The following is a 57,671-nucleotide window of genomic DNA, read 5'->3' as shown; positions in this document are numbered from 1 at the left end:
TTCGTCTGCTTGCCGAGGAAGTACGGCAGTGGTTGTCTTACCTCGGTGCCATGTCGTTGGATGACATCATCGGACGCACCGATTTGTTGCAGCAGTTGGAGGTTGCTCCACGCGAGGGAGTGCGGGTGAACCTGTCGCGGTTGTTGACGAATGCCTGTTACGAAGGCAGTCACTGCGCTGCACAGCGTCTCTATGAGTCACCGGATAGCCTGGCGGTACAGATAGACAGTTTGCTTGCCGATGCCATTGCCAATAAAGCTGGTGGCGACTACCGCTTCCTGATCCACAATACAGACCGTTCGATCGGTGCGCGCTTGTCTGGCGCGATTGCCCGTGTGCATGGCAACCACGGCATGGAAGATGCGCCGTTGCACTTGCGTTTCCGTGGGACTGCGGGCCAAAGTTTTGGTGCATTCAACGTGGGTGGCTTGCATCTGGAACTGGAGGGTGAAGCCAACGACTATGTTGGCAAGGGGATGGCTGGTGGCTGCCTGGTGGTGCGCCCGCCGCGCGGGGCGCGCTTCGAGGCACGCAATACACCCATTGTCGGCAATACCTGTTTGTACGGTGCGACGGGTGGCGAGCTATTTGCTGCTGGGCGTGTTGGTGAGCGCTTTGCGGTGCGTAATTCCGGTGCCTTGGCCGTGATCGAAGGTGCTGGGGATCACTGCTGCGAGTATATGACTGACGGTGTTGTCCTCGTGCTGGGCAAAGTCGGCTTGAATTTCGGTGCTGGGTTCACAGGTGGCTTGGCGTATGTCCTGGACATTGAACGTGACTTCGTGGATCGCTACAACCACGAGTTGATCGACATCCATCGTGTCTCTGTTGAGGGCTTTGAGAATTATCGCCAGCACTTGCATACACTGGTCGTCCGCCATCGTGCGCTGACGGGAAGCATTTGGGCACAACAGATTCTCGACGAATTCCGGGATTACATCGGGAGGTTCTGGCTGGTGAAACCGAAGGCGGCGAGTATCGAGTCGTTAGCCGAATCGCTACGTAGTGCTGCTTAGTGCGTTTGTTTCCCATTTCATATAAAGAGAGAAGCGGAAACGGAAGGACGTTTTTTCTCAGCTATCGTTCTTCCAGGGAACATGTGTTCCCATCGCTCTGCGGATGTATGGAACGAACCAGTCACGGAATCTTTCTCTATGAGTCGCAAGCATGCTTTTCAATTCCTCGACCTGCCTCGACAGATGCCGCAACGCATCCCGGTGGAGCTGCGTACCTCCGGGGATTGGCGAGAGTTATACGGTAAGTTCGACAAGGCCGAGGCGCAGTACCAAGCCGGGCGCTGTCTGGACTGCGGTAATCCATACTGCAGCTGGAAGTGCCCAGTGCATAACGCCATCCCGCAGTGGTTGCAGTTAGTGCAGGAGAATCGCATTGATGAAGCTGCAGCGTTGTGCCACGCCACCAACCCGCTTCCTGAAGTGTGCGGTCGGGTGTGCCCGCAGGACCGTCTCTGCGAAGGCAGTTGCACGCTGGAGGAGTTTGGCGCAGTCACCATCGGTGCGGTGGAGAAGTACATTGTGGATACCGCGTTGCAGCAAGGGTGGCGTCCCGATTTGAGCCATGTGCAACCGACTGGCTGGCGAGTAGCGGTGGTTGGTGCAGGCCCTGCCGGTCTTGCCTGTGCTGACCGGTTGGTGCGTTCTGGGGTGCAGGTTGTGGTGTACGACCGCTATGAGCAGATCGGAGGTCTGCTGCAGTTCGGTATTCCCAGCTTTAAGCTCGACAAAGCTGTGATCGGTACCCGCCGAGAGGTGCTTGAGGGCATGGGCGTACAGTTCCGATTGGGTGTGGAGATCGGCAAGGATCTGGGGATTGAGGCGTTGTTGGATGAGTACGATGCGGTGTTCCTTGGTGTTGGTGCGTATCGTTACACTGACGGCGGCCTGCCGGGTCAGGATCTGAAAAACGTGTTGCCGGCATTACCATTCCTGGTTCAAAACGGACGTATCGTTTCTGGCAATGATCCGTATGGCCGTCCGATTGCTGGTTGGGAGGATCAGGTGCAGTTGCCGGATTTGACGGGCAAGTCTGTGGTTGTACTGGGTGGTGGCGACACCGGCATGGATTGTGTGCGCAGCGCGATCCGTTTAGGTGCGACTAAAGTCACGTGTACCTATCGCCGCGATGAAGCGAATATGCCTGGCTCGGTGCGTGAGGTGGCTAACGCGCGGGAAGAAGGCGTGCGCTTTCTGTTCAATCGTCAGCCATTGTCGATCCAATCCGGTACTGACAACCAGGTGATTGGTGTCACTGTGGCCGAAACGAAGCTCGCCGAGCCGGATGCACGCGGCCGCCGCAACGCGGTGCCCATTCAGGGCACTGAAGCGCTGTTGGAAGCGGATGTGGTGATCATCGCGTTCGGTTTCTCGCCGATGTTGCCGGAGTGGTTAGCTGCGCAGGGCGTGCATGCTTCGAACACAGGCCGCATTGTGGTGGCGTTGTCCGACACCGGTGACGGATTCACCTACCAGACAACTCACCCCAGGTTATTTGCTGGCGGTGATTGTGTGCGTGGCGCCGATTTGGTGGTGACGGCTGTGGCTGAGGGCCGCGACGCGGCTGAGAGCATTGTGCGGTGGTTGGGTGCGACTGCACAGCGCATGGATGTTGCTGTGACCTGAGCGGATGTTGACGCACTGCGGGGGAGCATCGGATGCCCCTGTGGGGCGTTTGCTGGTGCTTGCAGAGTGAACCATTGAGTGGTGGTGCATGTGCGTTGCCGGCATCGCGTGAGCCCCTGGGGCGCATGTTTGTTTCCCATTCGGTGCGTTGCTCTCAGCGTGCAGCGCTGTGCCGCTATTGGGGCAGGTGACACATGTCACGTCGTTGATTGCGATGGTGACGGTGCGTTCCAGGGGGGGATGTCAGCTTCATGCTATTCGTCTTGCCTGCGGTTTCCCGAAGACAATCTAGGCGCTTGCAGCGTCCTGCCAACACAGTGTGGGCGATCTGCGTATCACCGTCCATTGGGTCGTTTCTGGAAAGCGCACTGTAGATGGGATTCTTTGATTGGCACCGGTTTCAGGTGCATGCATGTAGGCGCTGTCCGGTGGTACGAGTGGCTGTGTTCGTCGTGGCATGGGAGAACCACGAAGTGCTCGGCAGCACAGGTCAATCGTTGTGGTTGCAGTGTGTCATGAGTGATCAGGGTCAGCAGGGCTGATCGAAGCAATACAAGATCACGAGCTTGTGGTGCTGATGACAGACAGGGTGATAGGGTTTCACTTCGATCTGTTGGTGTACCAATGGGGCGATGGAGACCAACAACTTGCCGTAGATCATGCCGTGGCGTTTGAGTGCGAGCGTTTCTGGAAAATAGAAGACAGATCGGGCAGACAACGTCCCCTGTCCAAGAAGACGCGCGGTGCTCAGCCACAGGCGTTATCACTCCGCTGTCGTGTTCGTAGGGATCGGGTTTGATCCGGTGTGACCCACTTCACCCAGCCGCTCATGGGTGTGTAGATTGTCTACCAGTGGCCGAAGCACCTGGGCAGGTCAAGCCGTACTCAGTGAGATACAGGATGGCGTCGAGCATCTGTAGATTCGTCAGACTGACGTTGCCGTATTGCTTCGGCAGAGTGCTTAAAAAATAGAGTGTTCGCGCTACTCGAATTGGGCTGCTGTGCTCTTCATACGTTCAGTGCCGCAAGGACGTCGCCTCGGCACCATGCGTGTTAACAGTCCCTGGTGCTGGTGGTTGTCCCCTGTGTTGGTTGGCACACACTTGGTTTAGTTTGAATGCTTCAGCAAGGAGATGATGTGTTCACGAAGATTAGAGATCGTGTCATGAATGCCAAAAATAACTTGGGTGAGGATTGAATCTAGTTCAAGTACGAGGATGATGGTCATGAGTTCGAGATCAACCTTGGCACCGTAACGCTTGTCGTGCTGCTGGAGTTCATCTTTTGGATACTGATGCTGAATCGCCTGTTCGTGATTCTGGTCGAGGCTGTGGCGCAGCGTCATATTGGCACGTAGCTGATCCCAACTGCATTGTTGGGTGTCATCACACGGCTGGCGGTGGTTGTCCGCCACCGTGACCTTCAGTAAGGCAGATTTAAATATTTTTCAAAAAAATGTTCGCGCTCTAAGCCCCTTCTCCCGTTTTGCCGTTTTTTTCGACATATGGTTAAAGCCTTTTATCTGTCAGTATGGCAACGCTCTTACCAACAAGCTTATCCACAGCAATTGTGGATAAGGTCAGCTGGATCAAGTTGAAACGTCTGCTGTGAATGGCTTCGTGGGGTGACCAAGAACTCCCATGCTTGGGATTCAGAAAAAGTATTCACACGCTTTGATATATGGCGAAGGGGCTTTTTCAAGTGCACAGTGGCTTGGTGTGATGTGTACGTAGGTGATCAAGTACCAGGGAAAATTTGTTTTTGGCACCACCGATAAGCCCTGCATGAAGCTGATCAGGATGTCAGCGTTGCATGCCTTGTCAACGATCTTCCAACACATGGTGCGGTCGTAAGAGATCGTTCAGATGCTAAGCACACGGTGGGGTGTGTTGTCACACATCTGTCCTATCGGTGTTAACGCCGTGCAAGTCGGCTCAATAGGATCCTATGACGGATACTGCACGTGATAGTAAAGGGACTTTCGCGTGCAGTGGGGTGCGGCACACATAACGTTGGGTTGACGAAACGCGGTGTACCTCGCTATTTGGTTTGGTGTGTTGGCTTTGTTTGGGTGAAGCATGGTGATGTGTTCACATTGGATATGGCCGGCTCACTCAGTGTGTAGCGGTTGTGAAGCAATGCCTTGAAGTATGGACCCTGCATTTCTAAAAGGAACTGACAGGATCAATGCTGATACGGCCTGGGGACACGGACACGGTTAGAGTGAATGGTTGTGAGAACGCAAGAGGAAGAGGAGGGCTCTACTTTCGTATCGGTTGGATTACGTTGCTTTGATTGTTCTTAATGTTTGTAGATGTGTTTTTTATTTTGGTGATCTTACGTGCGTGTGGCTCCAGGATTGTCATCTGCGGCTTATCGGTGCCGTCATCGTTCGGATGCAGATTGAATGGATAATCAGGCCCAAACCAGGGGTTTGATACCCACGACGTCCACCCAAGCCAGACGTCTTTGTTTTGCTCGATATAGCTGAGCATGCCTTCCAGAGCCTGGTTACAGGTATCGTTGTTGCCGGCAGCAAACTCGCCAAGGAACCCCATTTTGTGATACTTGCGTAGCCAGTCGGTGAATGCACTGAGCTTCTCGGCACCGGCAGTGGTGCTGGTGCATTCGTCCTTAGTGCCGCTGCTATCTTCATCCAGATACTGGTGTACTTCAAACGCGAGGTTTCCGGCCGGATCATGGATTTTCAGCAGCGCTTCGGCATTAGGGGTGCCGTAGTAGGTGCCATTCCAGCTTTGCGCGGTGCTGTAAGCAGTGCCTGGCACTAACACAAGGTTATTTGCACCCGTGCTGCGGATCGCGTTGATGGCTGCCTGGGCAGCCTGAACCCAATCAGTTGAGGTGATCTCATGAGGCTCGTTCATCAGTCCGCAGATGACTGATTTGTCATTGGCAAAGTGCAGGGACAGACGTTTCCATAGATCAGCGAAGGCGCTGATAGGGACCTTGTCACTGCCGATCAGCGCATCGTTGTGTTGACCGTAGTTATGGATGTCGAGAACAACAAACAGTTTGTTAGCTTTAGCTTGCTCGACGGCTTTAAGAATCAGACTGAGTTGCGTGGCATCCAGTTCATCATTCAATGTGGGCTGAATGCGTTCCCAAAGCACAGGGAGGCGCACGGTATTCATGCCTTTTTGGGCAAAGTAAGCGTAGTCGGATGGACTTGGATAAATATAGTCCTTATAGAGGACACCTGGTTTCTGACTCGGACTGAATTCTCCGCCAGAGAGGTTGATTCCAGCATAGGTGAGGTTGCCAGCATAGACTGGCGGTGCTGTTGCCACTGTCGTCAGGGCTGTGAGCAGTGTTAGGAAACAGCAGGGGGTGCGTAAAGGCCGTAGGAAGGAAATAGGCATGGAGGATGTTGGGGGGTATGTGTATGGGGGACTCAGTCCGGTGTGGTATCACGGTACCTGGGAGGTGTGCACAAAATACCGCTCCCCTATATTTTTTGATGTGAGCGGGTTATCCAGACGTGATGACGGCTACGTTGGTCTGTGTCGTGACGTTTGGTTACGGTGTGTCGTGTGTTGCAGATGCGGGTACATTGCAACGGTGTCCTTATGTCCCATGCGACTTTACGCTTGGTCAACTGACTGGCACGGTGAGTCTGTTTTCAATTTGCATTGCTGAGATGGGGTGCATATGCGTTGCCTCACGGTGACGTCATTCAATGTGTTGATGACGTCACTTGCTTGTTTGCCTCTGGGTGTTGTGAGCGTTGTCTGGATACAGTGCGTATCGAATCCCTTTACCGCAGTGCTTGGGGTTGGTCGCTTTGATGGATAGGTTGTCTACAATAGTGGAAGAACAGCTAGTGTTGCTCCGCCCAAGAGCATGACATTCTTACCTGCATGATGGGGTGTGAGGTCGCTGGTGCCTATGTGCGATTGGCGCACGACACGTCATGTTGTCCTTCAGGAGAGGTTCCTGCGCCGTGTTGATTGCATGCCATGCGGCCATTCTCCTGGTACTACGTGGATCACTTGCTTTGGGAAACGCAATCCTGTGGTGACACATGCGAATGTTCTTGCCTGTCGGTCAGCACGATTGGACTGTCGTGTTTATGTTCGGTGTGTTGTCAGCGTCTTACGCTTGCTTGAATGGGATGCGTGACCGTCGTTGAGCATGAAGAGACAGCGGTGGGGGCATATGGGCAAGAGATGCATCGTTCACTTGGGCGGTTATTGCTTGTTGATTCACGGGCGATCCGGCATGAGCCAGTGTGGTGCTTTCTATCGAATGTTGAGTGTGGGTCGATCTGCAACCCACTCAATATCATGCTGGTGAGGGTATGACCGGTTGTTGCTTCAACCATATTGTTCAGGGGCCAATGATGTTCCACCGCTGTAATCATCAATGCCAAACGTTGCCCAAAGGTGCAGTGCTTGTTCATGGTGTACACGGTTGCTTGACTATCTGATGTCGATGCGGAGGTTGAGCTGTGACAGATTAATATCAAGTGCACCAGGTAGCGGCCATCAGGATATGGGAAGGTTCTAGACACGCATAACAAGGCATATACAGGGTGGCCAAGCTGAATGGGTGTTTGGGATCGGTAGGCCCGCATGGATGGAATTGCCGTGAGTCGTTTTAAGTTGTTCCAGATGTTGCAGTGCCTCTTGTTTCATTCGTTTATGGTCATATCACTGTGCTGCCGTATTTAGCATCAGTGTCGGTTTGCTCGCCATCATTCGGTCGCGTGTGGCTTTGAACGGATGTCCTGCGTACCAATTTGGCCATTGCCCGCCGATCGTTAGGGCGCGACCCACCTCGTACAGCGCTTGCAGGTCATCGACGGTGCCGTCTAACGTCCAGGTTGCCGGGTTGTATATGTCGTTTGGGTGGTAACGCGGTGGGGCATCGTTTTTATTAGTCTTGTGCCAAGCGATGGTGCTGCCATTACGCAGAAATTCCCCGCCATGGGTGTACAACGCAGGCACACCCGCTTTGGCGAAGTTGATATGGTCCGATCGGAAATATGCGCCGTTTTGCGGGGACGTTTCACCATGCAGGGTGCGTCCCTGGAGTGCGGCGACGGGTTTGAGAATGTCTTCCAGTTGCGAGCTGCCGAAGCCGATAACGGTCAGATCGCGTGTCCGTTTGCTTGCCGACATCGTATCCAGGTTGATGACTCCAGCAATCTTGTCGAGCGGGAAGCTGGGATGCTGCACGTAGTATTTGGAGCCGAGCATGCCCGATTCTTTAAATGCTGTTGCTAAGAACACTACCGAACGTTCCGGGCGCGGCCGTTGGTGGGTGAATGTGCCAGCGATTTCCAAGATTCCGGCCACGCCGATACCATTGTTCGCCATCTCGGTGTAGTCATTACTGAGGTTGTCGGTTGGTTTGCCGAGGTGATCCCAGTGGGCGGTGTAAATGACCGCTTCATCAGCATGCTGGTTGCCGGGCAGTACGCCGATGACGTTGTGCGAGGTCTTTTGTGTGATGGTGCTTTTCAAATCCACCGACCAGCGGGCGTTCAGTGAAATCGGTTTAAAGCTGCGTTTGCTTGCGTTGCGGTAAGCGTTGTTCAGATCTAAGCCGGCATCAGCAAACAGCTGCCGTGCTGTCTGTTGACTGATCCACCCTTGTACCTGTAAGCGCGGTTCTGAATCGTCGACAGCACGCAGGTCATATCGTGGACCGGACCAGGATTGATGAAGTGCATCCCAGTTGTAGGCCGTTCCCATGCTGTCGTGCACGATCAGTGCCGCCGCCGCTCCCTTGCGTGCAGCTTCCTCGAACTTATAGGTCCAGTATCCGTAGTAGGTCATGTGCTTGCCGCTCGCCAGCTTTGTATCGCCTTTGTGAAAGTCGGGATTGTTGATGAGCATGACGACGGTTTTGCCCTTCCAATTTTGGTTGGCGTAGTCATTCCACTGTTGTTCTGGAGCGTCCACACCGTAGCCGACGAACACCAATTCACTGTTGTCCAGCTTCACTTCTGGCTGTGCGGTCCTGGTACCTAGCAGGATGTCCCGCCCGAACGTCAGGGGACGTGATTGGCCGGCGGTGTGCAACACAGGGGCAGTCGTCGGATCGGTTGTCGTTTCGATCACCGGCACGGCTTGGAACCAGCTGTCGCCATTACCCGGTTGCAGGCCGATACGCAACATTTGATCACGAAGGTAGGCGATTGTTTTTTCTTCACCGTTGCTGTTTGGGCCGCGGTCTTCGGAAGCCTTCGAGGTGAAGGATTTGAGTAGTTCAGCAACATCTGAAACGGTGATCTCGGCTGAGAATACGTGCGAATTGGTGGATGAGGTCGCTTCAGCGGTGGAGAGAGCCGGCGTTGGCGCTGGAGTGCGTTGGCAACTGACCAGCCCGGTGCAGACAGCCAAGCTCAACAGGAACGTGCGGTGCATTGGGAGTTCTCATCGTCGGATGACTACAAAATTCTACTCGTGGTATCGCGTCACGTGAGGTATGGATTTGACGTGTGGTTAAGCAGGTGGTTGTGTCATTCGGTGTCGATCAGGTGGCGTTGAGTAGAACTGTGTCTCATTGCACGTTCATGAATCTTCAGCGTGTGTTGTCCTTGTTCTTATCCGTCAATCTGACCATGCTTGGCTACAATCCGCATCTGAGTTCTCGTCACCGGATTGCCCGTTTGCCGTCTTACCGTTCCGTCGTTGTGCGTCCGTTGCCATTGTGTCTCCAGTGCGCCTTGGCATTGGTCGTCGGTGTGGTGCTGGCTGTGTCTGCCGTTGCACAGAACCAGAGTGAGACCGAGAGTAAGCTGGCTAAGACACGTAGCGAATTAAAGGGCGTGGCCAAGGAACGGCAGCAGTTGGAGAGTCAGCGCGGTGATGCGACCCGGCGTTTGCGTCAGGTTGACGAACAGGTCGCGCGCTCAGCGCGCGATCTAAGTCAGATCGAGGATAAGTTACGTGAACAGGAGCAGGCTCTGCTCCAAACTCAAGCGCAGCGTGAGCGGATGCAACAGGGATTGGCGGAACAACGCCGTCAGCTTGCGGCGCTGCTGCGCGCTGCTTACGAGGTGGGTGATAGCGTGCCGCTCAAGTTGTTGTTGTCGCAGGATAGTGTGGCTGATGCCAACCGGTTACTGATCTACTACCGGTATGTGCAGCGCGCGCGTGCTGAGCGCATAGCTGTGTTGACCCAGGAGTTGCAGGGCTTGGTTGAGTTGGAGCATCGCATCGCTGGCCAGCGTCAAACGCTGGAGCAGACACGCCGTCAGCAGGTCGAACAGGCGTCCGTCCTCAAGTTGGACCGGCAAAAGCAGGTGAAGACGGTGGCTGAATTGAATACTCGCTATCAGGAGCGTAGTACACGCGAAAAGGTGTTGGGGCAGAACGCAAAAGCATTGGAACAACTGCTTGCCAACCTGCGTGCGGCGGCGGCGCGTGCTGAGGCCGAGCGCCGTGAAGCCGCCCGACGTGTCGCTGCTCAGGCTGCGTTGGAAGCGAAGAGTGGTCATGTACCCACTAAGATACCGCCCAAGGTGATCACTAACCTCCCTGGACCCAAGGTGGGTGGGCTGAGCTGGCCGGTGACTGGCAACTTATTAGCATCCTACGGCGGGACATTACCGGATGGGCGTACTAGCAAGGGTGTATTAATCGGTGCTCCGGTTGGCAATAACGTCGTGGCGGTTGCTGATGGCATGGTGGTGTTTGCCGAATGGATGACTGGTTATGGGATGATTTTGATTGTCGATCATGGCAACGGTTACATGAGTCTGTATGCACATAACGACACGTTGCTGCGTAATCCAGGGACATATGTCAAACGTGGTGAATCGGTTGCTAAGGTCGGTCAATCGGGGGGACAGGGGATGCCGGCCCTGTATTTCGAGTTGCGTCACAATGGCCAGCCGATAGATCCTTTGAGTTGGTTGCAAAGGCGTTGAACGCGGTGTGATTCCGTAGGGGTGTGTGTCACGGATCAATGATCGTTATTTGCAGACTCGGCTGCGATTCAATCTGTATTGTCTGTTGCTTCGCGCATAATTCGTATTACTTGGTGGTATTGGGTGCCGTTTTTCTTTCCGGAGTGCTGCATGCGTGTCGTTGGACTGTCACTGGCCATAAGTGTGGTCTTGTTGTCTTTCTCGCTGTCGGCGAAAAATCGCGGCGGTGTTGCTGTGTCTCCCGCGGTTGAAGATATTGAAATGTTGGAGACGAACGATTCGAGCGTGCCGTTAGATGAGATCCGCCGTTTCGTTTCTGTGTATAACGCCATCAAGCAAGCCTATGTGGATCCAGTGGATGACAGGAAACTGATGCATTCGGCGGTGCGGGGCCTGCTTTCGGAGTTGGATCCGCATAGCACCTATTTCGATAAGGAGGATGCCGATGCCTTCGACGAGCAAACCAACGGCGTCTACGATGGTATCGGTGTGGAACTGCAAGAGCAGCCGGACAACACGTTGAAGGTGATCGCGCCGATTGATGACACTCCAGCCGCCCGTGCTGGTTTGCGCCCTGGTGATCTGATCGTGGCGATCAATGGCAAACCACTTGCCAATGTCGATGCGATGAAGCCGCTGCGTGGTGAACCAGGGAGCCAAGTGACTCTGACGATTGTGCGTGATAAGAACACCAAGCCATTCGACATGACGATCAAGCGTGAGACCATCCACGTCGCCAGTGTACGTAGTCGCATGCTTGAGCCTGGTTATGGTTATATCCGTATCAGTATCTTCCAGGCCGATACGGGTAACGATTTCTCTAAGCACTTGGAGCAGCTCAAGCAGCAAGCCGGTGGCAAGCTGCGTGGCTTGTTAGTGGACCTACGTAGCAATCCTGGTGGCTTACTGACTGCAGCCGTGCAGGTTGCTGATGCGCTGTTGGATAAGGGGAACATTGTCAGTACCCGTGGCCGTATTTCGGCGAGTGACGTGCGCTTCGATGCAACTCCAGGTGACTTACTCGATGGTGCACCGTTGATGGTGCTGGTCGATGCTGGTTCGGCCAGCGCCTCGGAGGTATTGGTGGGTGCGCTGAGTGACAACCAGCGCGCGCGCGTCATTGGCAGTTGCACCTTCGGCAAGGGTTCGGTACAGACCTTGTTGTCGCTTGACAACGGTGACTCGGTCAAACTGACCACGGCGCGTTATTACACTCCGAGCGGGCGTTCGATCCAGGCGAGGGGAATTGTGCCTGATCTGTTGCTCAAGCCAGATGCTGGTGCGGCGGCTGATCTGCCGGGCAGCGCGACTGATCACAGCGAGGCGGCTTTGCCCGGTCATTTGCATGGTGCTGATGAGGGGGCGCCGGGTTGTGCTGCCAGCGATCCGTTGCCGGGGGATGCGCCGATCGCCGTAGCATTGTTAGAACTAAAGCAACCGGGCTCAGCAGTGAAGGCCAAAAAAGCCATCCTCGTAAAGATTCTCAGAGATGCTAAATCCTCAACAAAGCGCCCGTTGTCAATGTCGGGTAAGGATGGTGCCGTCAAGCCAACATCGGTGGTGCCTCCGACAACCGAACCGGTTGATGGTCAGCCAAGTAAATAGCAAGTAAATAGCATGGTGTGCAGTATGGAGAGGCGTGGCTGTCCGGTTTTTTTTAAACGCTTGAACGATGTACTCCAGGTGGTTTTGTATGAATGATGGCGTGTCTGGAAATTGGGGCATTGCCGTGATGAAAGCAGTGGGGTGCGGAGATCGTGGACAGCCATGCTGTTTCGGATGAACGTGCTCTACATATGGGGTGCGATGCGCTTGGATCTCCTCGGAATCGGGTGTGTGAATGACATTCGATGGTCCGTGTTTTGCCGACATTTCTGGGTGAAGAATAGGTATTTACCTTGCTTTTTGCGTTGAAGGATATTGGTGGATGGCAGATACCACGGTATGAAGAGACATCGCAGGCGATGTGCAACGCACTGGGGCGTGATGGTGTTTGTGTTCCAATGCATTTCCCCCGCGGCTCTGTCTGTTGACAGGCTCTATGTTGGTTGCAGGCTGGCTATTTGAAGGTTAATGGCCAATGCATTGGGTGCGATTTTAGGTGTGTCCAAAGTAAGCAAGACGGGCGCATCGTGGTGACTCGAGGCAGTTATTTCGTACGATTCATTTGGACGATTGTCGCTTGCCGGCTATGGAGTGTTGTTGGCGGCAGCTTCAAACAGTACTGCATGGATTGCTGGTCAGTCACTCGGATCTGAATTGTTGGGTAGGGGTATACCGATGGCTAGGTGGCAATCATGCTCTTTATGATCTTCCAGTCCTTGGACATGATCAGAAAGAACAGATTGGCTTGCGTGTGTTTCATCAATGAGGAGCCAATTTTCTCAATGAGCAATGATGGCGTGCTTATTACGTTGTGATGCATGCAATCTGCAAAGCTGTCCTGGCAATGCATTGACGTCATGATCATCAATCAGTTCAGTGGTATCGATCGCGTTGCGGAGCATATTTTCCTGCGATGCAGATTAAGTTGGTTGAGTCACTTGCAGATGTTGGTGGAAGTGCGACGGATACGAATGGAAAGTGCGCGATGGAAAGTGCGCGGTCGCACGGTGTGTTGGGTGACTTGGATAGCATATAGGCTGCATCGTTGTCATATTGTTTGGGTGCTCCGCTTCTGAAAGCTAATAGGTCGATGTTGGGAGGTTTTTCTATGGTCAGCATACGTAGAGGGAGTGAGTGATCTGTAGTCGCTGATGTCGGCCAGGTTAGGGGGCTTGTGCAAAAAATGTGAGTGTCCGGGATAAGTGAAGTCATGAAGTGGCTTTCATTGAGTGTGTTCGTGAGGGTGCGACGTGACTGCAGCCGGAGCTGCATAACTCTACCAACGTTTCAATCCACGCGTCCGTGAGGACGCGACGTTACTGGGGTCTAAAACAAAGATATTACAAAGGGTTTCAATCCACGCGCCTGTGAGGACGGAGCGTCATTGTAAATGTTGGTTGGTATTACTTAAAGAAGACTGAGTGTGTGAGCGTGAGAAGTCGAAATAAAAATTTTTTGAATGAAATTTGAAAGATAATTAATTTGTTTTATGAATTAGTAGAGTGAGTCCGTTAGGTATCCTCAGAGAGATCACTTGTCGTTTATGGTGTTCTCTAGACATGAATCACTATATATTTTTCGTAGAGATGGCACTGGTGACATCTAAGAAAGTGATTATCTAAGGGGAGTGTCAATAGTGACATGGAATCAATTGGCTTCGGTTGCTGATCAGCGATTTATTTCATATAAAAGAATGAAATTTTTAATAAGAAAGATGCGATTGTGTTCTTTATAGCATCTGGAACTAAGAATGTATTTTTTCATTTATATGTCGATGTTTAATATTTTTAGTCGTTGCTTTCATCAAGATTGGTGAGCGGCAGTGATATGCATGTGTCGGAGACGGAGTTCCTCCGTTATATCCAGGGTGAGGTTGGGACGATCTGGGCGGGCCCTATCGAGGAGAGTCGGTGTTTGGGTCGACTGGTTTTTCCCAGTGTTGATAGAGAACAGGCAGTAGCATACAGGGTGTCGTGTGGTGGCTTGCGGGTACGTCCTATGAACCGCAGCAGTGATGATTCTGCATATACAAGCGGCTCGAACATCAGGAAATAAGCGTGTGATGTTTCACTTTCGATGTTTTGTAATATGTGTACGCCAGTACTTTACTGGGAGGTGTTATGCAATGTGCTTGAGTCGTTTAAGTGCATGATGAAACGATGGCGACATCGGTGAATGGGTTGCGATCGTTGCGTCAGCGATGCTCAAGCATCTGAGGTGCCAGAGGGGAGATGACGGTACATCGGTGGGGGTGACGTTGCTTCGGTATTGGATATGACGTAGTAGAACATAACCGGAGACAGATGCTTCAAGGTGTGCGAGAAAGCGTCCTTGTGGGGTGAGGTGGCAGAGATTGATTGATTGCTCGGCACAGCATTCGGTTCGTTGTGGCGAAATGGTCACATGCTCGATGCACACTATATTCCCAGTATGTGGAGCGGCACGTATGCCCGTTTTAGGTGTTTCACTTTGATGCGAATGTTGGTGCCGCTCTGAGGTAGCGAAGTTCTTGCAACGGTGATGTATAGCGTGTTGAGTTGGCGGTGTATGTATGCAGGTCAAACAGCGACGGTTGATGCAATGTCGATTAGCGAACAGGCATTACAGCGGGGTGTGTCATGGTGAGTAGCGGTGTTACCAAAAGACAATGTTCTGCGTGTTTCCTTGATGATATGTACGGTCAAATCGTAAAGTGCCTTATCTGATTTCTTTACGTCATCGCGTTTGGTTGTAGAACGATGCACGTGCGGTGATTGACGGAGAGTGCTTAGGTGCACCATCAATTGCATGTCGTGTCGATTCGATGCAGCTTGGGGGGAGTTTATATCTGACAGAAAATACGATCTGCTCCGATCCGATGGAGTCAACGGTGTCTGTTGTGTAGCTGGTGATATCAAGTTTCAGTGGGAACAGTGGCATCGCTATCACGGTGTGTACGCTGCTGTCCCAGTATGCGGAGCGGTGTTGCCATGTGTTTTAGTGGTCGGGGGGCTCTGCCTGCTGCTGTTCGTGGTGGGTCCAAGTGTATTGACGTTGGCAGTAGAGGTGATGCTGAAGTGCGGAGCGTGTGAGCAGATCTGTTGTGTCTGCGATCGCGTGCTTCGAAGGTCTCAGAAAACCTCGTCGACGGTCACGCCTGCGGGCATGTCAAGGTCGATGTCGATGCGGTAATCGGCAAAGCGGCGTGCTGGTGCTGGTGACGTGCTATCCGCTCGTTCGACCTTTATTTTCTCGAACAGAAGGTGTGCTGGTGCATTCCCCATGGGATGCTCATGCTGGAACGTGATCAGTTTGCGTGCTGCCATTTGGCAGCGTGCTGCGGAGCGGTCGTGTTCAAACAGATTGGTTAATGCGCGCCACAGTAGTTGCAGGTCGTCTTCGGAGAAGCCGGTGCGTTCGGCCAGTTTCGCAGAGATGAAGCCATGCATACGATAAAGGGCGTAGGGCAGGATATGTTTGCGACCCATGGTGCGCTCTTTTTCTTGATCTTTTTCGTTAGTCACTGCCATACGGGTGATCGAGATTTCTATGGGCAGTACAGGATCAATGGAGCTGGCGAATGCCAACTGCACTGGGCCGCGGACCTGTCCGGCATTGACCTCGGTGGTCATCACGGCGCCGAAGGTGCGTATATCAAAGAAGTTCTTACACATCCATGCCGTTAATTCACGGGCTTTGTCCTCGTCCTTGGGGCGTTTTGGAGGATCGTGTTCTAGGTTCAGTGCGATATAGGCTTGTTTATGCTGATTATTCAGCACTGATTTTTCCTGCATGTAAATCGCGTAACCAGGCTGGTTTCCTTTCTCCAGTGCGACGTAGTTGCGGATTTTGCGCTTGAGTGCCACATCGGTGACTAAACCGTGCTGGGTTTCCGGGTCTAATCGTGGCAGGTTGCCGGCATCGGGATCACCGTTGGGATTGCCGTTGATCACGTCGAACAGGTAGACAAACTCATAACGGTGGGCGATAGCGCTCATGCAGCTTTTCCTTCGCTATGGGCGACACACTGGTCGTTATGATGGGCGAAGCACGCTTGGGTTTGGTGGTAGTAACCGATGGCGAACCATCCTTGTTCTTCGATCTTCAGGTGCCGAGGGAAGGCCGATTGCAGCAGGTTGATGATCTGGACGATTTCTGTATCGAGTGTGATCCACAGCCAGGGTTTTTCTTTGCGTAGTTTGCGGAGGTGATTTTTTGAATTGCGCACTAACATCGGGAAGATGCGCAGTGGCGTGGCTGATGCTGCGCCGTAATAGTGATCACAGATATTGGCGTTAATGTGCATGCCGAGTGCGGCGCTCTGGACGTGCTCCAGCATCGAGAATAAGCGTCCCAGCAGGTAGCCGGGATCATGATTGTGCAGATCAAGACTCATGGGAGGTTCCTTCTTGTTAGTTTGGTTTTTTTGCTCTCTTCCCAGCCGCGCATGACGGGCTAGGATGGCCTTGCATAGGGCCACTCGTAATGGGGAAATTTTCCTGTCGGCGCGGAATCGCATGACGAGTGCGCCGAGCACGCTGTGTGGATAACGGGTTCCGGTGAGGATGGCGCGTGTCAGTTCTCCAGCTAATAGGGGTGGTATGTCCTCGGGTTTGGTTTTGCCGTTACGGATGGGTGCGGTTTGCAGGGCTAGCAGTTGTGGTGATGGGGTGTGGCACCACGGTATTGGGTTCAGTAATAGATCGTTGTAGTGGTCTGAAAAACGCTTGGCGAAGGCTGCGAGTGAAGCTGTTTCCCAGAAACGGATTGATAACCGTGAAGCATTCGGGGCTAACCCAAGCACGAAGATACGTGTGTCATCGTCGAGGTCTCCGTCCAGATCACGCAGTGGCTGTCCTTGACGGATGTGTTCTAGGAGATTCCACAGTTTTTGGGTGGTGCGTTCGTCTTTGTCGTTTGGGTTAAGGAAGACAGAGAACTCATCTTCGGCTTTTTTTGCCTTATTCACTGCTGGCGATTCGGCCCAGAACACGACTGTGGTGTCGCCAATCAACAGACATTGCTGGTTGTGTCGGCCCCGTCGCAGCAATTGGTTGAGTGCGCTGGCATAGGCAGAGGCGGCTTGTGCGGAGATTGGAGCGTTTTCGCCTTGTGACTTGCCGTAAGAAGTGAATGCTTCCAAGTTAAACGAGACCATGGATGCGCCGGAGCTTTGTGCGCCATTGACGCCTTTAATTGCAGGATGCAAGCGAGCGATGGGGGCATATTCACCGGTGACCAAGCACATACCGTTGGTACTTTCGGTTGTTCTGTTTTGCCGACGTGCCCAAGCTGCGCATGCTGCGGGCTGTACGTGCAGGTAATCTGCTGCGCCATCCAGGCGGAATACTACATTGGTATCCAGCATGGTTTTCCCTTGGCGGATGAATGTGTACTCTTTTTGGAAACGTTCTGGTGTCCAGTGCGCGAGAAAGGCGAGTAATGCTTTAAGACCGTCATCCTCAGTGCCAGCGAGGATGTCTTGATGAAGTGCCTTGAATGCCGCATGTTCCTGCTCGTTACGTTTGCCGGTGGCGCTGATACCTAATGCATAGCTGGTTTTGTCCCATAGAAAATTGGGCTTGATTGCGACAGTGCGTTTTTCTGAGTGTGGCACGTTCATCCATACAGGGATGGGTTTCTTACTGCCACCGTCGCATAGATCGTGTACATCGACGACACGTCCGTCCAGAGCCAGGATGATGGCGTAGCTGATCTTTTCCTGGCTGTAACCGGGTTGGGCGATACCCGAATCTGGTGTATCCAGCAGGCGTTGGTAGTACGTGGTGAGTGCGCTCAGGATCATGTATGTATCTCGCCACTACTCAGTGTTGGTACTTTGATCAGTCCATTGATCATGTGTGCCCGGAAGAAACGTGGTGCTATGCCGTGAGTGAAGTCAATGTCGTGAAGGATCCATCCCAGATCGCGCTCGCCTATCAGTGTGAAATCTGATTCAGGGGCGGAGCTGTTATCTTCGATCAGCGAGAAATGAGCGGGGAATTCGCGTGTGCCCAGGCAGGGAGATTGGAAGCAACGCCCACGCCGTGCGCGGCGTTTGAAGATATCAAGATATTTACCGATGTTTGCATCGGATTTGGCTTTGTTGGTCAGTGCGATATGCGCGGCAATCACATAGCCGACGTCCCGCAGTACGGTGGTCGCACGTGGTTGCCGGTCTTCTTCAACATAGTTGACCAATCCGTCAGTGCGGCCGGCCCTCATGGCCTTACTGGCGTTGGTGGCCGAGAGTTTGCTGCCAACTTCGTTGCGGCGGATAGATTCGAAACGGATCGGTTTGAGTATCTGGATAGCGTCCACGATCCAACGCATTTCCGGTTTCCAGTAAATCGCTTCTAAGATGCCGCGTGCGGCTGAGGGAGTGATGACGTCGTAAGAGAAACGTTCAACTTTGAATTCGGGGCGTGTGAACAGTGCCCGCGGACCCCAGATGTGGAGCTTTATGCCGTAGCTCATTCTTATTTCTCTATATCAATATGTGGAGTATCTGATTTTTTATGTCCCTGTTTCGCGGATTGAGATCAGTGCTGTTGACTGGGTGGAATCGAGGGCGATGCATGTTTGTGGATGCATTGTTAGTCGTGTTGCCTGTCACCTTTCGGTTCATGTATCCGTAACAGACTATTCACGACATAGTCAATGAAATGTGATGAAAAACTCAATTTTTTGGGTAAAGGTTATTGCGGTTCCTCGATATCCAACATCAAATGGTATTGAAATGATGAAATCTGTTTTTTCGGATGGTGTGGGTGTATTGCCATTCCGAGGGCGTTGAGAGGATGTTGTGGCATAAATGTTAGGTGCAGTTAACAAGATGTATGGTGCAAGGGAAGTGGCGGGATTGCTTTTCAATGACCAGTGAAGACTCTCAGTCCTGTAAGAATTGGGGATCATCCCAATGCAGTCGGTAGTGGGCGTGGTAGCGTCGTCAGTTGACTCGTTGCAAGAGTTGTTCACAGTGACGTTTTCTCAGCGGTCCGTTGTATCGTATGGTTCCACTTCAAGAGGTCACAGGTATCCTTTGGTACCTGAACAATGCAAGGCTGCAACGGGCCCGTTGCTTTCAATCAGGTTTTCTCAAGCCTGTCTAGGGGACTTCCGAATCAAGAAACGTGCAGCTATTTCTGCCATCGTGAGTCATTGATTCACCGTGGTGTGAGGAAGTTAAGCCCGATTTATGCAGAGGTTTCTTAAAGTCCCGACTGAATCTCCCGCCTTAGCAAATTGATGGGTTCAGAGCGATGTTAGAAACGGAACGATGCCGCCTGCGACAGTGGGAGGATGAGAATGAACCTGCGTATGCCCGGTTGAATGCAGACCCGATGGTGATGTGCTACTTCCCCAAGGTGTTGTCCGCGTAGGAGAGCAATGAACACGCAGATAAGTTGCGTTCGCTGATGATAGTGAACGGGGCTGTGGAGGTATCGGTGGTGAGTTGAAAGCCAGCGGCGAGTTTATCGGGATGACCGGTTTGCACATGCAGGCTGGTGACAGCGGCATTTCCCATACGCCGCTGATGGAGAGTGATGGTATTAAATGAATCTCCTGTGTTTTTCATCGCGTATCTGTATACCCATACTGCCATAGGCAACATGCACGTAAATGTGAGCTACTGATCTGCCAAATTTTTATTTTTCTCGGTGTACTTCATGGTGCGTGATATCTTTGGCCGTTTGTCAGACTTTGATTACATTAGGTCTGTTTGTTTGTTGCCTGAGTGTGCGGAGTGGTTCGAGGCACTTCGTTTTTATGAAAAAACAGTGAGCGTTTAAATCCATCTTATCCTTTTCAGGTTTGTTTCTGACGCTGAAACGATGTTTGGTAGAGCGTTGTGTTTGGCGATGGTAATGGCGCGGCAGGTCCAAAGATCTTGAGTGAGCCATAATCGTGTAGGGCGTCGTCGTCAAAACAGCTGGTTCCTTTGGTAATTGGTGGCTTCTGGTGGTGGATGCTGTGATCAGTCCGTGGTGTTGGTCTCTACCAGGACGCGATGTGGAAACGATCGCGTCGGTCCACTGTTTGACAACGCTGGAGGACGAAGATACAGATGTACGATTCGATCCAGTGTTGTCATGGACTTTGAACTGCTAGGAGAGTGTTGAGCGTTTGTTGAATCGTATTCAAGCATGTTCGTGGAGTTTTCATACGTGACGGCAAGCGTGTCAGTAGCGATCCTGTGTTTGCCTCACTGGCTTGTGTGCGTTGGATCGTGTGTGAAAATGTAAACATGACTTGGCGATTTTGGAACAGCATGTCGTTGCTGTGAATCGACAGAGAGATTGAGGTGTCGGTGTGTCCTTCACCGGACGGAGTTTTGCTCACAGTGGTTGGACACGCGACAATGGCAGTTCTGTCGGCATCGGCTTTCCGGTGATCGTTGGCTCTGGCGGTTTGCTTGGTCGCTCACATCCGATTTCTCCTTAGATTTAGAGGTTCCTACCACACTATGTCCAATACGCCCAAGCTCATCTACACACTCACAGACGAGGCGCCGTTTTTGGCAACGCAGTCCCTATTGCCGATTATCACGGCTTACACCAAGGTTGCTGGTATCCAAGTTGAGACACGTGATATCTCTTTGGCCGGGCGCATCTTGGCGCAGTTTCCTGATGTATTGACCGAGGCGCAAAGAGTCAGTGACCATCTCGCTGAATTGGGCGAAATGACCGCTAGACCTGACACCAACATCATTAAGCTGCCAAACATCAGTGCTTCGATACCGCAGCTAAAGGCGGCGATCAAAGAGTTGCAGGAACAGGGTTACTCTTTGCCGGATTATCCGGATGAACCAAAAAATAGTGTGCAGAAGGATGTCAAGGCGCGTTATGACAGAGTGAAGGGCAGTGCGGTCAATCCGGTACTGCGTGAGGGCAATTCCGATCGCCGCGCGCCGTTGTCAGTGAAGAATTATGCACGTAAGTACCCGCATCGGATGGGTACGTGGAGCAGTACATCTAAGTCGCATGTCGCGCATATGGAGGATGGTGATTTTTTCGGCAGCGAACGCTCCGCTACACTCGGTCAGGCTGGTATGTTGAAGATCGAGTTGATTGGCAAGGATGGTACGGTGACGGTCCTCAAGGACAAGGTTGCAGTGAGTGCCGGTGATATTGTCGATGCTGCGGTGCTGAGTAAGCATGCGTTGGCTGCGTTTGTTACTGCACAGATTATTGATGCAAAGACCCAGGGGGTGCTGTTCTCGGTGCACCTGAAAGCCACGATGATGAAAGTGTCCGATCCAGTGATATTTGGGGTGTTTGTTTCAGAGTTCTACAAAGAGGCTTTGGTGAAGCATGCTGACACGCTAAAACAGATTGGTTTTAATCCGAACAATGGTATTGGCGATTTGTATGCACGCATTGCTGCATTGCCGGAGGATATACAGGCAGTCATCAGGGCTGACGTGCAGGCGCAGTATGCCGAGCGTCCTGGTTTGGCGATGGTTGATTCAGACAAGGGCATCACTAACTTGCACGTGCCCAGCGATGTGATTGTGGATGCGTCGATGCCGGCGATGATCCGTAGTTCTGGGCAGATGTGGAACGTTACAGGTAAGCTCCAGGATACCAAGGCAGTGATTCCGGATCGTTGTTATGCCGGTGTCTATCAGACAGTGATTGATGATTGCAAGCTGCATGGTGCCTTTGATCCGGTGATGATGGGTTCGGTGCCCAATGTCGGCTTGATGGCGCAGAAAGCCGAGGAATATGGTTCGCACGATAAAACGTTTCAGTTGCAAACTAGCGGTGTGGTCCGTGTCAGTGATGATCGGGGGGAAGTATTGTTCGAGCACTCTGTCGAGGCTGGTGACCTCTGGCGTATGTGTCAAACGAAGGATGCGCCGATCCAAGATTGGGTCAAGCTGGCGGTGGAACGTGCCCGTATGAGTAACATTCCTGCAGTGTTTTGGTTGGACAGTGTCCGTGCGCATGATGTGCAGATGATTACCAAGGTTGAGCGTTACTTGAACGACCACGACACCAACGGTTTGGACATTCTTATCCTGTCACCGGTAGCAGCGATGAAATTCTCCCTGGCGCGTATCCGTAAAGGTCAGGACACGATCTCGGTGACCGGTAATGTTTTACGTGACTATCTAACTGACTTATTCCCAATCATGGAATTGGGTACCAGTGCCAAGATGCTTTCGATTGTCCCGTTAATGTCGGGAGGTGGTTTGTTCGAAACCGGTGCCGGCGGCTCAGCACCTAAGCATGTGCAGCAATTTACTGAAGAGAATTACCTGCGTTGGGATTCGCTGGGGGAGTTTCTGGCGTTGGCAGCATCGTTGGAGCATCTTGGTAGCCGTTATGATAATGCTGCTGCCAAGGTGCTGGCGAAGTCGCTGGACGTGGCTAACGGTCACATTTTGGATAACAACAAATCTCCCGCACGCCAAATTGGCGGGTTGGACAACCGTGGCAGCCATTTTTACTTGGCTTTGTATTGGGCTCAGGCATTGGCTGCACAGGATGAGGATGCTGTGTTGAAGGTTAAGTTTGCAGCTTTGGCTAAGGTGCTGAGTGAGCACGAAACCGCCATCGTTGCTGATATCAACGGTGTTCAGGGAGCTCCAGTGGATATTGGCGGTTACTACCATCCTGACTTGGTCAAGATTGCTGCGGTGATGCAGCCTAGTAAGATCTTCAACGACACGTTGGCGTTGTTATCGAGTTGATCGGTTGTGGTTGCCAAGCAGTGGAAGGGGCTTGATGAGTTTTGGCAAGAAAATAAAGGCCCGTGTCTTCAGATGCGGGCCTAAGTGTGTTTGGTTGTGAAGAGTGCTATCAGTTCAGTCTTGTCTGTTCGTGACTGAATGCCATCATCTGTCTGTATTTGGGAAGGGATTTCTGCTCAGGTGTGATTTACAGAAAGGGATATTAATAAGCGAGTGATGAACGGGGTAGGTTAAGTATTGTATGTACTTGGTATAAATCTGCATTAACTTAAGTTAACACTCAAGTTTGGGCTGGTAGCGGCAGATCGTGAGGAACGCAAGTGAAGTCTACAGAATGTACTAGTTAGAGAAAGCGTGTATTTCTGTCTGCTCAATTCAATCTAAACAGATATGAAGGTGGAGTAGGAACTGCTCTGTTGGATTGGAGAGCTGATCAAAGTATTACTATCGTTTTGTGACTGCATGATAGCCAGTCTTACAATTCAAGGTTTAGTATGAGGTGCATCACTTTCCATGAAGGGATTGCCTTCAGTTTGTAGGGTCTGAGCCAGAGCTAGCTGGTCTATGGAGCACTGTTAAATAATGGAGGTGTAGCCATGAATGGTCGGCTCAATTTGGCACTATTCACTATTTGATTAAATCACGGTTCCAAAAAATTCGCTCAGAATTATGGGACTGGGCACAGCAAAACAAGAATATGATCCCAGCATTGTAAAGAGTAATGCCGCTACCACTGGTTCGAGAAGCAGATGCAGATTGTGCTTGATCTTTTCGATTGAGTTCGTTACGAACCGTGGTAGCTACTCATGCGTTGAAGGAAAGATGTTCGATGAGAGTGTAATGATTCCGAGATATCAGTTGAACGTAGTTTGTTTAGAGGTCTATGGGCTAGGCTACAAGCGTGTATATCTAGCGCTTCATCGAACCAAAGAACTCGTCGTTCGACTTGGTGTTCTTCATTTTATCCAGCACAAACTCCATTGCTGTGATCTCATCCATCGGGTGTAGTAGCTTGCGAAGGATCCAAATTTTCTGCAGTAGATCGGATTCGATCAGCAGGTCTTCGCGGCGAGTACCTGAGCGATTTATATCGATTGCCGGATAGACACGTTTCTCGGAAATGCGGCGATTTAGATGTAACTCGCAGTTGCCGGTGCCCTTGAACTCTTCATAGATCACTTCATCCATTTTGCTGCCAGTGTCGATAAGTGCGGTGGCGATGATCGTCAGCGAGCCTCCTTCTTCGACATTACGTGCTGCGCCGAAGAAGCGCTTGGGGCGATGTAGCGCGTTTGCATCTACGCCCCCAGTCAGTACCTTGCCTGAGCTGGGGACGACGTTGTTGTAGGCACGCGCCAAACGGGTGATCGAATCAAGTAGGATGACCACGTCCTTTTTATGTTCGATTAGGCGCTTTGCGCGTTCTATCACCATTTCGGCGACTTGTACATGGCGTGCAGCTGGTTCGTCGAAAGTTGAGGAAATAACCTCGCCACGAACGGTGCGCTGCATTTCTGTCACTTCTTCAGGGCGTTCGTCAATCAATAATACAATCAGATGTACTTCCGGATGATTGGTCGTGATCGCCGTTGCTACCTGTTGCATCAGCATCGTCTTACCGGCTTTGGGCGGAGATACAATCAGCGCACGTTGCCCTTTGCCTTGTGGCGCCATCAAATCGAGGATACGGCCAGTAATATCCTCTGTTGAGCCGTCGGCGCGTTCCAAACGGAAGCGTTTGCGTGGAAACAGCGGGGTCAGATTTTCGAAAAGGATCTTATTTTTGGAGGCTTCCAGAGGTTCGCCATTGATCGTATCGACGATTGACAGTGCGAAGTAGCGTTCACCATCTTTCGGGAAACGGATGCGGCCTGACAGATGATCACCAGTGCGCAGGTTGAAGCGGCGAATTTGGCTGGGGGAAATATAGGTATCGTCTGGGCCGGCCAAGTAACTGGCCTCGGCCGCACGCAGAAAGCCGAAACCGTCTGGCAGAATTTCTAGCACGCCATCAGCAACTACACCTTCACCGTGACGGGTCAGTACTTTTAGAAGTGCGAAGATCACGTCTTGTTTGCGTGCGCGTGCAACACCCTCGTGGATGTTGAGTTGCTCAGCGATCTCCAGCAATTTGTGCGCTGGCATCTTTTTCAGATCACTTAGAGAGTAAACTGGGAATCCCTCTGGTACGCTTGGGTGCGGGCGCGGCATAAATGGTTCTTGGTTGCCCTCCTCACCGTTACTACCGTTATCTTCGCGGAAGCGATCACGATTACGCTCGCGTCGGTTGCGGAAGCGGTCGCGCCGGTTGTTGTTGTTGAACCGCTGATTGTTTTGCCCATAGCCTTCGCTAGGTTCACTGCTGTCCTGTAGAGATGTGGTGCTCACAGATGTTGGCGGCAGTACTTGTGAGGCAGGGGAGGCTGATTCCAAATGGGCACATGGAACTTCTGTATTTGGTGCTTGCGGCTGTACGGTTTGGTGCGTCACAGATTGTTCGCTGTTTTCCACGGTGGCCTTGCTCCCGCGGATCTTACGCACGATCTTTTCGCTTTCGCCATGTGCGGCAGCGCTCCCGCTTTCGGAACTTGTGATATCGGACAATTGTATTTTCCTCGCTATAAGAGATGCGAGCGCCCTGCAAAGGCGGACAGGTTTAAGAAGTGGGAGTAATTTGAGAATTTTGAGAATACGGCAGCGCGCGTTGGGGCCGAATAAGCTGCACACTATCATTGTCTGTGCTGCCAAGCAAGCGTGGCAATACAAGTGATTTGACTGCATTCAGGTAGCCGAATTAGGAGGTGCGAGGCATCAGGGCCCGGTGTTTGCTAGGACTTTGTCAATCATTTGGGTGAGCCGACCCTTTCCGACGGGCCCGATCTGGGTAATCTGCACTTGACCAGCTTTGAACAGTAGCAGCATGGGGACAGAGCACACGTGATACTTAATTGCTAGTGCGCGGTTCTCGTCGATGTCGACTTTGGCAACTTTTAATCTACCTCCGTAGCTTTGGGCCAAATCGTCTAGTACTGTGGAGATCATCTTGCACGGACCGCACCATTTAGCCCAGAAATCCACTAATACAGGTTCTTCGGATAGCAGCACCATAGCATCGAAATCGGCATCGCTGACATGTAGAACATAGTCGCTCAATTGATTATCTCCTCGGACGGGAAGGCACCTGCCGGTCAGACAGATGGTTACATTACGGTAAGCTTGAATACCGTGCGATTGATCAATCGCTCAACCTGAAGCGCCGCCACCTTGCACAAAGATTTCAGTTTGCGGTGCTGCTGCAATCGATGCAACCCGCCTCCGAGCCGCTCCAGATCCAAGACGAAGACTGAACGATGAGCGATAAATCATTGACAAATATAAATTTTTATTCATTTGATCTGCATCCGATGTTGCTCGCTGGGCTGACAGATGCAGGATTTACACTCTGCACTCCGATCCAGGCGCTAACCCTTCCGGGTGCATTAGCTGGCCGTGATATCGCCGGCCAAGCTCAAACAGGTACCGGGAAAACTTTGGCGTTTTTGGTAACGGTAGTTAATCGTTTGCTCAGTCGTTCGGGGTTAGTCAATCGCAAACCTGAAGATCCGCGTGCGTTGATTTTGGCGCCAACACGTGAGCTTGCGATTCAAATTTATAAGGATGTGCTGAAGTTTGGTAGCAATCTTGGCTTGCGTTTCGCGTTAATTTATGGAGGCGTTGACTACGACAAGCAACGCGAACTGTTGCGCAAAGGTGTGGATGTGATTATTGCGACCCCGGGGCGCTTGATTGATTACGTTAAGCAACACAAGGTAGTTTCGTTGCACGCTTGTGAGATCTGTGTCCTTGATGAAGCTGATCGGATGTTTGACCTGGGTTTTATCAAGGACATTCGCTTCATATTGCGGCGTATGCCGGAGCGTGGTAGTCGCCAGACTTTACTGTTCTCGGCAACTCTCAGTCACCGCGTATTGGAGTTGGCCTACGAGTATATGAACGAGCCAGAGAAGCTAGTGGTGGAGACGGAGACTGTTACTACTACGCGGATCCGTCAACGTATCTATTTCCCCGCTGCAGAGGAGAAAATTCCATTGTTGCTGGGCTTGCTCTCGCGTAGCGAGGGTATGCGTACCATGGTATTTGTGAATACAAAAGCGTTCGTTGAGGATGTGGCGCACGTGCTGGAGAAGGCTGGCTACCGGGTCGGTGTGCTGTCCGGAGATGTGCCGCAGAGGAAGCGTGAAGTCCTGCTCAATCGTTTCCAAAAAGGACAATTGGAGATACTGGTTGCTACGGACGTCGCTGCACGTGGATTGCACATTGATGGTGTTAATTACGTATACAACTACGATCTGCCATTTGATGCTGAAGATTACGTTCACCGTATCGGTCGCACTGCGCGTTTGGGGGCTGAGGGTGACGCGATTAGCTTTGCCTGCGAGCGTTACGCGATGAGTCTGCCGGACATTGAGGCATACATTGAGCAGAAGATCCCGATCGGAGCAGTGACTACTGAGTTGCTGGTCCCAGTGCCGCGTCTTGAACGTGCATCTGAGGGTAAGAATGATACTATTGATAAGATTTGCCCTGATACTAGCGACGTGTTAGCTGCCCCGGAATGGCGTCGTAGCAGTAATCGAGGTAAGCCTAGAGGCAGCCTTGGAGAACGCGATGGCCGCTCCCGTGTAGGTGAAGTGCCTAGATCGGATGGAGGAGGTGGTATGCGCCGCCGTGCTAAATTTCGTTTGGAGCCCGAGCGTGCTCCCAGTGTGGCTGCTGCTGGGACTAGTATAGTTGCAACCGCTCCTGTACTTGCAGTTAAGGCGGAGATAGTATCTGCTGCGGAGCAGGAGGGGGTGCATAAGCCCAGTCGTCGGCGCTGTGGTTCGGGTGGCAGCAACCATGTTGCCGTCGCTCCAGCTCAAGTGGTTGCCAAGCCAGGTAGCAAACCGTCGCTGTTAGGTTGGATAGCGCGCCGCATCCGTTCACTGTTCGATGCAATCTAACAATTCAGATTGTAACAAGGTCAGAAAGCGCATTACGGCGTAGTGTTACGATGCTCCAAATATGATTGCGCACATGAGTGTCCTTCGTTTCGATAATGTCAGTAAGCAGTACGCCGATGGCCATCTTGCTCTTGACGATGTCAGCTTCAGTGTTAACGAGGGTGAGATGCTGTTCGTCACTGGTCATTCTGGGGCCGGTAAGAGTACGCTGCTCAAGCTAATTCAGCTCAATGAGCGTCCCACACGCGGTGCGTTGTTGTTCGCTGATCGAAATCTGCTGAATGTACGTGGGCGCCAGATAGCATTTCATCGGCGTCAGGTCGGTGTTGTGTACCAGGAGCACCGTTTGCTGATGGATCGCAGTATCAGTGATAATGTTGCTCTGCCGCTCGTTTTACGTGGTATCCGTCGCGTGGAGATCGCTAAACAGGTGTGTTCAGTCCTGGAGCGGATTGGCTTGGCTCAACGTGCACGGGCGTTGCCATCGGAGTTGTCGGCTGGTGAGCAGCAGCGTGTCGGCATCGCTCGTGCGATTATTGGTCAGCCACGTTTGTTGATTGCTGATGAGCCTACCGGCAATCTCGATCCGACGTTAGCTGCAGAGATCATGCAGTTGTTTGTAGAGCTGCCGGCACGCGGTACTACTGTGTTGGTGGTCAGCCATGACGTGGCTTTACTGAAGAAGATGCGTAAGCGTGTACTGATCCTGGATCATGGACATCTGGTTGACGACATCTCGCCACAGGACTTGGCAGAATGAATAAGTCTCCCATTGAGTTTATACGCTCAAGGTTGGCTGTCTGGGTTGGTTACCATATGCACAGCATAGTGTTTAGCCTTGGTTGTGTGATGCGCAAACCCTTGGCGACACTGCTGACCGTCGTGGCACTGACACTCGCGTTTGCGCTACCGCTTGGTTTGTCGATCATGTTGGATAACCTTAGGTCGTTGGCTGACAGCGTGCAGCAATCTCGGCAGATTAACCTGTTCTTGAAGACCAATGTGGATATCGCGACGGCTGAGCGTCTGGCTGCGAAACTGCGTAGTCGCTCCGATGTCGCTGCGGTCGTCCTTCGTACTCCAGAGCAGGGCTTGTCTGATTTGCGTGGAGGTGCGAAGTTGGGTGAGGCGATAGATGCGCTTGGTAAAAATCCGCTGCCGAGTTTGTTGATCGTTATTCCTTCCATGTCTGCTATAGATGGGGAAGTGGCGCAGGTGTTACAGGCGCTACCAGAGGCTGACTTGGTACAGTACGACGTGCTGTGGCAGCGTCGGCTGGATGCTTGGCTAGGCTTTGGTCAATATCTGGTGCATATACTGTCAACTCTGTTCGGCTTTGGTGCTGTAATGGTGGTTGGCAATACAGTGCGGCTGGATATCCAATCTAGGCGTCAGGAGATTGCTGTGCTACATCTGCTTGGTGCTAGCGATGGTTTTATCCGTCGTCCTTACCTGTATCTTGGGGCGTGGTACTGTTTGGGCGCTGGTCTGGCTGCGTTTGGTTTGCTAGGACTGATTGGCTTAGTGTTGCGTGTGCCACTGATGGTCCTGACGGATAGTTATAGCAGTCGTTTCGCCCTTCATGGGTTGGACATCTCCCAAAGTGTCATGATTCTGGCGGGCATTCTGTTGTTGGGCTGGCTTGGTGTATGGCTGGTGACGGGGCATTTCTTGCGTCAAATGCGTCCTACGTAAATTATGAGAACTACATGCTAGTTTCTGAACTCAAGCATAAGCATCTGATCAGTGATACGCCAAGGGTGATGGTCGTAGATGGTTCCAAATTGGTTCGTCAATTGATTACAAATGTGTTGCAACGTGAGTTGCCAGAGGTGGACGTGATCGGCTGTACCAGCATTGCTGAAGCACAGCAGACACTAGATGCTGGCGCAGTGCATTTGGTCACGACTTCGTTGTTTCTCCCTGACGGTGATGGGTTGGCTTTAGCGCGTAGCGTACGGGAGGTGTCTGGCCAAGCTTATGTGCCGGTGATCGTGGTCTCTGGTGATACCCAGCAGCACTTGGTTGAGCGTCGTTTCACTGAGTATGTGACCGATTATTTCGACAAGGCGTTAGGCTACGAGGCACTGGCCGCCTTCATACGTGGTTATGTGCAGCCTGAGCCAGTATCCAGAGGCACAGTGTTGTATGTGGAAGATAGTCGCGTGGTTGCTGAGGCGACTACACGTATGCTTGAGCGTCAGGGTTTGAGTGTGGTTCACGTACTTACCGCTGAAGATGCATTCGCACTGTTAACTGCTGAATCGCTGAGACGAACCGAGTACAGTATCGACTTGGTGCTGACTGATGTGACCTTGAAGGGTGAGCTTAACGGCTGTGACGTAGTGCAACGCATCCGTATCGATTTTGCTTACGGTAAGCGCCGCCTTCCAGTGCTTGTCATGACTGGTGACACCAATTTGCAAAATCAATCAGAATTGCTGCGAGCCGGAGCCAATGATTTGGTGCAGAAACCTATCGAAGAGCGTTTGCTTGTAACTAAAGTGTTGTTCCAGCTGCACTTGGCACGTCTTAAAGATCATCTGGTGACAATCTGAGTGGTATGAGCGAACAAGTTGGGGTCAATGATGGTATTGCCGAGTCGCGGATTCAACTGGAATCTTCTTGGAAGGCGCGGGTTGGTAGTTGGTTGTTGCGTCCAGAAATGCTTGGTTTGGCAGCGTTCCTGCGTGCGAGAAAGGTTGCTGGCGTAAGGGTCTATCCACCTGGCTCTCAGATATTCGCGGCGTTCGAAGCAACCCCATTCGAGCAGGTCAAGGTCGTGATCCTCGGTCAGGATCCTTATCATGGCTATGGCCAAGCGCATGGCTTGTGTTTTTCGGTGCGACCGTGTACTCCAGTGCCTCCTTCTTTGTTGAACATTTATAAAGAGATCGAAGATGACCTTGGACTCATGCGCCCTGACCACGGTTGTCTGCTTCCCTGGGCAAAGCGTGGTGTGTTACTACTCAATGCGGTACTTACGGTAGAAGACGGTCGTGCAGGTGCGCATCAGGGTAAGGGCTGGGAAGGCTTCACCGACCACGTGGTTGATACCTTGAATCGTGAGCGCGAGGGACTCGTATTTATGCTCTGGGGTAGCTATGCCCAAACCAAGGGTAAGGTCATCGATACCCGTCGCCACTGTGTACTCAATGCTGCGCACCCTTCACCGTTGTCAGCCCATCGTGGTTTTCTGGGTTGTCGTCATTTTTCTCTTGGTAACCAGTACCTGACCCAACGTGGTTTGGCACCCGTGGATTGGAGTTTGCCATCATGTAGCGCACTGGATGGTCCAATCTAAATGGTAGAATAACTGGACCATGATCATCGATTCATGGCAATCCTAGATAGGGCTTTAAAAAGTTAAATAGAATTTCTAAAGATTTATTCTTTTGAACCCAATAGCTGTGACTGTGCGGTTACTTTAGATTTAAGGTGCTTCTTATGAGTCAAAACGCCTCAATGGTTCTTGTGGAAAACAACTTGCCTGTTCCAAATGCGCTTGGTTCGTTGGAGGCATACATCGGCGCTGTGCATCAGATCCCGATACTTTCAGTTGATGACGAGCAGGTGCTGGCCCGTCGTTACCGCGACGAACAGGATTTGGATGCAGCACGCGAGTTAGTGCATTCCCACTTGCGTTTTGTTGTGCGAGTGGCCCGTGGTTATAGCGGTTACGGCCTATCGTTAGGCGACTTGATCCAAGAAGGCAATATCGGCCTGATGAAAGCTGTCAAGCGTTTTGATCCAGATATGGGGGTGCGCTTGGTTTCTTTTGCAATGCACTGGATTCGGGCTGAAATGCATGAATTCATTTTGAAAAATTGGCGCATAGTTAAAGTCGCTACGACAAAAGCGCAGCGAAAGCTGTTTTTTAACCTTCGAAAATCCAGGACCCGTCTGGGGTGGATGAATGCCGAGGAGGTTAGTGCAGTTGCCAAGGATCTCAACGTCTCCGAACGCGAGGTATTGGAGATGGAGTCACGTTTGTCAGGTCGGGACATCGGTTTCGACGCTCCGGAGGAGGACAACGCTCCACCATCACCGGTTGGCTACCTAATTGCTAATGATAGTGATCCTTCTCAAGCTTACGAACGCGGTAATAATGAGGAGACCCAATTACGACTGTTACAGGAAGGTTTGTCTGCCTTGGATACCCGTTCGCGAGACATTATTCGGCGTCGTTGGCTGGAGGCAGATAAGAAGGTTACGTTACAAGAGTTGGCTGACGAATATAGAGTTTCAGCAGAGCGTATTCGGCAGATTGAAGCCAATGCACTTAAAAAGATGAAGGTGTTGTTCGCTGCTTGATGTGCTCGATTTTAAAATTTAGGATACAAGGCTACTTTTAGGAATGCGGATTCGGGTATTTGAATCCTATATACGGCGCTACGATGTCGTTTATTAGTTTTGTCTTTAAATAATGCTATTCAATTGTTCTAATGTCAGCCCTTGCTAAGTTTCATGTGTTATTGCTGCTGTTGCGATTAGGTATGTTTGTTCGGTAAGGTCCAGGCAGTTGCATCGTGTGGGTAGTTACTGTTCTTTGTCGATCTTTTAACTCGTTTTTTTGGGGGGGATGGCGCGGTTATTTAATAAGCGTGTTATTCATAGGCTAGGGAAGCTGTTGACAACGACTGCCAAGTAATGTGGTTATTGAGCGCTCATGCGAAATTTAATCTGGAAAGGAAAACAGGTGTTGACGCCAATTGGGACACATTGTGGAAGTGCGTCGTCCCAGATAGAAGTGGTGTAGATATGTGATACACCGTATCCAATATAGAATGTTGAATATCTGCTCTCTGAGCAGAGATGCGGGCATCGAAGCATAGGTTACGAAATATCGAGGGTAAAAAAAGATGCCATGCTTGTTAGTCGACACAAGCAATGATGCCATAAAGATGTTTTATGAAGTGTATCGTGATGACTGTGTGGAGCGGAAAAGCATATATCTCTGCTGATTGATGTAGGTTTTGTGCTGGTTGGTAATGTGCTTGTGTGGCGATAATTTGTAGCTTTATGAAAGCAGCGAAGAGAAGATGTTTACGTTGTTTTTGTATTTTTATCTGGAAGTTTCTTGTATCTTTCTTGTATCTGGAGAAGCTGAGCTTCGTGGAGATTGGTTTGTACAGCTTAAGTAGTACCGTACTATCGCCTTTAGTTATGAGAAAATCTCTTGGAGTTTCTTATCCCTGGATTATGTCGATTTGTTGATACTATTTTTTGGCTAAATTGATGGCAGCGTGATACCTAGTAAAGATCAACTGGGTCCACGTCTAGCGACCAACGGACCCGGCGTGCCTCTGGCAGAGCATGAATCGCTGGTATCAGAACATTGAGTGTGCGGTGTAGTGCGTTTCGTTGGGAACTAGACAGCAATAATTGGTAGCGCTGGTAGCCGGCGCGGCGTGGCATTGGTGCTGGCATTGGACCGTAGCACTCAACTGCATTGTCCTGCGGCATGTGGTTGCGTACTGTGTCGAGAAATTGTTGCGTTGTGGTGATGTCTTTCGCTTTGACACGCAGGAGTGCCAAGTGTGCAAATGGCGGCAGACCAGCGGCGTGGCGCTGTTGCAGCTCGGCATTAGCAAAGATGTGGTAGCCGCCGTTGATCAAGGTTTGCAACAGTGGATGATCTGGGTGGTGAGTTTGCAGCCAGACCTCGCCAGCACGTTTAGCACGGCCAGCACGGCCAGCAACTTGGATCAGTTGCTGGGAGAGCTTTTCAGTGGCACGGAAGTCGGCTGAGAATAGGCCTTCGTCGATTCCGACTACAACTACCATCGTTAAGTGTGGCAGGTGATGCCCTTTGGCTAGAATTTGAGTGCCTACCAGAATGCCGGCGGCATTGCCGAGTTTGGTGAATTGCGTCTTTAGTGCTTCACGGCGCTGGGTCGTGTTGCGATCGATACGTATCACGGGATGGTTGGGGAAAGCCTGGATCAGGCGCGCTTCTAGGCGCTCGGTGCCTATGCCCTGTGGCTGCAGCGACGAACTCCCGCAGTCTGGACATGATAGTGGCATCGGCTGGCGTGCGCCGCAGTGGTGGCACTGTAAGTAGGTCCCGCCAGTGTACACAGTCATCGGGGTGTGGTGCAGTACCGTGCTGCAGCGGTGACAGGTAGCGGTCCAGCCGCAGTCGTGACACAGTAACACCGGGGCGTAGCCCCGCCGGTTCTTAAATACGAGTACCTGCTCATCACGCGCTAAAGTTGCGTTGATGCCGGCTAGTACCTCGGGTGATAGACCGTCTTGAAGTGGTCGTTTGCGTACGTCCAGCACACGCACCTGAGGGGCACACGCCTGACCGGCACGGTAAGTTAGGCGCAGGTGCCTGTAGCGTCCGGTATGCGCGTTGTATAGTGATTCCAGTGAGGGTGTGGCGCTCCCGAGGATCACCGGTACGTTCAGTGCTTTGCCGCGTACTAAGGCGAAATCACGCGCGTGGTAACGGATGTTGTCTTGCTGCTTGTAACTCGTGTCGTGTTCCTCATCCACTATAATCAGTCCGGCGTGAGGCAGCGGGGTGAACACCGCTGAGCGAGTCCCGAGTATCAGCCGCGCTTCGCCGGATCGGGCTGCGGCCCACACGCGGGCGCGTTCGCCGTCTGCAAGCCTGGAGTGCAGGCTATGTACGGGTACTCCGAGGCGGGCACGGAAGCTGGTTAGAATTTGAGGGGTTAAGCCGATCTCAGGGACTAAGACCAATGCTTGCCGACCTACAGCTAAGCAGGCAGCGATAGCTTGTAGGTAGACTTCCGTTTTCCCGCTGCCGGTGACTCCATCCAGGAGATAAGTTTCGAAGCCTGCGCTGGCGTTTAGTGTCTCAACTGCTTTCTGTTGTTCAGTGTTGAGTACAGGGTTGGTGGCGGCCTGGATGATTGAAGGTGTGGTTGTAGCTTTCTTGACGCGTTCAACATAGCCGCGCTTGGTCAGGTTGCGTGCGGCTGTTCTCCAGTTATTCATCTGAGTGTCAAGTGCATCTTCCGTTTGATCGTTGGTGGCGAGCAATTCAGCCAGCTGTGCCGAGTGGCTGCTGCGACGCAGCTTGGCAGCACCAGTGTGTCCGATTTCGGTTAAATGCCAAGCCCAGGTGCAGGTGTCAGGCAATGGTTCACCATGACGTAGCAGTCCGGGGAGAGCCGTGGCCAGGATCTCACCGAGTGGGGTATGAGTGTAGCGTGCTAGCCAGTGTAACGACCTTGCCAACTCGCCATCCAGAATTGGTATGTGGTCAATCCAGGTGAGTGCCTCGCGTAATGGCACTGAGACCTCGGCTGATGCCAGCTCGACCACTACACCTATCAGTTCACGTGGTCCGAATGGCACCCTTACACGGCAGCCTAAGCTTGGGTCTGGGAGTGGCATGTTGCCTGGTGGCAGATAGTCGAAGCATTGCGGTAAAGGTATTGGCAATGCCACACGTAGGATCGTAGGGGGCATTGAGAAAGTTTACTGATCGGATGTCGATAAGACAGTGTTTGGTTTGGTCTTTATTCTCTTGGTCATTCTCATAAACAAAAGGTAACTTATCGTTCTATTTGAAGAAAGAGCGTTATCCACATTGCTTGTGGATAACTCTGTGGATTTCTCTTGTAGTCCACGCTGCGATGGTGCTGCCATCAGCCTCTTGCTTGGATTGGACAAAAAATAGCCATAATTTTTTTTTCTTTTAGATCATCCACTTAGTAACGAAGCGTGGTTGCAATATAGAGAATCGATGCCTTCTGAAAAGGTGCTATATGTCAAGCCCCTATGCTGTGTACAACCTACTCGAATAGTGAATTTAGTAGGGGACGACAAGAACGTTGGATCAACTGTACGTCAAGAGGTCGTCTATCCCGCCCTGGCCGCTATCATGCTTGGATACTGGAGTGTCCATGACCGCTGTTCCCAAAGCTGTAATTACTTCTCCTGCTGCCCTATTGGCTTTTCTACGCGGCGTTGAGCGCCGTGCCATCGTCCTCGTTGAGTTACAGACTGGAACCATATCTGCAGCACAGACGGCGTTGCCTGCTGCAATCAGGATTTTCGGTGCCGAGGCTGTAGATTATCCCTTCGCTGAGTGGTCGCGGCGCTTTTGGAGTTTGCTGTGTGGTGCCCCGGTGCTGCGTCGGCCACCCCTTACAGGCCAACGCTGGCCAACAGAGTTGATGGCGTTGCAAGCCATGGCAGTGGAGGACCGGCTTGCACTGTTGCTGCGAATCGTTGCTGGCCTGGATGAAGCACAGGCTGCGGTGGTATTGGATCAGCCGTTGGAAAATTATTACCAGGCGCTAGCGCGTGCCTGCCCACGTGACGTGCAAGGTCGTCCGAACCCAGCGGCTTGGCGTGTATTGGCAGAAGCAGCTCAGCAGCGGGTACGGAGTTTATCTATCAAGCGTCTGGTCACGACGACTGTGCTTCCGTCTCCATCGGTGCAGATCAGTGTCGCTGAGTCTGCTGTCTTACGATCACCTGGGCGTTGGAGATTTGACCGGTATTTGGCCGTAGTCGGGCTGATATTGGCGCTGATCTTCATATTGAATTGGGCTTGGAACCGGCATATGTCGGTGCCGCAGCTCCAATCTGTGTCCAATGGGTTTCCTGTCGTGTTGCCTCTTCTAGAAGATTCGCCGGTATTCATCGAAGAACTACCAGATTACGTATCGTCTGTGCCGCCGCAGGAGCTATCGCCAGATCTTGCCGATCGCGCTATGCTTGACGATAGTGCCCTGGAAGCTGCGCGTCAGGCTGATTTCTTGGCTTGGTACGTGGCTGGCCAGCCGATGCCTCCGAATGAATCCGAACCGGCCCCAATGGTTGCCTCCGGCATTCGGCATAGTGGAAATGGTCGATGATCAGAACCGAGCGCCGTCGTACGTGTTGTTGTTTGTGTGTTCTACTGGTTTTGTTAGGTGGGGTTTGTATCCGTGGCCAAGCGCAGGATTTGGTCATGTCTGCAGCGTCAAGCTCGGCCCAGAAATTGGTGCGTTGGCAGCACATGACCACAGCGCAGCAGGCTGACTTGCGCTTGCGTTATCGCGCTTGGTTGGCTTTAGTACCTTATGAGCATGTGCGTCTTTTGAAGGCTCAGGCCGAGATTGCGTCGCTGTCGCCAATGCAACAACAGGCACTGCAAGCACGCTTCGCTCGATTGGATCGGATGTACAGCCACGGTTGGTTGCTGGGTCCACGCTTGGGCGCGCACTATGTGCATCTACAACCGCTGATTGGCTACGTCCCTGAGACTGAGCGAGCGCCGCTTTTGGCATTGCTGCATGCTTTGGACGATACACAGTTAGCGCAATTGGCGATATTGGTTCAGCGCACTCCACCTGCGCAATGCGCTGCGTTGCGCAGGGAATTGCTGGCACAGATGCCGACCGATCGCGGTGCATGGTTGCTCGCACGGCTGCGACGCTAGAGTGCGATGAAGTGATAAAGATGAAGTGATAAAGAATTTATATGATCAAAGTGATGTCTAAATATTTTGAACAGCTGAAAAACTGCATAAAGCGACCTAATACCGATTTTTAGGAGCCAAGACGTCTTTGATTCGTTTTGATTGTTGTGGCTTTAGTGGCGTTTAGTGTTTGTCACAGTCTTCTGTTTCATATTTGAAGATCGTCATTTCTTCTCTAGGGATATTAAATTTTTCTGGCTTGGGTTCCCTACTTTCTGATGAAAGTGTGATATATTCCAAGAAATAAGCCGTTGCGTGATCTTAAGTGGCCAGTGTCTTTAACTAGGCCTGATTTAAGGATGCGCTTTCCATTTTTTCTATGCCAGTCTCGTTTTTGACATCGCGTTTTGGTTCTGAAGTGTGCGCTACTCTTATACTCGCGCTGCCACTCGTGTTCGGTCACATCTCCATTGGTCTGATCGGTTTTGTAGATAACGTCATCGCTGGTCATCATGCTACCGTCACCCTAGCCGCATCGACTATTGGGACTGCATTGCTATGGTTACCAATGCTGGTACCGATGGGCACACTAATTTCGTTGACGGTGTTGGTATCGCAATTGCATGGTGCCGCCCGTGACGAGGAGATTGGGCCGTTGTTCCGCCAAGCGTTGTGGCTGGCTATGCTGTTGGGGCTGGTGATGTTTGCTTTCCTCAGTATGGTACCAGCGCTGCTGCCGATCTTCGGTATCGTCCCCGACATCGTGCCGGGTGCGACTAAGTTCTTGCATGCGGTGCGTTGGGGGAGTTTGGCATTGCCTCTGTACTTTTGTATGCGCTATTTCAGTGAAGGGATGCACTGGGCTTTGCCGACGATGCTGGTGGGTTTTGGTGGCTTGCTAGTGTTGGTGCCGTTGAGCTATGCGTTGACCTGCGGTCGCTTCGGTTTTGCCGAGTATGGTGCCGAAGGCTTGGGCATCGCCACGGCGACTGTAATGTGGCTGCAGGCGGTTGTGTTTGCATTGTATTTGTGGCGGTCGCGGCGCTTCGCCGACCTGCAGTTATTCGTGCGTCTAGAATTGCCTTGCTGGGTACGTATTCGTGAACTGTTGAATACCGGACTACCGATCGGTATCAGCCTTCTGATGGAGAGTGGGTTGTTTCTTGTCATTACATTGCTGATCGGTCGGCTTGGTACCGATCAAACTGCCGCGCATCAAATTGCCCTCAATGTTGCCCAACTGTGCTTCATGATTCCGATGGGCGTGGCCGAGGCGACCACAGTGCGGATAAGCCATGCTGTGGGGCGTCGCGATCTTCTGGGTATGCGCCGTGTCGCTTGGGCCGGCTATGCGATTGTGATTGGGACCCAGACACTCTCAGCAAGTGCGCTTTTGCTCGGATATGACGCGATTGTGTCGGTCTACACGCAGGATTTGGTGGTGGTGGCTCTGGCTTCTAAATTGCTGCTGTTCGCGGCCATCTTTCAGTTCCCGGATGGCCTCCAGATGCTCTCGTCCGGTGTATTACGTGGGATGAAGGACACTCGGGTGCCGATGTTGCTGGCGATAGTCTCGTATTGGGGCTTGGGCATGCCGCTTGGTCTTGGGCTTGGTTTTGGCCTGGACTGGGGTTCTCGCGGTATGTGGATCGGTTTAATCATTGGCTTGACTGCGGCTGCAGTGTTGCTTGGCTGGCGGTTCCATGTGGTCAATGGGCGCATGCTTACCCGTATTACCTAAATTCCCAGTCACAGCGCGGTGATGCCGACACCCGCTATGCTGATCGGCGTTCAAGATGATGTAAGTTTTTCAAGGACCGTTTCATGAACCAATCTTTGCCCAGAAATCTCATTGTCCGTTTCTTCGTTGGCTTATGGGATGCGATGAATTTTACCCGGCGTCTGATTCTTAATCTGACGTTCTTCGCTTTCTTATTTTTAATATTATTGATTATGGCAGTTGCGATGGTGCGCGGTTGGAAAGGCAAGCCGCTCGACGAACGCACTACTCTGGTGATTGCGCCACAAGGCGCCCTGGTGGAACAGTTCAGTGCCGATCCGGTCAGCCGTGCTCTAGCCAAAGCGACGGGTGACAAGAGTGGTCAGGAAGTTCAACTCCGTGATCTGATTAGGGTGCTTGAGGCTGCGTCCAAGGATAAAAAAGTTGAACGTGTCCTGCTTGATTTGGACAAACTACAGCCATCCGGTTATGCCTCGCTGCGTGAGATCGTTGTCGCGTTACAGAATTTGAAAGGTTCAGGCAAGCAGTTAGTTGCCTTTAGCGAAAGCATGACCCAGGCGCAGTATCTACTTGCCGCACAGGCGGATGAGATTTATTTGGATCCAATGGGTAGCGTCCTGCTTGAGGGTTTGGCTCGCTATCGCCAATATTTCCGCCGGGGATTGCAGGAAAAATTGGGAGTGGATGTGCATCTTTTCAGGGTCGGTGAATATAAATCCGCGGCCGAGCCTTTTATCCTTGATGCGGCTTCACATGATGCCAAGGAGGCGGACTTGTTCTGGATGAACGATATATGGCAACGCTATTTGGCTGATGTTTCTAAGGCGCGTAAGCTCGATTTGGTGCAATTGAGTGCTAGTGTCGACAGACTGCCACAGGATATTTTTGCTAATCATGGTGATTTAGCCAAGTATGCATTGGCGCATAAACTGGTAGATGGGTTGAAAACCCGCGAGCAAGTTAACCAGTTAATGGCCCAGCGTGGTGTCGCCGACAAAAAGGCCGATGGCGGTTTCCGCAATGTAGACTTCGGCACTTATCTGAGTTTGCTGGATGCACAGAGCTTGCCGCTAGGCATGTCTTCGCAGGTTGCCGTCGTTGTCGCAGCGGGCGAAATAAAAGAAGGCGAGCAACCTGCAGGGTATATTGGTGGAGAGTCGACCAGTGTGCTCTTGCGTAAGGCACGAGATGAAGAAACGGTCAAAGCGGTGGTGCTTCGAGTGAATTCGCCCGGCGGAGAAGTCTTCGCTTCCGAGCAGATCCGCCGTGAAGTGGTCGCACTGAGACAGGCCGGAAAGCCGGTGGTGGTATCGATGGGGGATATGGCTGCTTCCGGAGGGTACTGGATCAGTATGAATGCCGATCGCATCTATGCAGATCCATCCACGATCAGTGGCTCGATTGGCATCTTCGGGCTGATCCCAAATATCACTCGTACGCTGGATAAGATGGGGGTGCATACCGACGGAGTGGGTACTACCCGTTTTGCAGGTGCGCTTGATATCAGCCGGCCGCTGGATCCGCAGGTTGGGCAGATCCTCCAGACTGTGATCGACAAAGGCTATGCAGATTTCACAAGTAAAGTTGCGCAGGCGCGTCATCGTTCTGTGGAGGAGATCGACCGTATTGCTCGCGGTCGTGTATGGAGTGGTGCGCAGGCCAAAGAACGTGGTTTGGTCGATGAATTCGGGGGAATACATGCGGCGATTACTGATGCTGCGAAGCGTGCCAAGCTTGGTGATGGCTACTACAGCGTGCGTTATGTTGAGAAGGCAGTCAGTCCATTCATGCAGTTCATGATCAGCTTGATGTCCACTCGGATGGGGATCTGGGCGTTGGGAGATTCAGACTTGGCTCGGATGTTGCTCGCCCGTATTTCTCCGGAGACCGAGGTACAGATGCGCTTTGTTGAGGATGCAGTGCGTGAGACTAAAACGGGCGGGCTTCCAGTAAAAACCTTGGTTTACTGTTTCTGTGGACTTTAACCGCTTGCGGCGGACCGTGGTGCGATTGGATTCCGTGTGTCGGCCTTCGGGCCGGACTCTGCTTTTGTCTTTATATGGTTTTTCTTAAGTCTGCTGTGATGTCATTTAGACGCGGCAACCAAGTTTGGGTATGTCATGAATTCCGTGGGAAATGGCACTGGTGATGTTGTTACAAGTCGTCCAAAGCATTACGTTACGTTCGCAGACGACAGTTGTGGTGTGAGTGCGATACAAGCCGGTGTGACGTTGATTTATTGGGTTTTGGATGGACGATGAAGTTTTGTTGGAAGCTGACAGCGTTGAGTAAGAGCCATGAGTGACTGATCGAAGACGATGCCATGCGCGGCATTATTGGATGAAGTGCTGCAATTGAGCAGATGTCTTACATTAGTTATTGAAGCATTATGTCAGCCTTGACGAGATGTGAAGACTGTGGATCTAGTGGGTCGTCACATAGAGCACATGTTGAAGAACAACAGGCATTGGCTAATCGTGAATTCATTGGGATTTTAATGGCAGCGTTTTATATGAAATTAGCGAATGTGATGGCCGCTAATATGCAGTAGTTGGTGGTTGCTGAGGTGGAATTCATGCTGGGTCGAGGTGGTATCAGTGCTACTGTTAAGCGGCAGTAAGGACTTTGGAGTGTGCTGGTCACGTGTCTGAGTCCTCTGAGGATGTGGTGGTCATTAGCATTTCAATGGGTATTGGAGCGCTCCTGGAGAGTTTCTCGTTTAACTGACAGCTGGCACTCTGGTGTTTGGGATATCCATACGGCTACTCGGTGGTACTGTTCTGTCCTGGCTTGACGAGTAGGCGTGTAGTGCTGTTGCCCATGTGCGCTGTTCCTGGTCAGTGGATCGACTGTTTTATTCATTTGCGTATCTTGGTCTCACTTTGCTGCCGCTATGATTCGCATATCTTTTGTGCAGCTTGACTCATGTATAGACGACATTTTTTAAAAAGCGCCACTGCCGCTCTGGCTGCGTTTGGCTTACCCAACCCTCTTGGGGGAGTCTTCGCTACCAGCAAGGCGGTTAATTTGCGTCGATTCGGTCAGCCTCAGCGTTTCGACTATGAATGGCTCAAGGAGCAGGCCCGCACCCTGGCTGCCACACCTTACCATTCACGTAAACGTGTGTTGTATATGCCACTAGAGAGGCTGAGTTGGGACCAGTACCAGTCAATTCGCTATCGTCAAGATCATGCATTGTGGGCTGATAGTGATGCCCATTTCCAAGTCAAGTTTTTCCACCTTGGTCTGTATTTCCATACTCCGGTGCGGATATACGAAGTGGTGGATGGTATGGCGCAGGAGTTAGCTTATGATTCGGCCGCCTTTGACTACGGCAGCAGCGGCTTGAATGGCAAGGGCTTGCCCAAGGATCTGGGTTTCGCAGGATTCCGGTTGAATACCAGCAAGGACACCAATCGAGACTTCGCTGCCTTCCTTGGGGCAAGCTACTTCCGCGCGGTGGGAAAAGAGGGGCAGTACGGCCAGTCTGCGCGTGGGCTAGCGATCGATACAGGGACCGGTGGACCAGAAGAGTTCCCAGACTTTATCGCCTATTACCTTGAGCAGCCGACTTCGGATGCGGATACAGTAGTGCTGTATGGGCTTCTGGATTCGCCGAGTATTGCTGGCGCTTATCGTTTTTCCATCACTAACCGTGATGTATTGCTGATGGACATTGACAGCGCATTGTATCCGCGTAAGACCATTGAGCGACTAGGGATTGCTCCGTGTACCAGTATGTACCAAGTGGGTGAGAATGATCAGCGTATGGGTTGGGATTGGCGTCCAGAGATCCACGACACTGACGGCTTGTCACTTTGGACAGGGAATGGTGAGTGGATTTGGCGGCCACTATGCAATCCGCCTTACTTACGCTTCAACATGTTCCTTGACGACAATCCACGTGGTTTTGGTCTTTTACAGCGTGACCGTAATTTTGATCACTATCAAGATGATGGTGTGTTTTACGAAAAGCGTCCGTGCTTATGGGTTGAGCCTAAACATGGCTGGGGTGAGGGTTCTGTCCAGTTGGTGGAGATTCCAACACTCGACGAGACGTTCGACAACATCGTTGCGTTCTGGAATCCACGGAATAAGCCCCAGCCTGGTCAGGAGCTACTGATCGGCTATCGGTTGTATTGGGGTGCTCTACCGCCTGTGTCTTCTTCGTTGGCGCATTGTGTGGCGACCCGCACGGGCTTGGGCGGTGTGGTTGGACAGAAGCGCAAATACTTTTCCTGGCGATTCGTTGTGGATTTCGTTGGTGGCAAATTGGCTGCACTGGTCAGTGCTCATGACTTGGGTGTGGAACCAGTACTGCATATGACACGTTGTCGCACCGAGATCGTCTCGGCACGGCCATTGCATGAGATCCGTGGCTATCGCGTCATGTTCGACGTAGTCCCCTTGAACGACAGTACCCAACAGATCGACATCCGTTTGTACTTGCGTGATGCCAATGGAGAGCCGTTGACAGAAACATGGCTGTATCAGTGGACACCACCGATATTGGCGGAGCGTAATATCTACTGAGTGGACGAAGATTGATTGTGGCAGTGCCGTATCCCTACTATTGCTTGATTTGGTAACTCCAGGGGTAAATGTCACTTGTATATCAAGATTCAGACAGAGATGCGTTTACTGAGTGGAGTGCATGAAAATTAGTTTCCATAAGTACTGCTAAGTGTTCTAAATCGAGATTTTGTGAGGTTGTATATGTCTCCAGGACGGAATAATTTTCGTTGTCACTGACGATTGTTTTTGAATGTCCCGCAGGCTTGTATTGAAGTGGTGATGCGGTTCGATTTTCTATGTGCTCTGAGTTTCTCGAATTTACCGTACTTGATGTGCAGCCAAGTTTGGATGTGTGGATAGATGAGCTGCGCTGGCAATTTCGTTTCCTTGGTCATGGTGGTATCTATGGGATCTTGCTTGTAGCCCAGAGTCCATAACGTCACAGAGATGGTGTTCTCCTACAGTCGAGTTGGTACTGGGAGTCGTAGCGTAGGCGGCATCATGTCGGCTTTCGTGGACCGTAAAACAAGTAGTGCTTAGGTTGAACATCTTGCTGATGTGTTCCACCCACGTAATATCAGTACAGACTCGTAAGAAAGCGATGTTTCTTTTGCGGCCCTGACTGGCTCACATGTTCAGGAATATCGACAGGGGATACAGCCCCTATGTGTGTCATGGTAGTTACAACCCATCAGTGCGGCTCGGCAGGGAGGATTTGATATGTTGTTGAGCTCGTCACATTCCTTGACAGAACACCGGAATCTGTTTTGGAACTGCGGTTCCGCTGAACTGCCATAGGTGAGAGTGCTTCAGGACATCGGTTTTTCCCGTTATGACGCAATACGTGGCAATCTCTTGTCCGATCAGTGACCCCAATGTCGGTACCGTGTCAGAAGCAAATGGTCTTCCATACACTGATCGGTACAATGCCTATCCGGAAAATGCTTCGCTCATGCACGGTCTCAATCCTCCTCAACGTGCTGCGGTCTTGTACCGCGAAGGTCCTCTGCTGGTGCTCGCGGGTGCTGGCAGCGGCAAGACGCGTGTGATTGTGGAGAAGATTGCGCACTTGATTACCGGGGGTTTTTATCCTGCCAAGCGTATTGCTGCGATTACCTTCACTAACAAGTCAGCTAAGGAGATGCGTGAACGTGTGGCGAAGCAGATCAAAAGTAATAGCGTTGATGGGTTGACGATCTGCACTTTTCACGCACTAGGATTGAAGTTTTTGCAGATTGAGCATGATGCTGTTGGACTTAAGCGCGGCTTCTCGGTGTTCGATGCAGATGATGCTGCTGCGCAGATCAATGACCTGTTGCATGGTGCCAAGCAGGATGTGGTTGAGGATACGAAGAATCTGATATCACGTGCGAAGAATGCCGGCCTTTCACCAGAGCAAGCACTCGCTGCTGCACGTACTACCCGCGAAATGGAGGCGGCAACGTTGTATGCACGCTATCAGGCGCGCCTGATAGCGTTCAACGCAGTGGATTTTGACGACCTGATCCGCCTGCCGGTGCAGATCCTTGAAACGAGTGATCAGATTGTAATGGCTTGGCGTGAGCGGATTGGTTACCTGTTGGTGGACGAGTGTCAGGATACCAACGATGCGCAATATCGATTGCTGAAGATGTTGGCCAGTCCGCGTGGCAACTTCACGTGCGTTGGGGATGATGACCAGAGTATCTATGCTTGGCGGGGGGCTAATTCAGAGAACCTGCTGCAACTGGAGAAGGACTATCCGCAGTTGAAGGTCATCAAGTTGGAGCAGAATTACCGTTGCCCTAACCGTGTGCTGCGTGCGGCCAATGCATTGATTGCACATAACCCGCATGTGCACCTGAAGGCGTTGTGGAGTGACCAGCAAGACGGTGAGCGCATCCGCGTTTGGGAGTGCCGTGACAGTGAGCATGAGGCTGAGAAGATCGCAGCAGAAATCTCTTACTTGGGAAGCGCTAAGCAGGTACCGTGGAATGATTTCTGCATCCTGTTCCGAGGTAACTTTCAGTCACGGCCGCTGGAGAAGGCGCTGCAGTTATTGCGTATCCCTTACCATCTGACCGGCGGTACCGCGTTCCTGGAGCGTCAGGAAGTGAAGGATGTCTTGTCGTGGCTACGAGTGTTGGTCAATCCGGATGACGACGCCGCATTTCTGCGTGCAGTGCAGTCGCCCAAGCGTGAGGTCGGTTCCAGCTCATTGGCTAAATTGGCTGAACTGGCTGTGGCCAAGCAGATGCCGATGTCGCGTGCGGCTGAGTCGCTTGGCGCGTTGCAACAGCTGCCGACGCGCGCTGCCAATGGTCTGAGCAAATTCACTGATATCGTGCGTGAGTTGCGCCACCAAGTATCACGTGTGCCGGCGGCTGATTTGGTGCGGCAGCTTGTTGAGGTTTCTGGTTTGCTTGCCGAACTGCGTCAGCAGTGCAAGGATGAAGCGAGTTACCAGCGGCGTAAGCGTAATGTAGATGAACTAGCCGAATGGTTCGAAAGCGGTCCGTTTGGTGCCAGTGTTGGCGATCTTGTTTCGCAGTTGGCATTGCTATCGCGAAACGACAAGGACGATGGCGGCAACCAAGTGCGCATGATGACGCTGCACGCTTCCAAGGGTTTGGAGTTCCGTTATGTGTTCATCGCTGGCTGCGAAGATGGTGTGTTGCCGCATGAAGTCAGTTTAGAAGAAGGCAATGTGCAAGAGGAACGGCGACTATTGTACGTTGGTATCACCCGAGCTAAAGAACAGTTGTGGATGAGCTATAGCAAGTCTACCCGCCGTTTCGGTGAATTGGTCCGGTTTAAGCCCAGCCGCTTCTTTGACCAGTTACCGGCTGAGGAATTACAACGTGATGGTGCCGATCCGGTAGTTGATGCCGAACGTAAACAGGAGCGTGCTAAGGTTGGTTTGGCGGCAATCCAGGCGCTATTCGACTGAGTGTATTTGACCTTGGCTGGCCTGGATAGGCTGGGCGCTTTCCCCTCGTTGTTGGATAGCTGCTGTGTGTCTATGGACATCAAGAGCTAATGCATGTCTCTATACACGTTGTAGTCTGAACTTGATGTTGTATCAATGTGGATGTTGTTGAACGATGTAGCATTCATTCGTAAGGGTGCTCATCGCAGCGTGCGTACTGTGGAGTCGGTTCCTAATGTGTTTATTCACATGCTGGGCAATGAGGGGAATGCGCTGGATGAGTGTCTGACACGGTGTATTTGAATATTTTTGGCATGTGTTGCTAGTTCATTTTCAGTGGAAACGCCCAAGATGAAATTGCTGCAGATTTTGCATAAGAGACGCATGCACTTGGCCTGGTTGTGCAAGTGAAGAGTGTTTATGAAAACACTGGGGATGTCTCCAATGCTGCTGATGACAGGATGTCAATCGCAACCGCAGCAGGCTGAATGGGAATTTTTATATCTGTAGGATGTCATGTGAAAGATGTTCAGTTTCTGGGGGATGGAGCATTTTCTATTGGCAAGTTCCTGAAGTTAGTGTGTGTATATTGCTATACGTGTTAGAAGCCAATTATGAAATATCTCGACAAGAAGTGATTAATTGTGATTTTTCGATAAACCTTCGGTAGTGACTCACAGAAAGGCCATGATCCAGGATGTACCCTTATGGTTTGAATAAAGCTGGTGATCCAGGTTGCAGCGATAATGAACTAACTGCCGTTTCGTGGAAGTGCGGCTTTAGAGTGTATGAATGTCTCACCTTGCGGTGATCTGCCCCTGAGTTAGATATATGGAACAATTCCTCCAAGCGTTCGTAGAAAGTTGATCAGGATTGAGGTGTCCCCCCTATTTGATGTGATGAACGGAATGCCCATATGGAAGATGTTATGGTCGATCTTGGAATCGCTAAAGTGAATCGACACGGCCAGGATGCAGAGCCAACTGATATGTTGGGTATCCTGGTGAAACTCACCGTGATACCTAGGCAGTGTAAGGGCACTATCAGTCTGCAAGAGTGGGTTATCGTGGTGCGCGCTAGTGTGGTGAGTTGAGAGTGATCTAGGATAGATTGCGTTTGTGTATGGGTGTGAAGGTTGATTGATAGCGCTACTTGATCGATACCGTTTTCGGTGCCTTCAAGGAATTCAGGTGCATTGCCTTGTGTAGTGACAAGAACCTTGGCAGCTTCTCAGCGTTCATTGACGTTGGATTCATTTCCGATAAGTTGCAACGCACTTTAGAAGACAAGGATGGCACCTCGATTTGTATCGTTTACAGCGTCCATCCTTGCAGAAGCGAAAGCACACGATATTCTTGATGATTGGCGACATGCAGTCTGTCGTTGACTTCTGAATTAAGCCGATTGGCTGATACATGGGAGTGTTTATAAAGATTCTAAACTTCAAGATTCAACTTGTTATCACATCGATAGCAGCTGGTTGCTGGGTTGGTTAAATACATTCCTGGATATATACAAGCTACCATTGCCAATGAGGCTCGAGCATCCAGAGGAATGGTTGCCCATAACATTAATCTTCTTGAGTATCTACTATCATGGCATCGGTTATGTTGGTGTTGTCCTGTTGCATGACCGCGAGGTTGGGATGTGATTACTATGGCAACGTAGTGTGTTCCGCTACGCTGCTGGATGTAGCGATCTGCTGCAGACTAAATCTGCATTGTGCTTCAGGGTGAACCTGATACCTCTTTTAGCCAAGCATAGCTGTTGGCTCATGCAAACCCTGCACCACGGGTGCCGATATCACTTGAACTGGGAGCATAATGGAATATCGATGGTTCGGTGAGTATCTTAATGCCATTTACGTTTGAAGACCCGAAAGGCTACCTCAATCGAGTGGTAACAGTGCTATCGATTAAGTCCATTCATTGTTGCATCCATTTGCTTTCATCGCATGTGGTATCGGGTATCTTTAGTAACCTTGTTCCTAAAGTGTGAATGCATGCAACAATCTAAAATCCGGTCAATCTTACAGAGCATTGCTCTACTTGCCTTAGCGGGTACCGTCGCAGCCGAATCTAGGCCAGAGAAGATCACGCACGGCCGGTTCGAACAGATCCAAGTCCTGCGTCCGCATGGTGAGCCACAGCGCGTGGTGATCTGGTTCGGTGATGCTCGGCATGTGGATCAGCGTGCACGTCAGGCTGAAGTGTTACGACAGGATGGGGCGATGGTTGCGCTAGTCGATACTACGCGTTTGTATAAGCGTTTGTATAAGGTGCTTGCTGCTAATCCTGGACGTTGTGCATTTTCCGTGGGCGATGTCGAGAATCTGTCACGTTATCTGCAAGCTTACTATCGAGATAAGACTTATCGCCTGCCATTATTAGTCAGTGATGGCGAGGGTTCGGGGTTAGCCTATGCGGTTGCTGCGCAGGCACCTGAAAATATACTTGCTGGTGTGGTGAGCGATGGATTATGTCCGGTAACGGTACCCGCTCATGCGATTTGTGGGGCCGGTGTGGGTAACGATCAGCGTCTCAAGCCGGCGCCGGTTGCCACGCCTTTGCTAGTCATAACGATGCCATCAGCGCAGTGTCCAGCACAAGTGACTAGCGAGTTCGTTCGCAAAGTGGCGATTGGGCGTGAGATCAGGCGTGGACCAAGTGGTGATCTGCTGTTGCCCGGCTTATCTGCGGCGCTACGCGTGTTAGGTGCTCAAAAAGGGGTGACTCTGCCGCCGCCACCAGCCGACCTGGATGGATTGCCCGTGGTGGAGGTGCCGAGTAAAGCACAGAAGAAAAGTGACACTTTCGCGATCTTTGTCTCTGGCGATGGAGGCTGGGCCGAAATCGACAAGAAGGTAGCAGGACATTTGGCCGATGCCGATATTCCAGTTGTGGGCTTGGATTCACTACGATACTTCTGGAGCAAACGTACTCCCGCAGATTTTGCCAAGGACTTGGACCGAATTGCACGCTTCTATGCTCACCACTGGGAGCGTAGCCGGCTGTTGCTGGTCGGCTTCTCACAAGGTGCAGATGTGCTGCCTTCAGCGATCAATCGGCTTTCCTCGAACACTCGCCAGATGATCCGTATGACTGCGCTGCTGTCGTTAGGAAAATACGCGAACTATGAATTTCATGTCAGCAACTGGATTACTAGTGACGATGGCGGTATACCGATTGCACCAGAGATGGTCAAACTGAAAGTTGCAAGCGCGGTGTGCATCTACGGCGTGGATGATAAAAAAACGCTGTGTCCGTCATTACCACAACAAAGCCGTCGCGTCGCTTTACCAGGCACACATCACTTTAATGGGGATTATGAAACTGTGGCCAGAACTATCTTGGCGCAGATGGAAGTTACGCCTTAAATTTTATTTGCTGTGGTTGCTGATCTGGTTTGGTGGCCTAATCTAGGTCCAGGGCTAAGTATATCTATCCGCAGATGCTTAGCTATGAGACCGGTGAGAGATCATGTGTGGGGTGGCAATAATTCTTGGTATCGTGATGATCGGTATTGGCCTCAGTGCTTATCAGTCTGGATAGAGTCGGCTGCTGCGATCATCACGATGACCTTGCGATAGATTCATCATCACAAGATGGATTCGTGGTTCATATTACATATCCATTTGTAACTATTAGTAGATCGATCTTCTCAATGTATAGATCAATCATCGTACTTCTTATCTGTTCCTGTGCAACCTGATGTTGATCATATCCTGTGAATGATTAAGCGAGTTAGTACATTATGAGATTTGAGCTACTTTGATTTTCTGAAATAGATAGTGTGTGATGAGGTCTGCGGGGCTATTTACAGTGAGGTGATTAAGAAGCATGGAAATGTATGCTGATCATCTTTGATCAATATTTGGAAAATATATAGCCACTTCTCATAATGGAATGTGATATCCCTAGGAGTTTTTTTAGCCAGTCACAGTCAGAAACATGAATGGAGTATGGCGTGTAGTTCTGCTGATGTTGGATATTGGGAAACCAGTATAATGAGAAAATTTCAAATGATTCCTTATTGCAGCTTGTGTTGTATTCGTTAAGGATTAATTCCTGTATGGTCGTTATCCCTCAAAAGGGAGAGTTTCATTTTTAATTGTGTTCCAGATGTTGATGTCAGATATATTACTCTAGGAATATTTCTCAATCTATCAGGTTTAAGACCTAACCAACAGACTGTTTTTTGTATAGGCATTAATAGGTGTCAATCACATAAAATCAATGTTGATGTTGTTTAGCTGTACGCAATTGATATTCATAGTTTTCGTCGATGATTCATTGAGAAATAATGTGAAATTTAATCTTCAATTTATTGATGAGATTTGCCGATAATTCAATAGCAGCTTATTTATGGAATGATATAAAAAGCAAGCGACTTCAACATCTTTTAGCGCTAAAATTAGGGCCAACAAGTAATCGATGCACAACAAACAATCTATTTATACCTTTGAGAGTAAAAGGTTGTGGAAAATATATTGGAAGTTAAACGTTGTATGCAATCATATTTGGCATGATAGCTGAGACATACATGATGGTTCTGGCACGTGAAATTCAGCTGCTTGGCCTGGGAGTAAAATTTCCTGGTATTGCCAAGAGCACTTGTTGAGCCATTCTCCTGATAGCATATTAGTTGTTTCAAAAGGCGTGACTTGCTGTGTTGATATTCGTCCTTTTAAATTGCGTCCCTAACACGCCGCTCATTCATTTCAAGGAGAAACCCTATGTCAAAGTTGACGGATTTTAATCCGTAAGTGTAAGAACATTGCACAAGATTTTTTCGTTTTTCATGTGATGTGTGTTATGGGTTATCAATTATTGTTCTTTATTCCAGTACTAACACATAATAAATATAAAAATCGGATAAATTTCATAAATCCAGCCCCTTAATTGCTTACCGGTTTTATTCATTCACTGCTTAGTGTCATTTCAAACATAGCATTATTCACATATTGTCACTCTAGCTGTCTATCATGGTATAGAAATGCTAACATTATGAAATGAGAAGATGCTTTGATTCCGCGTATTCATCGCTACCACCGCACTTTCAGACGAAAATATTTTCGCTAGCATTGCCTCTAAATTTTTACTTATTTAGACTCATTACTCATTTCTACATATGTCTTTAGCTGAATATGTGTGGAAATGCTTGCAAGTTACTGTGTTATAATTTACATTAGCATAGTAAATTGGCGAGATGAAAATATAACGTTATTAATAATGGACACAGTTTCTAGTATTCTGAATTTTTCATAGAGGTGTTATTTAATTATTACTTTGACTGAAACTACTTTAAAACCTAAGACAATGAACACTCCCAAGAAAACTCTATCATTGTATCTGCGTAATTTATTATTGATCATTAGTCTTTTTATTTCGTTACATACTATGGCTGGAGAAATTCCAGATGATGTGGCGAAGAATCGGAAAGATACATTTGAATCTCTTTTATTCTCAGATCCTCCCCCCCTAAGTGCCACTCTTAGAAGCATCCTTGAGAATCATTTCGGTGTCGACAAGTCGCCAAATAATCACAAAGATGTTTATTATGTATTAAATATTGGGTATGTTAACGGTAAAATTTATGATCCCTCATCGAACAGGTTTCAAAAAGTTCGTTTGCGCGGATATACTGGCGAAGATAGCAATCATAAACGCATCACCGAAGTTAATCAGTTTGTAGCTCCTCAAATCGAGGCTCATCCTGGTGATACTGTTCGTATTTTACTAAAAAACAATTTACCCGCTGATGCTACTTGTCTGAATAGCCATGTAATGCAACAACAAACTACAGCCAATAAGTTGGCGGATAAACCCCATTGTTTCAATGGAACTAATTTGCATGCTCATGGATTATGGATCAGTCCAACTGGTAACAGCGATAATGTCCTCCTGTCAATCAATCCAGGGATTAACTTCGAGTATCAGTATGACCTTTCTAATGATATTCCAGAAGGGACTTTCTGGTACCATTCTCACCGCCATGGCTCTACTGCTTTGCAAGTATCTAGCGGTATGGCAGGCGCTTTGATTATACGTGGTAATCGTAAGCCAACTCCAACCTCGAATGGGGATTTAAGTACCTTATTGATTGATCCAGATACAGGGAAATCGTACAAAGAACATACTGTGCTTTTCCAACAGATTGCTTATGCATGTCAGGGTAAAGATGGAAAATTAAAACGCACACAGGATGGAAAAATTAACTGGAGTTGTAATCCAGGAGAAACTGGTGTCATTGAATCTTATGATCAGTTTGGGCCGGGTACATGGCCCGCTTCCGGTCGTTGGACAAGTATCAACGGCATTGTATTACCAACGTTTAAGTCACAAGTGGGTGATGTGGAGCGCTGGAGACTTATCCATGCAGGTGTGCGTGAAACAATTAATCTGACATTTCGGAAAATAAATCCTAAGATTAACTTGAATGAATTACATAAGCGCGCTTACACAGGTAATTTAAAGAAGCAGGATGCAGCGCGTTTAGTCGAGGAGCTTTGCTCTGGAGAAACTATTCCTTTCCAGATAGTGGCAGCCGATGGATTGACAATGAGTCATACTATCACGAGTGAAAAAGTGACTCTCCAACCTGGATATCGTTATGATTTGTTAACGATATTTCCTTCTGCAGGTGGATATTGCATGATACAACCTCAACAACCGAAAGCGGGTAGTATCAACAGCGAATCCTCAGCCCAGAGTCTATTGGGCTTTGTATCCGTTGCTGGAAAAGAGAATATCCCCACAAATGCAATCACCTCAACACTTGTTAATAAGTTAACAAAGTCAGCTGAGAAGTTTATGCCAGAGAATGTTCGTGCAGAAATCGTTAAAGATATCGCGCACGTTGAAGGGAAGGACAACCACCACGGAATCTTGTTGACAAAGTTTACGCCACATCCGGGCGACATCACTGAAGATGACGTCCGCGGTCAAGCAAAACAAAAATTAGTATTTTTTGTTGGCGCGGATCAAAAAAATAATCCTATATTTGCCTTGAGTCATGATTTTTCTGTTGAAAAAACGAATGGTATCTATATGCCAAGTAAGCTATTCATCTATGATCCTAATAAGGTTGGTTTGACTTTGCCTTTAGGTAAGGCGCAAGAGTGGGAATTACGTTCCTATAGTGTTAGCCATCCTTTTCATATACATGTCAATCCTTTCCAGATCGTAGCTATTTATGATCCACAAGGTAGGGATGTTAGTGAACCTGGCGTTGTAGAGGCTGATGGTGATACGCAATTTTCAGGGTTGAAAGGTCAATGGAAGGACACCATCCTTGTGAAAACAAATTTGTTACCGGGTGATTTGAAAAAAGATCCTAAAAATTTCTATCGATTTGTAATTCGGACCCGGTATAAACGTTATATAGGAGAATTTGTTTTGCACTGTCATATCCTTGATCATGAAGATCAGGGCATGATGGAGAATATTGCTGTTTCACTGCCGGATAGTGTAGGGCCGTCTTCGAATCTTATGACAGAGCAACATCATTCAAAGATGCCCTGAGCATATCCAAACGGCTGATCATCAGCATTTAACTCACCTGAAGCCGATGAGGCTTCAGGTGAGCTTTTAATATTTTCCATTTAAGAGAGAGCGTACGATTTCACAGCATGCCATAACCGGAACTGCATGTTTTCGATGCATTGATTGCCATATGCTTACCGTTTTCGGTGGTGCTCCCACGCCATTTCTAAGATTTCTCCTAGTGAGGCTGGATGCTATGATAATAGTGTGATCAATATAACAACATCACTCAAACGCTAACTATTAGGTGTGCTTTGTGTAGACCCCATGCTTTAAATATATTGGAGCTTGGTGGTTCATCGAAACGAATAGAAGTGGTCTAGTTTGCTTTAATATTATAAAGTTGATATCAGTGCTCTTATTTGATCACAACGCCGTACAGGTGATTTCATCGAGAAACACAGCACTGCTGCATGCATTGCATCACTATTTTAAAATAAAGCCAATACTCAATTATTCTATGGCAATAATGATCTTGGTATTTGTACGAATTTGCTAAACACAACGTGAGCCAATGAATGAGGATGATTCTTAACGAAATAGATTTCCATGCTGCTCTGGATTTCAACTTTTTATTTAATATGCCAATCTCGTGGCAGTAGTAAATTCAGGGTGACTAGAGTTTTGATGGTGTGGAAATAGGATGGGTACGAATCTTTCTTATGAAGTGACGGATCATGTAGTTTGTGTTGTGTTGATGGTTGGACTTAAACAACGTTACCCTGAATGTCGACAGTGTGGCTTCCATTCAGGAGGAGCGTGGACATCGCGTTGCACTCGAATCGCTGGAGTAAGTTTGATTAGCCAGTGAGATTGGATCACCAACCGTAATGCTTTTCCCATGACTTTTGACGTGACTAAGGGCACATCGCCACGATGTGATGGTGTTTAAGGAATCTGTTGGTACGTTACCTACAATCCATTGGGCATCAGAATGATAACGGTGCTCTTTGAACAAGCCGTTTAGGGCCCGCTAACATGATTGCAAATTATCCGTAATCAGAGTTAAGCAGGTTGAAGGCGATAAACATGACATTGAGCTTCTCGTGTTTGGAGCATATGCAGCGATATAGCTCTTGGGTCCACGGAACAGGCGCTTTGCAGTCATATGTCCAAGGCTAAATACGCGTGTGCAGTGGTGGCATGATGGAAATGAAGTTCAATTCAAACACCAATGGGTAGGCTTGGTGGCCTTCATAGATGTATTCCATGAGTACGTTCAACAGGCGATTCGTTGATCCGAGCCACTTTCGACCTTCCGGCACATCGCACGCTTATCCAGGTGATAGAGAGCAGATGATGGTGTGCGCCCATGTCCACCACGAGGAGATGGTTCTTGGCGAAGGAATTTTCCGATAGCTGGCGAACTGTGTGTGGGAGTGCTGATGCCGTTCGGATGCGCCTTCACATTGATATTATCCGGCGATGTAGCTTGGATCTTTATCTGCTCGACCTGTGCTTGCTGGAGTGGCTTGAAGGCTCGATCCAGCACTTCTGACTTCGCCATCGGTTCATGCCTGTGTAGATCTTCTGTCAGTGGCTGAAGCGCTTGGGCAGGTCACACCGTTTGCCGCCATACTTAGTCAGATACAAGATGGCGTTGAGTACCTGCAGATTCGTCGGACTGACGTTGCTACGTGGCCCCGGCAGAGTACCTAAAAACAGTGTTCGACCTTCTCGAATCGTTCTGCTGCGATCTTTATACGCTCACTGCCACAGGGACATCGTCTCAGCACAATGAGTGTTACCGTGTCCTGGTATTGCCCATTTAGAGCGTGTTATGAAGGTTGAACGAGTCAGACTCGTGGATGAGGAGAGCTTCCCTATGTCCGTTTCAGACCAATCATGTCCTATAAAGAATGGATGTTTGCCCTACCTCATTTGGCTTAGTATTAATGAATGAGTAGACATTTTAGATGCTGTTTTTTCTTGGATGATCAGGAAAATCAGAGTCAGTACATGAACCTCTTTCTTGTAGGTTATCTCTTGGTGCTACTGGTTTTATAGAGTGATCCGGAGGCAACGGTTTAAGTAGTACAGCCTGATTGCCAGTACGAGTACCAAGAATCACTGCAACGACAGCACGACGATGGAAAATTGCTTTCAAAGTTTCAAGCCAAGGCAATTCTATGGTGAATACTTTTACCGAGCTTCAAACGACCCATAAGCACGTGTTAAACGACATTGATGTCTACAGCACTTGGATTTGGCTTTACCCAAGGTTGGCTGATCTCAGCCAAGAGAAGTTGAAGCGCCTCCTCTTGCCGTTGAGACATTCTGTTGAATGTTGCTTGGTGTGCATCATTCGAGCGCAGTTCGTTTGCGATTGGTGTCATTTTTCTTCGATGGTTTTAGTCGACTCTTGTGGTGTGGCTTGTGGGAGGTTTGCAGGCACAGGCATTGGCCCAATAGTAGAGGGGGGCGTGGCGACTTCGTCCTGAGGTGGTACCAGGGCTGCATCAGGACGAAGCTTCAGTAATGCTGCCCAGTCACGCTGGTTGAAATTACAGTGATTCTCCTGTGCCGGGGTGCATTTCTGCTTGTGATTCGGGGCTTTCTCCTCGTTTTTCTGTTGCAGTATTGACAGTTGCAGCCGTCCTTTGCGATCCAACGGTAGTTTGCGCATCATCACCGTATTAAACACATTGCCGCCAATTAGGTAGAGCGTGTGGTCATCGTTGACATTGGTGGCAACCACAATGTCGCAGTGACTGGGCCAATTATCGGTGATACCGGCGTCTAGCGCGGCACGTAAGCCGGCATAGCCGAGCGGAAAGTCACGTTCACGTAGCATGCACAGTAGGTCTCCCGTTTTTGGCTTCTCGACGCCTGGATTGGCGAAACGGTACGGCCCGGAAGCATCAAGGTAACTGGCGCGAATGTAGTCAATGTGGCTTGGCGAGCTGGGGAATCCAGCGAGGCCGGCGTGAGTCATGACCCAGGATACAAACGCTGCTGACCAAGGTGTGTCGAGTAGGAACGCACGGCAATCATTGGCGGTGTAGCGGCTGCCGTCCAGCGCGGCACAGCTGGAGGATCCAGGCTCGTTGTTAACCATAGCGAGGGTACCACTCTCACGCCAGTAAAGTGCTACGCGTTGCCAGGCAATGAGTTCTTGATTGACCAGCGTGTCGCTTTCGGCTTCTGTGACACTGAGACTGGCGATCCGCCCCTGACGATCGATGAACGGTTGTTGCCAGAGTCGATGCTCCTCGCATGCAGTACGTACGATGGCTTGTGCAGCAGGAGAAGAACCGTAACGTGGCGGCAATTCGCAGACTTCGATGGCCAGAGCTGGCCAGGCGCATAGCCAGCACCATATCGGTAGTAGGCGAATCAATGTGGGGACAGGTATCGATAGTCTTGGATAGAGGCGACACAGACATATTGGCTCAAACATATGTTAAAACCGTGATCTCGGCGATGGTCTATGCGCTAGGATGCACTGACACTGCCATTGGTGTTTTGATTATCGGCGTGAAGTGTGATGGGGTACGAGGGCAGTAAACGTCATGCCGTACTTGATCAAAGCGATTGACGTCTTGGCTCCGTAGGGGAAGATAGGTTGGGTAACACACCGCATTTGGCCTCACGGGCTGGGTATATAGTGGTGGCGTTGATCGATATCTTGCTGTAACCAGTTTCCAGTCGTTCGTGAAGTTACTTCACGGGGGGGGGGATATCAATCACTAGCGGAGTCGACCGCTGTACATGGGTATGTACGACAAGAGCGTGGATGTAAGTTTGCTT

At 50.5% G+C, this 57,671-nt stretch carries 32 protein-coding genes and 1 pseudogene (1 of these 33 only partly in view); 19 read left to right on the top strand and 14 right to left on the bottom strand.

Going from position 1 to position 57,671, the window contains the following annotated elements; genetic code table 11:
• Both gltB and PLS229_RS10735 read left to right on the top strand, forming a co-directional pair.
• On the top strand, window positions 1-1,016 hold the 3' end of the coding sequence (gltB, locus tag PLS229_RS10740) for a glutamate synthase large subunit (protein WP_038271229.1). Its footprint begins 3,454 nt before the window's first position; the window shows 1,016 of its 4,470 coding nt (coding positions 3,455-4,470); its start codon lies beyond the left edge, outside the window; the stop codon is at window positions 1,014-1,016.
• Between the two features lie 138 nt (window positions 1,017-1,154).
• The gene (locus PLS229_RS10735; RefSeq protein WP_038271230.1) at window positions 1,155-2,639 is read left to right on the top strand and encodes an FAD-dependent oxidoreductase; all 1,485 of its coding nucleotides are present in this window, start codon (window positions 1,155-1,157) and stop codon (window positions 2,637-2,639) included.
• 529 nt (window positions 2,640-3,168) lie between these two features.
• Here the strand turns inward: PLS229_RS10735 and PLS229_RS10730 are convergent.
• The 4 genes from PLS229_RS10730 to PLS229_RS10715 all read right to left on the bottom strand — a co-directional run bounded on the left by PLS229_RS10730 (window position 3,169) and on the right by PLS229_RS10715 (window position 9,031).
• Window positions 3,169-3,357 carry a hypothetical protein gene (locus PLS229_RS10730; protein ID WP_152536615.1) on the bottom strand — a complete coding sequence of 63 codons (189 nt, stop codon included), beginning with the start codon at window positions 3,355-3,357 and terminating at the stop codon, window positions 3,169-3,171.
• A 390-nt stretch (window positions 3,358-3,747) separates the two neighbouring features.
• On the bottom strand, window positions 3,748-3,984 hold the full coding sequence (locus tag PLS229_RS12325; RefSeq protein WP_230428251.1) for a hypothetical protein: 237 nt from the start codon (window positions 3,982-3,984) through the stop codon (window positions 3,748-3,750).
• Between the two features lie 916 nt (window positions 3,985-4,900).
• The gene (locus tag PLS229_RS10720) at window positions 4,901-6,019 is read right to left on the bottom strand and encodes a glycoside hydrolase family 5 protein (protein ID WP_081755436.1); all 1,119 of its coding nucleotides are present in this window, start codon (window positions 6,017-6,019) and stop codon (window positions 4,901-4,903) included.
• A gap of 1,290 nt (window positions 6,020-7,309) precedes the next feature.
• Entirely contained in the window at window positions 7,310-9,031 is a 1,722-nt protein-coding gene (locus PLS229_RS10715) for a M28 family peptidase (protein ID WP_038271233.1), read from the bottom strand.
• A gap of 197 nt (window positions 9,032-9,228) precedes the next feature.
• Between PLS229_RS10715 and PLS229_RS10710 the strand changes: the two genes are divergently transcribed.
• Entirely contained in the window at window positions 9,229-10,539 is a 1,311-nt protein-coding gene (locus PLS229_RS10710) for a murein hydrolase activator EnvC family protein (RefSeq protein WP_038271283.1), read from the top strand.
• A gap of 150 nt (window positions 10,540-10,689) precedes the next feature.
• Window positions 10,690-12,144, top strand: coding sequence for a S41 family peptidase (locus tag PLS229_RS10705; RefSeq protein WP_038271234.1), 1,455 nt, complete (start codon window positions 10,690-10,692; stop codon window positions 12,142-12,144).
• A 2,118-nt stretch (window positions 12,145-14,262) separates the two neighbouring features.
• Here PLS229_RS10705 and PLS229_RS12830 read toward each other — a convergent pair.
• The 4 genes from PLS229_RS12830 to cas5c form a co-directional block, all read right to left on the bottom strand.
• The gene (locus PLS229_RS12830) at window positions 14,263-14,547 is read right to left on the bottom strand and encodes a CRISPR-associated endonuclease Cas1 (RefSeq protein WP_160165174.1); all 285 of its coding nucleotides are present in this window, start codon (window positions 14,545-14,547) and stop codon (window positions 14,263-14,265) included.
• A 707-nt stretch (window positions 14,548-15,254) separates the two neighbouring features.
• Window positions 15,255-16,121, bottom strand: a complete 867-nt coding sequence (gene cas7c, locus PLS229_RS10695) for a type I-C CRISPR-associated protein Cas7/Csd2 (RefSeq protein ID WP_038271235.1) — start codon at window positions 16,119-16,121, stop codon at window positions 15,255-15,257.
• Window positions 16,118-17,929, bottom strand: coding sequence for a type I-C CRISPR-associated protein Cas8c/Csd1 (cas8c, locus tag PLS229_RS10690; RefSeq protein ID WP_038271236.1), 1,812 nt, complete (start codon window positions 17,927-17,929; stop codon window positions 16,118-16,120). The genes cas7c and cas8c overlap by 4 nt, the downstream gene beginning before the upstream one ends.
• The gene (gene cas5c / locus PLS229_RS10685; protein ID WP_038271237.1) at window positions 17,926-18,600 is read right to left on the bottom strand and encodes a type I-C CRISPR-associated protein Cas5c; all 675 of its coding nucleotides are present in this window, start codon (window positions 18,598-18,600) and stop codon (window positions 17,926-17,928) included. Before cas5c ends, cas8c begins: the two co-directional genes overlap by 4 nt.
• Before the next feature lie 1,990 nt (window positions 18,601-20,590).
• Here cas5c and PLS229_RS10675 point away from each other — a divergent pair.
• Entirely contained in the window at window positions 20,591-22,822 is a 2,232-nt protein-coding gene (locus tag PLS229_RS10675) for an NADP-dependent isocitrate dehydrogenase (RefSeq protein WP_038271238.1), read from the top strand.
• Between the two features lie 909 nt (window positions 22,823-23,731).
• Here the strand turns inward: PLS229_RS10675 and rho are convergent.
• Window positions 23,732-25,171 (bottom strand): annotated as a pseudogene (gene rho, locus PLS229_RS10670) (transcription termination factor Rho); the annotation flags it as partial.
• 462 nt (window positions 25,172-25,633) lie between these two features.
• Window positions 25,634-25,975 carry a thioredoxin gene (trxA, locus tag PLS229_RS10665; protein ID WP_038271240.1) on the bottom strand — a complete coding sequence of 114 codons (342 nt, stop codon included), beginning with the start codon at window positions 25,973-25,975 and terminating at the stop codon, window positions 25,634-25,636.
• 197 nt (window positions 25,976-26,172) lie between these two features.
• Between trxA and rhlB the strand changes: the two genes are divergently transcribed.
• The 6 genes from rhlB to rpoH all read left to right on the top strand — a co-directional run bounded on the left by rhlB (window position 26,173) and on the right by rpoH (window position 32,139).
• Window positions 26,173-27,825 (top strand): ATP-dependent RNA helicase RhlB, encoded by a 1,653-nt coding sequence (gene rhlB, locus PLS229_RS10660; protein WP_038271241.1) that lies wholly within the window; start codon window positions 26,173-26,175, stop codon window positions 27,823-27,825.
• A 73-nt stretch (window positions 27,826-27,898) separates the two neighbouring features.
• Window positions 27,899-28,585, top strand: a complete 687-nt coding sequence (gene ftsE, locus PLS229_RS10655) for a cell division ATP-binding protein FtsE (RefSeq protein ID WP_038271242.1) — start codon at window positions 27,899-27,901, stop codon at window positions 28,583-28,585.
• Window positions 28,582-29,520 carry a permease-like cell division protein FtsX gene (ftsX, locus tag PLS229_RS10650; RefSeq protein WP_038271243.1) on the top strand — a complete coding sequence of 313 codons (939 nt, stop codon included), beginning with the start codon at window positions 28,582-28,584 and terminating at the stop codon, window positions 29,518-29,520. The genes ftsE and ftsX overlap by 4 nt, the downstream gene beginning before the upstream one ends.
• 14 nt (window positions 29,521-29,534) lie before the next feature.
• Window positions 29,535-30,383 carry a response regulator gene (locus PLS229_RS10645; protein WP_038271244.1) on the top strand — a complete coding sequence of 283 codons (849 nt, stop codon included), beginning with the start codon at window positions 29,535-29,537 and terminating at the stop codon, window positions 30,381-30,383.
• A 5-nt stretch (window positions 30,384-30,388) separates the two neighbouring features.
• The gene (gene ung, locus PLS229_RS10640) at window positions 30,389-31,129 is read left to right on the top strand and encodes a uracil-DNA glycosylase (protein ID WP_038271245.1); all 741 of its coding nucleotides are present in this window, start codon (window positions 30,389-30,391) and stop codon (window positions 31,127-31,129) included.
• 143 nt (window positions 31,130-31,272) lie between these two features.
• Window positions 31,273-32,139: an RNA polymerase sigma factor RpoH gene (gene rpoH, locus PLS229_RS10635; RefSeq protein WP_038271246.1), complete on the top strand. Its 867-nt coding sequence runs from the start codon at window positions 31,273-31,275 to the stop codon at window positions 32,137-32,139.
• Between the two features lie 939 nt (window positions 32,140-33,078).
• Here rpoH and PLS229_RS10630 read toward each other — a convergent pair.
• The gene (locus PLS229_RS10630; protein ID WP_038271247.1) at window positions 33,079-35,271 is read right to left on the bottom strand and encodes a primosomal protein N'; all 2,193 of its coding nucleotides are present in this window, start codon (window positions 35,269-35,271) and stop codon (window positions 33,079-33,081) included.
• 437 nt (window positions 35,272-35,708) lie between these two features.
• Between PLS229_RS10630 and PLS229_RS10625 the strand changes: the two genes are divergently transcribed.
• From PLS229_RS10625 to PLS229_RS10605, 5 genes are all read left to right on the top strand, one after another.
• Complete coding sequence (locus tag PLS229_RS10625; protein WP_038271248.1) at window positions 35,709-36,668, top strand: hypothetical protein; 960 nt, start codon at window positions 35,709-35,711, stop codon at window positions 36,666-36,668.
• A 95-nt stretch (window positions 36,669-36,763) separates the two neighbouring features.
• Window positions 36,764-37,234 (top strand): DUF3106 domain-containing protein, encoded by a 471-nt coding sequence (locus PLS229_RS10620; protein ID WP_230428250.1) that lies wholly within the window; start codon window positions 36,764-36,766, stop codon window positions 37,232-37,234.
• A gap of 358 nt (window positions 37,235-37,592) precedes the next feature.
• On the top strand, window positions 37,593-38,954 hold the full coding sequence (locus PLS229_RS10615; protein ID WP_038271250.1) for an MATE family efflux transporter: 1,362 nt from the start codon (window positions 37,593-37,595) through the stop codon (window positions 38,952-38,954).
• Window positions 38,955-39,037: 83 nt separating this feature from the next.
• Window positions 39,038-40,939 carry a signal peptide peptidase SppA gene (sppA, locus tag PLS229_RS10610; RefSeq protein ID WP_038271251.1) on the top strand — a complete coding sequence of 634 codons (1,902 nt, stop codon included), beginning with the start codon at window positions 39,038-39,040 and terminating at the stop codon, window positions 40,937-40,939.
• Between the two features lie 940 nt (window positions 40,940-41,879).
• A complete protein-coding gene (locus tag PLS229_RS10605) occupies window positions 41,880-43,487 on the top strand; it encodes an OpgD/OpgG family glucan biosynthesis protein (RefSeq protein ID WP_038271252.1) in 1,608 nt (535 codons plus the stop codon).
• A gap of 212 nt (window positions 43,488-43,699) precedes the next feature.
• Here PLS229_RS10605 and PLS229_RS10600 read toward each other — a convergent pair whose 3' ends face one another.
• Window positions 43,700-43,912, bottom strand: coding sequence for a hypothetical protein (locus PLS229_RS10600; protein WP_152536616.1), 213 nt, complete (start codon window positions 43,910-43,912; stop codon window positions 43,700-43,702).
• A 509-nt stretch (window positions 43,913-44,421) separates the two neighbouring features.
• Here PLS229_RS10600 and rep point away from each other — a divergent pair.
• The 3 genes from rep (at window position 44,422) to PLS229_RS10585 (ending at window position 53,900) form a co-directional block, all read left to right on the top strand.
• Entirely contained in the window at window positions 44,422-46,398 is a 1,977-nt protein-coding gene (gene rep, locus PLS229_RS10595; RefSeq protein WP_038271284.1) for a DNA helicase Rep, read from the top strand.
• A gap of 1,981 nt (window positions 46,399-48,379) precedes the next feature.
• The gene (locus PLS229_RS10590; protein ID WP_038271253.1) at window positions 48,380-49,753 is read left to right on the top strand and encodes an AcvB/VirJ family lysyl-phosphatidylglycerol hydrolase; all 1,374 of its coding nucleotides are present in this window, start codon (window positions 48,380-48,382) and stop codon (window positions 49,751-49,753) included.
• A 1,912-nt stretch (window positions 49,754-51,665) separates the two neighbouring features.
• Window positions 51,666-53,900, top strand: a complete 2,235-nt coding sequence (locus tag PLS229_RS10585; protein ID WP_230428249.1) for a multicopper oxidase family protein — start codon at window positions 51,666-51,668, stop codon at window positions 53,898-53,900.
• Window positions 53,901-55,140: 1,240 nt separating this feature from the next.
• Here PLS229_RS10585 and PLS229_RS10580 read toward each other — a convergent pair.
• Window positions 55,141-55,428, bottom strand: a complete 288-nt coding sequence (locus PLS229_RS10580; RefSeq protein ID WP_051482314.1) for a hypothetical protein — start codon at window positions 55,426-55,428, stop codon at window positions 55,141-55,143.
• Window positions 55,429-56,253: 825 nt separating this feature from the next.
• Entirely contained in the window at window positions 56,254-57,321 is a 1,068-nt protein-coding gene (locus tag PLS229_RS10575) for a DUF2272 domain-containing protein (protein WP_081755437.1), read from the bottom strand.
• Window positions 57,322-57,671 lie beyond the last annotated feature (350 nt).

Source organism: Xylella taiwanensis (assembly GCF_013177435.1).
Classification (GTDB): domain Bacteria; phylum Pseudomonadota; class Gammaproteobacteria; order Xanthomonadales; family Xanthomonadaceae; genus Xylella; species Xylella taiwanensis.
This window is presented reverse-complemented; position numbering and strand designations above follow the sequence as displayed.

What these genes read in the sequence shown, in the direction of transcription:
- PLS229_RS10575 (WP_081755437.1), bottom strand. Translation starts at nt 57,321, where the DNA reads ATGTTTGAGCCAATATGTCTGTGTCGCCTCTATCCAAGACTATCGATA.
- cas8c (WP_038271236.1), bottom strand. Translation starts at nt 17,929, where the DNA reads ATGATCCTGAGCGCACTCACCACGTACTACCAACGCCTGCTGGATACA.
- PLS229_RS10605 (WP_038271252.1), top strand. Translation starts at nt 41,880, where the DNA reads ATGTATAGACGACATTTTTTAAAAAGCGCCACTGCCGCTCTGGCTGCG.
- rpoH (WP_038271246.1), top strand. Translation starts at nt 31,273, where the DNA reads ATGAGTCAAAACGCCTCAATGGTTCTTGTGGAAAACAACTTGCCTGTT.
- cas5c (WP_038271237.1), bottom strand. Translation starts at nt 18,600, where the DNA reads ATGAGCTACGGCATAAAGCTCCACATCTGGGGTCCGCGGGCACTGTTC.
- PLS229_RS10715 (WP_038271233.1), bottom strand. Translation starts at nt 9,031, where the DNA reads ATGCACCGCACGTTCCTGTTGAGCTTGGCTGTCTGCACCGGGCTGGTC.
- rep (WP_038271284.1), top strand. Translation starts at nt 44,422, where the DNA reads ATGCACGGTCTCAATCCTCCTCAACGTGCTGCGGTCTTGTACCGCGAA.
- PLS229_RS10710 (WP_038271283.1), top strand. Translation starts at nt 9,229, where the DNA reads ATGCTTGGCTACAATCCGCATCTGAGTTCTCGTCACCGGATTGCCCGT.
- PLS229_RS10675 (WP_038271238.1), top strand. Translation starts at nt 20,591, where the DNA reads ATGTCCAATACGCCCAAGCTCATCTACACACTCACAGACGAGGCGCCG.
- PLS229_RS12325 (WP_230428251.1), bottom strand. Translation starts at nt 3,984, where the DNA reads ATGACGCTGCGCCACAGCCTCGACCAGAATCACGAACAGGCGATTCAG.
- PLS229_RS10620 (WP_230428250.1), top strand. Translation starts at nt 36,764, where the DNA reads ATGTCTGCAGCGTCAAGCTCGGCCCAGAAATTGGTGCGTTGGCAGCAC.
- ung (WP_038271245.1), top strand. Translation starts at nt 30,389, where the DNA reads ATGAGCGAACAAGTTGGGGTCAATGATGGTATTGCCGAGTCGCGGATT.
- PLS229_RS10645 (WP_038271244.1), top strand. Translation starts at nt 29,535, where the DNA reads ATGCTAGTTTCTGAACTCAAGCATAAGCATCTGATCAGTGATACGCCA.
- PLS229_RS10590 (WP_038271253.1), top strand. Translation starts at nt 48,380, where the DNA reads ATGCAACAATCTAAAATCCGGTCAATCTTACAGAGCATTGCTCTACTT.
- ftsX (WP_038271243.1), top strand. Translation starts at nt 28,582, where the DNA reads ATGAATAAGTCTCCCATTGAGTTTATACGCTCAAGGTTGGCTGTCTGG.
- ftsE (WP_038271242.1), top strand. Translation starts at nt 27,899, where the DNA reads ATGAGTGTCCTTCGTTTCGATAATGTCAGTAAGCAGTACGCCGATGGC.
- PLS229_RS10615 (WP_038271250.1), top strand. Translation starts at nt 37,593, where the DNA reads ATGCCAGTCTCGTTTTTGACATCGCGTTTTGGTTCTGAAGTGTGCGCT.
- PLS229_RS10735 (WP_038271230.1), top strand. Translation starts at nt 1,155, where the DNA reads ATGAGTCGCAAGCATGCTTTTCAATTCCTCGACCTGCCTCGACAGATG.
- PLS229_RS10630 (WP_038271247.1), bottom strand. Translation starts at nt 35,271, where the DNA reads ATGCCCCCTACGATCCTACGTGTGGCATTGCCAATACCTTTACCGCAA.
- PLS229_RS10705 (WP_038271234.1), top strand. Translation starts at nt 10,690, where the DNA reads ATGCGTGTCGTTGGACTGTCACTGGCCATAAGTGTGGTCTTGTTGTCT.
- PLS229_RS10580 (WP_051482314.1), bottom strand. Translation starts at nt 55,428, where the DNA reads ATGGCGAAGTCAGAAGTGCTGGATCGAGCCTTCAAGCCACTCCAGCAA.
- sppA (WP_038271251.1), top strand. Translation starts at nt 39,038, where the DNA reads ATGAACCAATCTTTGCCCAGAAATCTCATTGTCCGTTTCTTCGTTGGC.
- PLS229_RS10720 (WP_081755436.1), bottom strand. Translation starts at nt 6,019, where the DNA reads ATGCCTATTTCCTTCCTACGGCCTTTACGCACCCCCTGCTGTTTCCTA.
- PLS229_RS10625 (WP_038271248.1), top strand. Translation starts at nt 35,709, where the DNA reads ATGACCGCTGTTCCCAAAGCTGTAATTACTTCTCCTGCTGCCCTATTG.
- rhlB (WP_038271241.1), top strand. Translation starts at nt 26,173, where the DNA reads ATGAGCGATAAATCATTGACAAATATAAATTTTTATTCATTTGATCTG.
- cas7c (WP_038271235.1), bottom strand. Translation starts at nt 16,121, where the DNA reads ATGAGCGCTATCGCCCACCGTTATGAGTTTGTCTACCTGTTCGACGTG.